The organism is Mycobacterium sp. DBP42, assembly GCF_005924235.1.
Lineage (GTDB): Bacteria > Actinomycetota > Actinomycetes > Mycobacteriales > Mycobacteriaceae > Mycobacterium > Mycobacterium syngnathidarum.
In genome coordinates this window covers 55,898-113,568 of record NZ_VCMY01000010.1, presented here as the reverse complement: position 1 = coordinate 113,568, position 57,671 = coordinate 55,898, and the positions used below count along the sequence as shown (strand labels likewise).

Sequence of the window (57,671 nt, the reverse complement as noted above, 5' to 3'; positions counted from 1 at the left end):
ACCGACCCCAGCAGCTCGGTCCGGTCGGCGATCGCGGTGGCCTGTTGCAGCAGATTCAAAAGCGTTGGTGCACTGCGGATTCCACCACCGGGCTGGACGGCGCGAGCGGCTGCCGCCGAGATCTGGAACGGGATCTCGCGATCGATGGCGCGCGGCTCGACCGGCTGGCCGGCTTGGTCCAGTGCAGCCGGTTCCAGCCCGCTGCGGGCGCCCGATTCCGGCAGTGGCCAGCGGTTGACCAGCAGTGCGTAGAGCGCGGCTCCGATACCGCGGATGTCGTCGTCAGGGGTGGCGTCGGGCATGGTGGCCGGGAAGGCCAGTGCCACATCGCCTTCGATGCTGACGCGCACCCGGCCCGGGTGGTCGATCGACAGGGCGACGCCGGCGCGATGGGCGGCCTCGGCCGCCGCGGCCAGCGACTGGATGGCCCGGGCGCCACCGATCGGGGACGGCGAGGTATCGGCCACCTCGGCCAGCGAGCCGCCACGAATCCACTCCGAGACGATCAGCCCGCCGGATCCGCTGTGGGCCACGTCGAGCACCCGAGCGATCCCGGGAACGTCGATACGGCTGAGTTTGAGGGTGCGCGAAAGGATTTCCTGAACCTTGGCATCCGGCAGGGTCGAGTCCGGGTCGACGAATGTCAACGCCACCTGGCGATCCAGCGCGGTGTCCAGCGCCTGCCAGAACTGCAGGTGCGGGGGACCGCCGTGGAACACCAGCAACCGGTAGCGGCCATCGGCGATGGTGGCCCCCGGGATCAGGTGCACGTCGTCATCTGCCGAATCGAGTCCGGCATCGTTGGGCGGGGCGAACGAGATCGGCTCACGGGTCGGGTCACCGCCGAAATCGGTGAGCGGGCGCGTCGCTCCGTTGGTGTGGCCACCGGCCGCGTCATCGGACGTGTCACCCGTGTCTGGTGGGGTGCTGTCTTTCGGGCCGTCGGGGGCCACGTCCGGCTGGAACTCGTCGGCGGCCGAACGCGGCAACTTCGTCGTCTCGGTTGTCATCCCGGAACTCGAGGCGGTGTTCGCTGCCGGGCCGTCCGTAGATTCGTCGGTCACCGGTGATCCTTTCCACATCCCCGCCCCGGCAACACCTGCCGGAGTCCCGCCTCCGGCGGCTGCCGGGCTTGGCGGCCACCCGCTGGGAGAAGAATTCCTCTGATCAGGGTACGTGACTGGCGATGCGGGGTGCGGTCTGACGGGCGGCGCGATTGTTTGCGCGGCTACCTGTCCTGCCCCCGGACTCGGCGCGACACGCCCTCGCCCGAGCCGGCGTCGGATCATGTCCAACGCCGAGTGAGCCTCGGGCACGCGGGCCGCGAGCATCACGCCGGCGATGATCGGGACCATGATGAGCCCCAGTGTGATCAGGCGCAGCATCGATCCGGCGGCGCCGCCGGCCGTGGTCAGCGACTCCAGCCCCAGCAGCTGGTCGACGGTGTGCGCCACCAGGCTCGCGATCAATGACGCCGCGACCGTCACCAGGATCGTGCGGATCACCGCGGGACGCAGCAATTGTCCGCCGCCCGGCCGCAGGTTGGCTTTCAGCAGTAGGTAGCCCGCGATCGCTCCGGCCACGTATCCCAAGCCGTTGGCCAGGCCGAGGTACCCGGCCACCATGCTGGGGTCGTCGGTGACGTGCGGCGCGGCGATCGAACCGATGATCTTGACGACGGCGATGACCACGACGATCACGATGGGAGTCCACGGTCGCTCCCGCGCGTAGAGCACCCGCAGCTGCAGGAGTACCAGCGCGTAGGGGATGAGGGTGAACGAGGACAGGGTGATCGCCATGCCGAGGTAACCGGCGTCGGAGGCGCTGAACCTGCCGTAGGCGAACAGGGCGCTGCCGATCGCCGGCCCGCCGACGGTCATCATCGCCACGATCGGGATCAGCGTCACCATGGTCAATCGGGTGGCCAGGGAGAAATCGTCGAGGACGGCAGGGATGTCGTTCGCCGCGGCGTTGCGGCTCAGGCGCGGCATCACCACCGTGAGCACCGTGACGCCGATCATCCCGAACGGCAACATCAGGACCAGCCAGGTGTAGTTGTAGATGGCCGGCCCGGAAGCGGCCGCGCTGCTCGCGATCCGGTTGCCGACGATGAACCCGATCTGGTTGATCAGCACGTACAGCACCATCGCCGCGGCCATGCCGCCGAACTTCTTGAGCCGGTCGTCGATACCCCACAGCGGCCGCAGGCTGACCCGCTCGGTCCGGATGGCCACAAACAGCACCATGGCCTGGGCCACGACGCCGAGGGTGGTGCCGATACCGAGCACCAGCAGTTTGGCCGTGCCCATCTGAACCGGGTTCTCCGACAGCGCGCCGGGCACCAGGACGAACAGGCCCAGCGTCAGGATGGCGATGACGTTGTTGACGACCGGCGCCCAGGCCGGCGGGCCGAAGATGTTGCGGGTGTTGAGGATCGCGCCGTACACCGACGTCAGGCCGTAGAACAACACCTGTGGCAGCAGCAGGTAGGCGAATGAGGTGGTCAGCGGGGTGTCGACCTCGGGGTGGCTGCCCAGCATGAGCTTCACCAGCAACGGGGCACACAGCACCGAGAGCACCGTGGTGACCAGCAGCAGCGTCGTGGCCAGGGTCACCAGCCGACGGATGAAGGCCCGCCCGCCGTCGGGATCATCGCGTTCGGCGCGGACCAATACCGGCACGAAGATCGCGGTGAAGGTGGCTTCCAAGACGAGTGCAGCCACCATGTTGGGCAGCTGGTTGGCCACCGAGAACGAGCTGGTCAGCGGCCCGCCGAGGAGTGCCATGAGCAGTACGAACCGCAAGAATCCGGTAATGCGTGAGATCAGCGTGGCGAACGCCATGCCCCACGAGCGCGACACCACCGCTGCATCGGACAGCTCGGCGCGCCCGGCCGGCTGCGCCGGTGCTTTCGGGGGTCGGGTCGGGTTGTGGTCGGGCACGGTCATCAGGGTCGGTCCGGACTGGATTCAGAGCTCGGCGCGGCGGCGGGCTCGGCGCGGTCTTCGGTGCCGGGCTCGGCGTTGAACGCCATGGCGACATCGAGCGGGTCGGGGTGTTCGCCCGGGGGGATGAGGTCGGCGCGGTCGGGCTGACCGCGGAAGCGGTGCCACAACCGGCGCCCGGCGAGTGCCACCAGCACCGCCCCGGCCGACAGGGTGATGAAGAACAGCACCTTGCCGTAGGCGTTGGAGTGCACCGACAACCGCACCGGTTCGCCGAGGGTGAGGCCCTCGGTGGTCTGCAGGCTGACATCGACGGCCACCCGCTGGGTGAAGTGCACTTCGATGGGCACCCGCAGCGGCAGATAGCCGGGTGGCAGCTCGATCTCGCCCATGTCGGTGACGGTCATGCCCGGCGGCGCGTCCACGTGCAGCCGGACCCGTACGGGTACCGGCAGGTCGTTGCGCAGGGCCAGCGGGAGCGGGCTGCGTTCGGTGGCCAGCGTGTACGCCCCGCCCGGGTTGACGATCGTCACCGCCCTGAACATGTCGTTCACGCTGCGGCTGACCGCTTGCAACCGCTGCTCGGCCAAACCTTCGCGGGCCTCTGGCGGCACGGATTGGCTGAGCGCGCGCAGCGTGTCTTCCCGTAGCGGCGCGGTGTACTGCATGCCGGTCAGGCCGGTGCGCTCGTCGGTGGTCAGCGCGGCGGTCAGGCCCCAGAGCCGGCCGACCACCGCGGCGATACCGCTGTCGATGTTCTGGTCGACGTTGCCGCGCGGGTCGCCCAGGGTGTCCGGTGGCGGCGGGGCCACGGGTTCGGGCGGCAGGGCGCTGCTCTCGGCGATCACCGCGGGCAGCGGGCGCGGCACGGCCAGGCCGGCATGGATCGTGGTGGCCACCGACGTCAGGATGGCCTGCGCGTCGTTGGCGTCCAGCGACCACACCAGCGGTGGCATCAGGATCTGGGTCCGCGGCTCCTCGGTGGGGGTGAGCCCGCGCCACAGCAGCGCACCCAGCGCGTCCTGGCGCCGTGCGGTCTGCGAGTCGTGGCGTACCGGGATCTGCAGTGACGGGTCCAGGTAGGACGGTGCCACCGGATCGGTGCCCGCACCGGCCAGTGCGGCCCCGACGGCCGGGTCGAATCCGGCGGCCACGACTTCCGGCCGGTACCGCAGAGGCGTGATGTCGGCGGTCTCGGGAGCCCCGGTCTCGGAGTCCTGAGCGGTGATGTGCGCGGCCGAGATGCTGACCGTCTGCCCCTGGGCCGCCAGCAGGTCCAGGGCGGGCCGGGTGAGCGGACCGTCGCCCAGGATGCTGGCTCCTCGGACCGAGGTGATGCCCAGAATCTGGTCGACGATGTCGCCGGCGCCGTTGGTGGCGATCGCACTCAGGCCCGGATCACCGACCCGCTGCAGGGCGGCCAGGTCGGCTTGCGCGTAGTTGGTGGGTGCCACGCAGAGCCGCGTGGCCAGGGCACGCAGTCGGTTCAGCCAGGCGATCGCGGCTTCCTGCCCGGTGCCGGGGCGCGTCGGGGTGGCGGCCCCGGCGTCGGGACCGTCGTTGACGACGTAGCCGCCGGTCATCGCATTGACTGTGACCAGCAGGTCGGGGTCGACGGCAAGGCACAGGGTGGCGCGCATCTGGCCGCCGGAGTCGACGGTCGGGCCGGTGGCGAAATCAGCCGCCGAAAGCAAGGTGTCGAGCCGCCCGCCGGGAGCCAGCGAGGCGGCCAGGCTGTCGTCGACCAGACGCACGGGCGTCGTCCCGCCGGGCGCCCCCGGGGCCAGCCGAGGGCGGTCGGCCAGGGGCCAGAGCATGGTCATGCGCACCGGCTGCGATGTGTCCGGCGGCACCACCGAACTGAGTGTCTCCGCCGCCGACATCGAGTCGGGTGCCTCGCCTGCGGGCCGGTCGGGAGGCACGCCGAGCACGGGCAGCAGGAAGCGGGAGTCGTCCAGTTTGGCCGGCGTACCGTAGTCCGGTGTCCCGTTGACGTTGATCAGCACGGGGTAGACGCCGGGTTCGGTGATGTGCAGTGATCCGGAACCGTCGGTGCGCAGGGGATAGGTCAGGTTGAATCCGACCGACTGGCCCCGTTCCAGCTCCGGGGCCAGCGTGACGAAGTCGGCCACCGGCTCGAAGCGGGCGACGTCCCCGGTGAGGTCGGTACGCAGCTGGCTCGACGAGGTCACGGCGTTGGCGTGTTCCATCCGGATGTCCACGTCGCGTACCGGGCGGTCGCCGACGTTGAGCACGGATCCACTGACGGTCAGCGTCGACTCACTGGTGGTGGTGACGACGTCCGGGGTGACGCGGTCGATCCGGATCTGCAGGAACGGCAGCTCGCCGGGTTCGCTCGCTTCGGCTTGGGGCAGAAGCACGGGCAGCGCCGCGGTGGACCACACCGAGCACAGCAACACCACCGCCACAAGCACCACTGTGTGCGCGAGGAGGGAGACCCCTCGGCGCACCGCCGGGGCGGCGGTCACGGTCCCTGTCCGCATCCGTTCGTGCGCCGGCGGGGCTGGGGTTGCGCAGGGTCGTCGCGGCGGTGATTGCGGGCGTGTGAGTGGGTCTGCGGACGGCGCCGAGGCGCGCTGCGGGGCAGCGGCGGCAGGGAGCCCGGACCGTCGGTGTGCAGTTTGTCGATGAGTTCGCCGGCCACTTCGGCGAGCTTGCGCTCGTCGGCGTAGGCCAGCCGGGAGGGCAGATCCCGCAGCGGGACCCAGGCGACCTCGGTCACCTCGACGTCGTCGTCGGACAGTTCTCCGCCCTGAAAGCGGAGCAGGTAGTGGTGCACGGTCTTGTGCACCCGCCGGCCCTCGGTGACGAACCAGTAGTCGATGCTGCCGAGCGCGGCCAGCACGTCACCGCGGATGCCGGTTTCCTCGGCGACTTCGCGGATCGCGGTCTGCTCGGCCGTCTCGCCGAGTTCGATGTGACCCTTGGGCAGCGACCACAGCATCCGTCCGCGCCGGTCGACCCGACCGATCAATGCTGCCACCTGCGTGTCCTTGGGGCCGTCGATGCCGTCGATGACCAAACCTCCGGCCGAGGTCTCGTGTACGGTCCGCAGCCGCTCCGGGGGTCGACGCGGTCGCGACTTGTGTTGCTTGGACTGGTCACGAGGGGTTGGGGTGGGAGTCGTGGAGCCGGCAGTCGCTTCGCTGGGTGCGGCGGCTTCATTGCCCTGATCACCGGCCGGCGGCCCCGCCGCCCTTTGTGCACGACGACGGCCACGACGCCGACTGCGGCGCCGTCGTGGTTTGGCCTGTTCGCCGTCCGACACCCAAGCGATAGTAGCTGCCGCGGGGTGGCCCTCCTGCCACACTCGCCGGTTGTGACCACACTGCGAGCATTAGGCTCATCGAACGTGTCCGACGCTGTTGTTACTGATGCCGAATTGTTGGCGGGCGCCCTGGTCTCGTTGAAGGAGCGCGCCGAGGTGCTGCACGGGCTCGGTGCGGTGTTCGCTGCGGCGGGTCATGAGCTGTATCTGGTCGGTGGCAGTGTGCGTGACGCCCTGCTGGGCCGGCTGACCGCGCACAGTGATCTCGACTTCACCACCGATGCCCGGCCCGAGCAGATGGTGAAATTCCTGCGGCCGTGGGCCGACGCGCTGTGGGACACCGGGATCGAGTTCGGCACCGTCGGTGTCGGCAAGGGTGAGCACCGGCTTGAGATCACCACGTTCCGCGCCGACAGCTACGACCAGGTGTCACGGAATCCGACCGTCGAGTTCGGCGACAACCTCGATGACGATCTGGTGCGCCGCGATTTCACGGTGAACGCGATGGCGGTCCGGATCACCCCGGACCAGCCGGGCGGAATCGGCGAATTCATCGATCCCCTGGGCGGTTTGGCGGCCATCCAGGCCAAGCTCCTCGACACTCCGTCTGCGCCGCAGGTGTCTTTCGGCGATGATCCGCTGCGGATGTTGCGTGCGGTCAGGTTTGTCTCGCAGCTCGGGTTCGAGGTGGCGCCGCGGGTTCTTGAGGCACTGCTGGAGATGGCTCCGCAGTTGGGGCGGATCACCGTCGAGCGGGTCGCCGCCGAGCTGGACAAGATGCTGCTGGGTAAGGATCCCGTTGCCGGGGTCGATCTGATGGTTCAGACCGGGTTGGGCGATGTGGTGCTGCCCGAGGTCGGTGAGATGCGGATGGCCATCGACGAACACCACCAGCACAAGGACGTCTATTGGCATTCGCTGACGGTGCTGCGTCAGGCTGTCGATCTCGAGGACGAGGGTCCGGACCTGGTGTTGCGCTGGGCCGCGCTGCTGCACGACATCGGCAAGCCCGCCACCCGCAAGCACGAATCCGACGGCGGGGTGAGCTTCCACCACCACGAGGTGGTCGGCGCGAAGATGACCCGCAAGCGGATGCGGGCGCTCAAGTACTCCAAGCAGATGGTCGACGACGTGTCGCAGCTGGTGTATCTCCACCTGCGGTTCCACGGCTACGCCGACGACAAGGGCACCGGCAAGTGGACCGACTCGGCGGTACGCCGCTATGTCACCGACGCAGGCCCGCTGCTCGGCCGGCTGCACAAGCTGGTCCGCGCCGACTGCACCACCCGCAACAAGCGTCGCGCCGCGCGCCTGCAGGCCAATTACGACGATCTGGAGAACCGGATCGCCGAGCTGGCGGCCAAGGAGGATCTGCAGCGGGTCCGGCCGGATCTCGACGGCAACGAGATCATGGAGATCCTGGGCATTCCGGCGGGCCCGCAGGTCGGTGAGGCGTGGAAGTACCTCAAGGAGCTCCGGCTCGACCACGGGCCGCTGTCCCGTGAGCAGGCCGTCGACGAATTGTTGAAATGGTGGAACGCCAGGGGCTGATCGTGCGTCTGATCAGTCATGGACTACTGCCTGGGTGAACCCGATGGCACCGCGGCGATTTTCACCGGGGTTCCCGATGTGGACGTGGACGGCGACGGCGCTCCGGACGGCATCGGCCTGGATTTCGACGGGGACGGCCGTATCGACGACGTGATGGCCGATTTCGACGGCGACGGGAGCGCCGAGCGGGCCGTGCTCGATGCCGACGATGACGGGCGGGCCGAAAGCTATTTCTCCGACGACGGTTCGGGCACCTGGGCGGTGCGTGTCGACCGGTCTGGGCAGGTGCGCTGGTTCGGGTTGGACGGCGTCGAGCAGACGGGTGGGCCGCTGGTCGACTTCGACGGCGACGGCGCGGTCGATGACCGGCTGCTCGATGCGGACGGGGACGGGCGGGCCGATCGGGCGTTGGCCGGGGGTCTGGCCTACGTCGACACCGACGGTGACGGGCGGTGGGACCTCAAGCTGGCCGACACGGACGGGGACGGCCGCGCCGACGCCGTTTCGTGAGTGTTGACTCTGCGTGACGGCCTGGGCCTCTTGAGCTTTCGCGGCCTGGGCGCAGAATCGAATCCCGCTAGTCGACCGCTCAGCCCCTCCCGGCCCCCGGCGGTCCGGCGAAGGCCTGTGCGATGGTCAGCCACTTGGCGGCGTCCTCGCCCACCGCTCTCACGTCCAGATCGGCGGGCGCCCGGCGCTGGGTCACCAGCATGCAGAAGTCCTCGGCAGAACCCGTCACCCGCTGTTGTGCATCGGGCGGACCCCACTCCCACTGAGTGTCGTCGGGCGCGCGAAGCTCGACCCGGAACGGCTCGGCCGGCGGCGTCAGCTCATGCACCGTGAACGCGAAATCTCTTGTGCGAACACCGATGTGAGCGATCGATCGCAGGCGCGTGGTCGCCGGCCGGTGCACGCCGAGAGCGTCGGCCACATCAAGCCCGTGCGCCCAGGTCTCCATCATGCGGGCCGTGGCCATCGATGTCGCGCTCATCGGCGGGCCGAACCAGGGCAGCTTGCGGCCCTCGGCCACGTTCACCAGCTCGGTGTGCAGTCTCGCGCGGGTGGTCCGCCAATCGGCCAGCAGCTGCTCGGGCGGGGTCAGTGCGAGTTCCTCGGCGGCCGCGTCGACGAATCCGGTCGGGTTCTTCCACGCCTCGGCGAGGACCGCCTCGAAGCCGGCCTGGTCGGTGATCGCGATGACCGACACCCGATCCGTCCACAGCAGGTGGGCGATCTGGTGGGCAATGGTCCAACCTTCGGCCGGGGTGGGCGTGGCCCAGCGCTCGGGCGGCAGGTCGGCCACCAGGGCATCGAGTTCATCGCTCTCGGCGGACAAGTCGGCCACGATCGGCTCGGCGCTCACCATGGCGGCCAGCCTAGACCGGAGGGTCACACCCGTTTCCGGGATGCCACCGTCGCGTGCAGGCCGAGGCCGACGAGATAGGCCGCGGCACCGGCGACCACCAGTGCCGGCGATCGCCCGTCGGCGGGAATCACCGCGGCTGCCACGGCGATCGCGGCGACGAACGACATCCAGAACAGCGCGTCCTGCACGGTGAACACGTGACCGCGGAGCGCGTCGTCGACATCGAGCTGCATCGCCGAATCCGCGCACAGCTTCACAAGTTGCCCGGCGGCGCCGAGCAGGAAGCCACAGGCCAGCATCACCGGCACGTGCAGGCCGATCGCCACCAGCTGTGTCAGCACGGCGAAACCCAATGCGCCGTTGGCCGTCGCGTAGCGGCCGAAGCGGCCGATCACCGCCGGGGCGAAGATCGTGGCGAGGAACTGTCCGACACCGCCGGCGGCCACGAACAGCACCGCGGTACCCAGGCCCAGTCCGGTCACATCCGGATCGTCGGTGTGCCGGACGATCACCAGCACCAGAAGCGAGTTGATCCCAAAGGCCATGCGGTGGGCGGCCAGCCCGGCCAGCGTTCCCGCCACGGGGCGCACGGCCCAGACGGTCCGGATGCCGTGCACCCAACCGGTGGCCACCGCGTAGACCACCGAGCCGTGGATGGCTCGCTTGCTCTCGTGCGGGCCGAGCACATGGGGGCCGAAGCGCACCGACAACCACAGCGCGAGCGCCACCGGAAGCGCCACGATGAACATCACCACCGAGGCGCCGGTGTCGTCGGCGCCGACCAGCTTGCGCGGCACCAGCATGAAGTCGGCGCCCAAAAAGGCTGCCAGCGCACCGACGGCGGTGGCTACCGAGTTCATCGTCACCACGCGGTCGTGCGGAACCACGTCGGGCAGCGAGGCAGACAGGCCCGAGGAGACGAACCGGGTCAACCCGTTGACGATCAGCGCGCAACACAGGATGGGGATGTCGCCGGCTCCGAAGGCCAGCAACGTACCCACCAGCAGCACCACGATCAGCCGGCCCAGATTCGCCCCGATCAGCACCAGGCGCCGGTCCCAGCGGTCCAGCAGGGCTCCGGCGAACGGGCCCAGCACCGAGTACGGCAGGAACATCACCGCGAACGCCGCGGCGATCTGCCACGGCTCGGCCTGGCGTTCCGGATTGAACAGGATCGCACCGGCCAGCCCGGCCTGGAACAGCCCATCGCCGAACTGGCTGACCGCACGCAACTCCAGCAGCCGGCGGAATTCGGTCATGCCGCGCAGTGAGTGCCACAGGGCACGGGGAGCACGAGCATGAATCACCCGATCAACAGTACAAAGCTGTGCCGAAATCCGACCGCGCCCGGGCTTGTTCGCCCCCTGTGGGCAATGGCGGTGCCATGATGTAGGGCGTGGCGCAGTCAGAAGATCCGGAGGATTTCATCGCACCTGCGGCGCACCGGGTACGGCCGGGCACACTGCTGCTGGCCAACACCGATCTGCTGGAGCCGACGTTCCGGCGCAGCGTCATCTACATCGTCGAGCACAACGCCGGCGGGACTCTCGGTGTCGTGCTGAACCGGCCCAGCGAAACCGCCGTCTACAACGTGCTGCCGCAGTGGTCGAAGCTCACCGCCAAACCCAAGACCATGTTCATCGGTGGCCCGGTCAAGCGGGACTCCGCCTTGTGCCTGGCGACGCTGCGGGTGGGCATGCAGGCCGACGGCGTTCCGGGGCTGCGTCACGTGCAGGGCCGGGTGGTGATGGTCGATCTCGACGCGGATCCGGACACGCTGGCCCCGGTCATCGAGGGCGTGCGGATATTCGCCGGATACTCCGGCTGGACCATCGGACAACTGGACGGCGAGATCGAGCGGGACGACTGGATGGTGCTCTCGGCGTTGCCGTCGGACGTGCTGATCGAACCGAGGATCGATCTGTGGGGTCGGGTGCTGCGCCGTCAGCCGTTGCCGATGTCGCTACTGGCCACACATCCGATCGACGTGAGCCGCAACTAGCGCTGCCCGCAGTCCGTCACTTGCACGACAACGTGCAGCTGGCACACGAGCCGGCGCAGCCCGCACCGGAAGCCGAGCCGGCCTCCGCTGCCGCCACGGCCTTGGCGCTCTGCCAGCAGCCGGCCGCCACGGTGGCGACAGCGCCGATGATGCACACCATGACGACCATCAAGCCGGTGTGGGGTGCGGCGGCCAGGGCGGCGGCGCCACCGGCGGCGAGCATCACCGCGGCAGCCAGTTGGGTTGGGGCCACTGCCCTCAGCACCGAGCGCACGGGATCACCGGTGCGAGGTCTGGTCAACAACCACAGCCCGAACACGCCGACGATGACGGCGGCGCTCAAACACAGCAGCGCGGCGATCAGCATGCGCCACACAATACGAGGCGCCGATCGGTATTGCGAGCTCGGGTTTGGTGCCGCTGATTCAGCGTTGCAGGCCCAGGAGCTGGGGCAAACCCGGTGCGGGCGCGGGTGCGGCCGGGGCCGGGGTAGCTGGCGGCGGCGCGGCGGCGGGGGCCGGGGCGCTGACCTTGAACCCCGACACGATCGCGTCGGCGGCGTCGGCAGCCGCGGAAACACCCTGGTTGGCGGCTGAGGAGTTCACCGACAACGACACCAGGTAACGGTCGGGGCCCGCGGTGGCCAGGATGTGCCTGCGCGAGGTGTTGAGCATCTGGCTGCCCGACATGTAGCTACCTTCGATAAATGCCGAGGGGAATCCGTTGAAGGAGCCCATGGCCATGTCGGTGGGGCGCCAGCTCTGCAACTGCTGGGTGTCGACGAAGCCGTGGCTGATGGCTTCGACCGGGTCGAAGTCGCCGACGAGCTTGTAGACCACGACCTGTGCGTTGGGGGTGTAGAGGTCGGTGCTGGAACGGTCGGCGATCACGGCGAAGGCGTCGGGCACGTTCGGATCGGGCACGTTGGTCCACCCGGACGGCAACGGCAAGACGATGCTCAGCGCCTTGAAATTGTGGCTGACCTGAGGCTCCATCTTGACGCCCTTGCTCTTGAAGAACTCCGCGAAGGTGCCTGAGGTGGCCGGGGTGATGGTCTGGGCCGCCGGGGCCGGCACGGCCACCGGGACCGCGGTTGTCGCACCGGGGACTGCGGGGGCAGCCGGCGCCGCAGCCGGGACCGCGGGTGTTGCACCGGGGACGGGCTGGGCCACGGTAACCGGCCCGGGAACGCCGGGAGCCGGCAGTAGAGGTTCGGCTGAGGCGGTCTGACCGGCGAAGCCCACAACCGCGGAGACGCCGATGGCGGTGCCCGCTGCCACCACCCGCCACCGGCCGGCCAACTCGATCATCACTTGGTTCCTCCCACAAACCATGCCCTCACCAGGCAATCTCGTCACTAGGCGCCGAGAATATCCAGGGTCTGCCGCCTGGCACCAGCATCTCAATCGACCTGGAATCAACCCCTGACAGTGCCGCGACGCAACCGATACCAAGCTGTGGCTTGTGCGCCGTGAGACGGGCGGTGAGCTGCTCAAACCCCGGCCTTATACCCTGAACGGCGTGATCGAACCCGCCACCACGACCCAAGCAGAGCCGTCAGAGGACACCCCGCAGCACCGTTACACCGCGGAGCTGGCGGGTCAGATCGAGCAGTCCTGGCAGCAGACCTGGGCCGAGCTCGGGACGTTCAACGTGGCCAACCCGGTGGGCTCGCTCGCGCCGCAGGACGGCTCGTCGGTTCCGGCCGACAAGATGTTCGTGCAGGACATGTTCCCGTACCCGTCCGGTGACGGGCTGCATGTCGGGCACCCGCTGGGTTACATCGCCACCGACGTCTACGCCCGGTACTACCGGATGATCGGTCGTAACGTGCTGCACGCGCTGGGCTTCGACGCGTTCGGTCTGCCTGCCGAGCAGTACGCCGTGCAGACCGGGACGCACCCGCGTACCCGCACCGAGGCCAACATCGTCAACTTCCGCAGGCAGTTGGGCCGGCTGGGTCTGGGCCACGATTCTCGGCGCAGCTTCGCCACCACCGATGTCGACTTCTACAAGTGGACGCAGTGGATCTTCCTGCAGATCTATAACGCCTGGTTCGACACCGATGCCAAGAAGGCCCGACCGATCAGCGAGTTGGTGGCCGAGTTCGAGTCCGGGGCCCGCACGCTCGACGATGGCCGGGGGTGGGCCGAGCTGTCGGCGGCCGAGCGCGCCGATGTGGTGGACGGGTATCGGCTGGTGTATCGCGCGGACTCGGTGGTGAACTGGTGCCCGGGCCTGGGCACCGTGCTGGCGAACGAAGAGGTCACCGCCGACGGACGCAGTGACCGCGGCAACTTCCCGGTGTTCCGGAAGCGGCTGCGGCAGTGGATGATGCGCATCACCGCTTACTCGGACCGGTTGCTCGACGATCTGGACGTGCTGGACTGGCCGGACAAGGTCAAGACCATGCAGCGCAACTGGATTGGCCGCTCCACCGGTGCCTCGGTCGAATTCGGCACCGCTGCAGGCGATGTCGAGGTTTTCACCACCCGCCCGGACACGTTGTTCGGCGCCACCTACCTGGTGTTGGCCCCCGAACACGATCTGGTCGACGCGCTGGTGGCCGATGCCTGGCCAGAGGGCACCGATTCGCGGTGGACCTTCGGAGCGGTGACCCCGGTGGAGGCCGTCGCTGCCTACCGGGCCGGGATCGCGGCCAAGTCGGATCTGGAGCGCCAGGAGAACAAGACCAAGACGGGTGTGTTCCTCGGCGCCTATGCCACCAATCCGGTCAACGGACAACGGGTTCCGGTGTTCATCGCCGACTACGTGCTGGCCGGCTACGGCACCGGCGCCATCATGGCCGTGCCCGGCGGCGACCAGCGGGACTGGGATTTCGCCACCGAGTTCGGTCTGCCCATCATCGAGGTGGTCGCCGGCGGCGACATCACCGAGGCCGCCTACAACGGTGACGGCACCATGGTCAACTCCGACTACCTGAACGGGATGTCGGTGGCCGAGGCCAAGCAGGCCGTGATCGAACACCTGGAGGCCGACGGACGCGGCCGCGCTCGCATCGAATACAAGCTGCGGGACTGGCTGTTCGCCCGGCAGCGGTACTGGGGTGAACCGTTCCCGATCGTCTACGACGCCGAGGGCCGCGCCCATGCTTTACCGGAATCGGCTCTGCCCGTGGAACTTCCGGATGTCCCGGATTACTCGCCGGTGTCCTTCGACCCGGACGACGCCGACAGTGAACCGTCGCCGCCGCTGGGCAAGGCCACCGAGTGGGTGCATGTCGAGCTGGATCTCGGTGACGGGCTGCAGACCTACACCCGCGACACCAACGTGATGCCGCAGTGGGCCGGCAGCTCCTGGTACGAGCTGCGGTACACCGATCCGCACAATTCGGAAGAGCTGTGCGCCAAGGAGAATGAGGCCTACTGGATGGGCCCGCGTCCGGCCGAGCATGGACCGAGCGATCCGGGCGGTGTCGACTTGTACGTCGGTGGCGTCGAGCATGCGGTGCTGCACCTGCTGTACTCACGCTTCTGGCACAAGGTGCTCTTCGACCTCGGCCATGTCAGCTCGAGTGAGCCGTACCGCCGCCTGGTCAATCAGGGCTATATTCAGGCCTTCGCTTACACCGATTCCCGTGGCAGCTATGTGCCCGCGGCGGAAGTCGTCGAGCGCGGCGGGAAGTTCTTCTGGCCGGGCCCGGACGGTGAAGTCGAGGTCAACCAGGAGTTCGGCAAGATCGGCAAGAGCCTGAAGAACTCGGTCTCGCCCGACGAGATCTGCGACGAGTACGGTGCGGACACCCTGCGGGTGTACGAGATGTCGATGGGTCCGCTGGAGGCGTCACGGCCGTGGGCCACCAAGGATGTCGTCGGTGCACACCGGTTCCTGCAGCGGGTGTGGCGTGTGGTGGTCGATGAATCGACGGGCGCCACCAGTGTGAACGAGCATGAGGCGCTCGACACCGAAACGCTCAAGATCCTGCACCGCACGATCGCCGGGGTCACCGAAGACTATGCGGCGCTTCGCAACAACACCGCGGCCGCCAAACTGATCGAGTACACCAACCACCTGACCAAGGAGGGGGTGTCGGCCCGCGGCGCGATCGAGCCGCTGGTCCTCATGGTCGCGCCGCTGGCGCCGCACTTGGCCGAGGAGCTGTGGAAGCGCTTGGGCCACGACACCTCGCTGACGCACGGGCCGTTCCCGGTGGCCGATCAGCAGTATCTGGTGGACGACACCATCGAGTTCCCCGTTCAGGTCAACGGCAAGGTGCGCGGCAAGATCACCGTCGCCGCCGATCTGGACAAGGCCGGGCTCGAGGCCGCGGCCCTGGCCGACGAGAAGGTGCAGGCCTTCCTCGACGGCGCCACGCCCAAGAAGGTCATCGTGGTGCCCGGCCGCCTGGTCAACCTCGTCGTCTGAGCGATTTGTGCACTTCCGGTAACGCCCACCGTTACCGGCGGTGCACAAATCACCCGGGGCGGACCACGATTTCGTGGACATGCCCGTCGGGCGGGGTGGTGACGGCCGTGGCCACCAGCCCGGCGACCGTCTCGGGCTTGAGGAACTTGTCCGGGTCGTACTCACCGGTGCCGTCGGTCATCGCGCTTTCATAGGCCACCAGGTCGCGCTGCATCTCGGTGTCGGTGCGGCCGGGGAAGATCGAGGTGACCCGCAGTGACGGTTCATCGGCGCGCAACGAGTCAGCGAACGCCCGTAGGGCGAACTTGCTCGCCGAGTAAGATGCCATTCCGGGCGAAACCTTTTGGCCGGCACCAGAATTGATGAACACCACATGCCCGCGAGCGGCCCGCAGCGCCGGTAGCAGCGCCAGCGTGAGCGCCACCGCGCCGGTCACGTTCACCTCGAAGGATGCCCGCCACTGCTCTGCGATGGACTCCGAGACCCGGCCGGGATAGAGCACGCCGGCGTTGTGCACCAGCACGTCGAGCTCGCTGAGCACCTCGGTGGCGGATTCGATCGAATCGGGGTCGGTGAGGTCCAGCGGCCAGGTCGGTGCGCCGAGCCGGTCGGCGAGCGCATCGAGGCGGTCCGACGGGCGCCCGGCCAGAAACACGGTGTGGGTGGGAGCAAGGGCGGCGGCGATGGCCGAACCGATGCCGCCAGCGGCTCCGGTGATCAATGCAGACGGCACGACTGCAACGTTACTGTGATGCCCAACGGCCTGTGGCCGACCTGCGGGCCGGAGCGCGAGGTCGCATCATGGTAGGGATGCCACCGGATCCCAGCTTCGCTCCCACCCAGCTCGCCGCGCGGGCCGCCTACCTGCTGCGCGGCAACGACCTGGGTGTGATGACCACGGCCGCGCCGTTGCTGTACCCGCACATGTGGAGCTGGGATGCCGCGTTCGTCTCGATCGGTCTGGCGCCGCTGAGTGTCGAGCGCGCCGTGGTGGAGCTCGACACCCTGCTCTCGGCGCAGTGGCGCAACGGCATGATCCCGCACATCGTGTTCGCCAACGGTGTTGACGGCTACTTTCCGGGTCCCGCCCGGTGGGCCACGTCGGCGCTGGCGGCCAACGCGCCACGGATCCGGCACACCTCCGGTATCACGCAGCCACCCGTGCACGCGATCGCGGTGCAGCGCATCCTCGACCACGCCCGGACGCGGGGCCGGTCGACACGGGCAGTGGCAGCCAGCTTCCTGGATCGGCGGTGGGCGGATCTGGTGCGCTGGCATCGCTGGCTGGCCGAGACCCGGGATCAGGACGGTCGCGGCCGCATCACGCTGTATCACGGGTGGGAGTCCGGCATGGACAATTCGCCACGCTGGGACAGCGCCTACGCCAACGTGATTCCCGGCAACGTGCCCGAGTATGAGCGCGAGGACAACGCGATCATCACCGATGCCACGCAGCGGCCCAGCGATCTCGAGTACGACCGGTATCTGTGGCTCCTCGAAGAGATGAAATCCGTTCGCTACGACGATGATCTGCTGCCGAAGGTGATGAGCTTCGCGGTCGAGGACGTGTTCGTCTCGGCGATCTTTTCGGTGGCGTGCCAGGTGCTCGCCGAGATCGGGGAGGACTACAAGCGTCCGCACGCCGATGTCCGTGACCTGTATTCGTGGGCCGAGCGGTTCCGGTTGGGTGTCGTCGAGACCACCGACGAGCGTAGCGGTGCGGCAAGGGATTACGACGTCCGCGCGAACAAGTGGGTGGCCACCGAGACGGTCGCACAGTTCTCGCCACTGCTGTGCGGCGGGTTGCCACACGATCGTGAACGGGCCCTTCTTCGGCTGCTGGAAGGGCCGCGGTTCTGCGGGCACCCTGACCTGCGGTACGCACTCATCCCGTCCACCTCTCCGGTGTCGCGGGACTTCCGGTCGCGGGAGTACTGGCGCGGCCCGGTATGGCCGGTGATGACCTGGCTGTTCTCGTGGTGCTTTGCCCGTCGCGGTTGGGCCGAGCGAGCCTCGACCCTGCGCCGGGAAGGATTGCGCCAGGCCAGCGACGGGACTTTCGCCGAGTACTACGAGCCGTTCACCGGGGAGCCGTTGGGCAGCATGCAGCAGTCGTGGACCGCCGCGGCGGTGTTGGACTGGTTGGGATAGCCCGCTACTCGGATTTGGCGTGGGCGGCCGGGGTCTGCTCGTTCTGGACGGCCAGGCGTTCCAGGGGAGCCAGCGCGGTCGCGAGCGTGTCGAGGTCCTCCTGGCTCAGGTTGGCCAGGCGTGCCGCCAGATCCGCTCGACGAGCCGCCAGCGATTCACGGTGCTGCACCAGCCCGCGCGGGGTGACCTCCACGAGTACGGCACGCAGGTCGGAAGGGTCACGGGAGCGCTTGACCAGGCCCAGCTTCTCCAGCCTGCGGATTGCCACGGTGGTGGTGGGGGTGCGCACCCGCTCGCGGGCGGCCAGCTCGGTCATCCGGATCGGGCCCTGGTCGAGCAGGGTGAGCAGGATCGAGAGCTGGGCCAGGGTGAGCTCGCCGGCTGTGCCCTTGTTGGTGTCTCCGCGGCGCAGCACCGAGAACACCTTGGAGAGAACGCGTTGCAGCTCTCCGGCCAGCTCAGTGACCTGTGAATCGGACTCCACCATAATTCGCTAGTCTAACCTGTCTGAAGCTGCCAGGTCGGCAGCTTGTTGGGTTTGGCGCAGGGGCCTCCCGTTGGGCTCACAGGACCTGCGACAGGAAGCGACGCAGCCGGTCTGTCTCGGCGGAGTCGAAGATCTGGTCGGGGGTTCCCGACTCGACCACCTTGCCATGGTCCATGAACACCACCGCGTCGGCCGTGGAGCGGGCGAAACCCATCTCGTGGGTGACCGCCAGGATCGTCATGCCCTCGGCCCCCAGCTCGGCCATCAACTCCAGGATGCCCTTGACCAGCTCGGGGTCCAGCGCCGAGGTGGCCTCGTCGAAGAACATCACCTGTGGACCCATGGCGAGCGCCCGAGCGATCGCGACGCGCTGCTGCTGGCCGCCCGACAGGGTGCTCGGACGTGCATCGGCCTTGTGCCGCAGGCCAACCCGGTCCAGCTGTTCGAGACCTACGGTACGGGCGTGTTCGGCGCTGAGCCGCTTGAGCTTGCGCGGGCCGAGGGTGACGTTGTCGAGAACGGTCTTGTGCGGGAACAGGTTGAACTGCTGGAACACCATGCCGATGCGTTGGCGCAGCTGGTCCGGATTGTCGGTGAGCACCGAGCGGCCGTCGAGCAGGATGTCGCCGCGGTCGGGTTCGTAGAGGCGGTTCAGGGTGCGCAGCAGCGTCGATTTTCCGGATCCGGACGGCCCGATGACGGCCGTCGTGGTGCCGGCGGGCACGTCCAGGTCCACCCCGCGCAGTACCGCGTTCGGCCCGAACGACAGGTGGATGTCCTTGGCGGCCAGCGCAACTGGCTGTGGTGCCGACATCAGATCATCTCCTGCGCGGTGGCGGCCGGCGGAAGTTCCTCTTCGACGGGTGCTCGGCCGCGCCGCAGCCGGTTGTCGACGAAGTTCACCAGGTGGGTCAACGGAATGGTCAGCAACAGGTAGAACACGCCGGCCGCCACCAGTGGTGACAGATTTCCGGTCTGCGCGTTGAGGTCTCGGCCCACCTGGAACAACTCGCGCTGGCTGGCGACCAGGCCCAGGAAGTACACCAGCGATGAGGCCTTGAGCAGTGAGATGAACTGGTTCATGAGCGCGGGCAGCACGCGTCGTATGCCCTGCGGCACGACGACCAGGCGCATCGAGGAGGCATAGCTGAACCCCAGGGCGCGTGAGGCTTCCAGCTGGCCGGCCTCGACGCTCTGGATGCCGGATCGGAAGATCTCCCCGACGTAGGCCGCCGCCATCAGCCCGAGCGCCGCGATGCCCAGCGGGTAGGGGCTGTTACCGGTGAGCGATCCGACCACCGGGCCGATGCCGAGTCCGATCAACAGGATGATCACCACTTCGGGTAGGCCCCGGAAGATGTCGGTGTAGACCCGGGCGGGCCAGCGCAGCCACCGCGACCGCGAGATGCCGGCCACCGCCAGGACCATGCCGAGTACCAACCCGATGACACTGGCGCACACGGTCAGGATCAGCGTGTTGGGCAGGCCGGTGCGCAGCAGGTCGGGGATCGCCTGCTGGTAGAGATCCCAGTCCAGGAACGAGTCCCTCAGTTGCGCGAGTGTCGATTTGGGTGCGGCCGGGGCTCCGGCTGCCGGTTTCTCCTTGGCTGCGGCGATCGCGGCGAAATCGGGCAGCTGGGGTGCGGGGGCGGACTTGGAGCCGGGCTTCCAGCCGGGCGGCAGGGCCCGCGGCACCCAGTCGGAATACAGCTTGGCCCAGGTGCCGTCGGCGATGACGGCGTCCAGCCCGGAGTTGAGCGCATCGATCAGCGGCCGGTTCTCCTTGGCCACCGCCCACGCCACGAAATTGTCCAGGCTGAAGGTGTTTTCGATGATCTGGGCCGGGTCGCCGGGCTGCACCGTGCCGGAGGCCTGTTGCGACGGCGCCACCCAGGCGTCGATCTGGCGGGTCTTGAGGCTGGCGTAGACGGTGTTGTAGTCGGGGAACTTCACCGGCTGCAGGTGCAGTGTGTCGACGACGTATGCCTCTTGCACGGTGCCCTGCACCACCCCGATGCGTTGGCCGGGTGCGAGCTGGCTGAAACTGGTGATGGGCGAACCGGTGGGCACGACGAGCGAGAAGTACCCGAAGTCGTAGCCGTTGGTGAAGCCGACGGTGCGACGCCGGGCGTCGGTGGTGGTGATCGACGAGGAGGCCACGTCGAAGCGCCGGGATGCGGTCTGGGCCAGCAGGCCCGAGAAGTCGGTGCCGACGAAGTTGACCCGCAGGCCGAGCTTGTCGGCGACCGCGCGCAGCAGCTCGTTGTCGAAGCCGGTGAACTGCCCGGCCGAATTGATGCAGATGCTGGGCGGTGCGTCCGACAACGTGCCGACGGTCAGGACGCCGGGGGTGCCCAGACCGAGGTTGTCGGCCCGCACGGTGTCCACGGGGGCGGTGGTGGCGGTGGTGTACTTGTCGGCGCCGGGCCCGGTGGCCGCGGCGGCCAGATTGGTGGGCAGAGCGCTGGCGCTGTCCACCCCGGGGGGTGCGCATTGATCGACGTCTGCGGTTGCCGGTGCCGCACACAGCAGTCCGAGCAGGATCAGGACCGTGGTCAGCAGCGCGGCCGAGCGTCTGGCGTCCATTTGATGCAACCTAGTTGGCGGATGCCCGGTGATGAGCGATTCCGCTCAAGGGGACCGCAAGTCGCCGAATACTCCGCGCCGGGTGAGCTCGCCGATCATGATCTGCGCCATTTTCTCGGCGCGGTCGGTGCAGGCCTTGCGGGCTCCCTCGGGATCGCGGGCGTGGATCGCGGCGGTCTCGGCCTCGTAGCTGGCGAGAAAATCGGCCTTTGCCTTGGGATAGCTGATCCAGAACTCGGCGGGGGCGAAGCTCTTTCCGGCGCGGATGGTGGCGTGCAGGCGTGGCCCCGCGTACTCGTCGTTGATCGCGTCGCGGTACACCCAGCAGGCCTCTTGGAAGGACTTGGTGTCCTTTGCTGAACGCATCAGCCGCAACGTGTCGTCGAGGTGGGCGATGATACGCGGGGTGGGGCTGGTGGCGCAGCGGGCCGAGGCGATCCCGTTGAGGATGCCGTAGAGCTCATGATGCTCGGCCACGGTGGCTTCGTCGAACCGGGATACGAATGCGCCGCGGTGGTACCGCGTCGAGAGGATTCCGTCGTGCTCGAGCTGGACCACGGCCTCCTGGATCGGGACGCGGCTCAGCCCGAGGTCACGGACGATCTCGTTGCGGTCGATACGGTCACCGGATCGAAGCTTGCCCGTCATCACCAGATTGATGATGTGGGTGACAACCTGATCCTTCTCCTTGATCCCATAGTTTTTCGGCACCCTTGATTACTCCCCCATTGAGTTGGGACGCACACCCCCCGTGCGTTGGCGATGCGCAAGTTTCTCACGGGCGGAACCAAGAGGTGGTGCGAGTCCCCTCAGCTCATCCGCTGATCTTTGCGCCGCGTCCGTCGCGCCAGCGGCAGAGGGCCTCGGCGGCGGTCAGGTCGTAGTCGGGTCCGTTGACCCCGACGGTGAGGATGCTGACGCCGAGGTCGGCCAGCGCGTCGGCGTCGGCCAGCATTGCGTCGATGCCGCCGGACTCCTGCACCCCGGCCGAGTGCTGCACGGTGGACGGATCCCGGCCGGTGGTGGCGCAGTGCTCGGCGAGGACCGCTGCCTTGCCCGGGTAGGTGTCGCGGTCGACGAAGGCATGCCAGATGTGGGCGTGCTCGGCCACCAGGCGCAGCGTCTTGCGCTCGCCCTGACCGCCAATCAGGATCGGGATCTCGCGCGTGGGTGCCGGGTTGAGCTTGGCCAGCCGGGCCTCGATGCGCGGCAGTGCTTCGGCCAGATCGTCCAGGCGGCTGCCCGCGGTGCCGAACTCATACCCGTACTCGCGGTAATCCTTGTGTTTCCAACCACTTCCGATGCCGAGGATGAGGCGGCCGTCGGAGATGTGGTCAACGGTGCGGGCCATGTCGGCCAGCAGTTCGGGGTTGCGGTAGGAGTTGCAGCTGACCAGTGCACCGATCTCGATGCGCGAGGTCTGTTCGGCCCAGGCGCCCAGCATCGTCCAGCATTCGTAGTGCGCGCCGTCGGGGTCGCCGTAGAGCGGGAAGAAATGGTCCCAGTTGAAGGCGATGTCGACGCCGATGTCCTCGCAGCGGCGCACCGCGTCGCGGATGTGGCTGTACTTGGGGGAGTGCTGCGGCTGTAGTTGCACACCAATGCGAATGGGATGGCTCACAATTCCCGAGCGTACTCAGACGGTGCCGATCTGGCCGCCCGGCTTCCACACCGCGACCACGGCGGGCCGGGCGGGAGTGTCGGCACCGCCGGGCCAGTGCGACAGGGGCTTGTCGAGGGAGTGGTCGTCGCCCTCGCCCGGGTGCTGCACACACACCGTGACGAGATCGTCGGTCACCACCGGACCGCACGTCTCGGCGCCGACCGGCACGGTGAGGAACTGCTTGGTCTCACCGCGGTTGGGGCCGTCGAGCGCCACCGCGAACAGTCCGTCGTTGGCGTCGAGTGCGTTGCCGTCGGTCGAGATCCAGAGGTTGCCGTGGCTGTCGAAGGCCAGGTTGTCCGGGCAGGAGATCGGGCTGACCTGTTCTTTGTCGAATCCGGCGTAGTACGTGTCGGCCGCCTTGGGGTCACCGCACACCAACAGCAGATCCCAGGTGAAGTCGGTGCCGGTGTGATTGTCGGTGATCTCCAGGATCTGGCCGTTCTTGTTCTCGTTGCGCGGGTTGGCGGCGTCGACGCCGGCCTTGCCCTCGGTGCCGCGCTTGTCGTTGTTGGTCAGTGCCACGTAGACCTTGCCGGTGTGCGGGTTGGCCTCGAAGTCCTCGGGTCGGTCCATCTTGGTGGCGCCGGCCTTGTCGGCGGCGATACGGGTGAACACCGCAGCCTCGGCTGCGGTGACGCCCTCGACGAGGGACTCGGCCTGTCCGTCAGGTCCGGATCTCAGCAGCGGCACCCAGGTGCCGGTTCCGGAGAAGGAGCCTTTGGCGGGGAGCTTGCCGGTGCCGTCGATCTCGCCGGCGGGAATGTCGCTGCTCAGTTTGGCCACGTACAGCGTGCCCTCGTCGAGGAGGGTCAGGTTGTGGGCCATCGCGGCGCGATCCCCGGTCTTCCAGCCGGGTGCGATCTTCTTGGCGGAGACGAACTTGTACATGTAGTCGAAGCGTTCGTCGTCTCCGGTGTAGACCACCACGCTGCCGTCGCCGGTCACGTACACGTTGGCGCCCTCATGCTTGAGCCGGCCCAGCGCTGAGTGCTTGACGGGCGTCGACGCCGGATCCCACGGGTTGAGCTCGACGACGTAACCGAAGCGATTGACCTCGTTGGGGGTCTTGGTGAGGTCGAAGCGCGGGTCGAAGTCTTCCCACTTGAGCTCGGAGCGTTCGTGCTCGATGCCGTAGCGGTCGAAACGCTCGGCGTCGGCCGGCTTCGGCGCTGGGGCCCCTTCGGCGGCGCCGAAGTACCCGTGGAAATTCTCTTCGCCGGAAAGCACTGTGCCCCAGGGTGTTACGCCGCCGGCGCAGTTGGCGAAGGTGCCGGCGACGGTCCGCCCCGTGGGGTCGGCGGCGGTCTTGACGAAGTCGGTGCCTGCGGCAGGCCCGGTCAGCGCGAACGGAGTGTCAGCGGTGATCCGGCGGTTGTAGCGGCCCATCACGGGTTTCAGCGCGCCGTCGGTGCCCCGCTCCACCTCGACCACGCCCATCCCGACCGCGGCGATCTCGATGTCGAACTGCTCGCGGGTGGGCGCTGCTGCGTCGTAGCCGGGGAACATGAATTCCGGCGTGACGTACTCGAAGTTGGTCACCAACAGAAACCGGTTGGCTCGTCCTTCGATCGGCAGTAGCGCGGCGAAGTCGTTGTTGAACCCGAACTGCTTGCGCTGCGCGTCGGCGCTCTGCCGGTTGATGTCGAACATCGGGGCGTCGGCCAGTACCGGGTCGCCCCACGCGATCACGACCCGCTGCTGGTAGCCGTCCGGGATCACCACGGCGTCTTCGGTGTTCGGTGCGACCGCGGCGAACTTCATTCCGGGCGGCGTTTCGACGGGTCGCGCGGCCGGTGCGGGTGTCGGTCCGGGCTTTGTGTCGGTACCGCAGGCAGCCAGGGCGGTTCCGGCCCCGACTGCCAGCACGGTGACACCGGCGGTCTGCAGCATCGACCGGCGTGACATCTGTTTGACGATGTCGCCGAAATACTCGTTGTCGGTGGTGTTGGGCGCCGGCTTCGAACACGCGTCGCCACATCGGTAGCGGCAGGTCACGTGCTGACGCGACGACGTTCCACGGTGGGTGACAAACAGATTCAACGGTACGAGCGGCATTCCGCGCAGATCCTTCCGCCAGACACCGGCCGCGGGCTGAGCGGCCGGACTTGCGGAAACCTACGGGAGCTGAACTAGCAGCGGGTTAACAGCAGGCAACCTGCTAGCTATCGAGGATGCCGCGCAGGATCTCGATGAGCTTGGCCGGCTGATCGCCCTGCACGGAGTGGCCGGAGTCGGCGACAACGTGCGTGCGCTGGAACCCAGGCGCGGAGCCGGCGAATGTCGCGGCGTCGTCGTCGTTGACGAAGAACGAGTTGGCGCCGCGGATCAGCGTGGTGGGCATGGTGATCGCCGGGACGTCGTCCCACAGCCCGTCAAACCCGTCGCCGGTGCGGAACGTGTCGTAGCGCCACGTCCAGCTGCCGTCCTCGAGCTGTTTGGAGTTGTGGAACACGCCGCGCCGCAAAGAATTCCGGTCCCGGTGTGGGGCGGCGGCGACAGTGACGTCGAGCATGGCCTGGAAGCTGGGGAACGTGCGGTTCTCCTGCACCAGGGCGACGGTGCCCATCTGGGCTTTGGTCATCTCGTTGTGCCGTTCGGGTGCCGACGGCGTGACGTCGACGAGCGCGAGCTCGGGGACCAGCCGTGGCTCGGTTGCCGCGATCCGCAGCGCCGTCAGGCCCCCCAGCGACATGCCCACCACCAGCCGTGGGCTGGGAGCGTGGGCCTCGACCACCGGAATCAGGGTGGCGGCATTGAGTTTCGGGCCGTAGTCACCGTCTTCGCGCCAGGCCGAGCGGCCGTGGCCGGGCAGGTCGACGGCCAGTGCGGGCTCACCGAGGCCGAGGATCACGGTGTCCCAGGTGTGTGCGTTCTGACCGCCGCCGTGCAGGAACACCACCCGGGGTGCCGCGGTGCCGAACTTCAGGGCACTGATCGGCCCCTGCTCGATGCGTTCCACGGGTGGTATCGCGGTTGCGCCAACCTGTTCGGCGTTCTCGTGGAGAAGCCCGAACTCGTCAAGACCGATCAATGCGTCGTCGCTCACCACGCCCCGACCCTAACCCGGAAACGACTCTGCGCCCAGGGCGGAGTCGTGCGAGAAGCACGTGCCCTGGGCGCAGAGTGAAAACGACTAGTCCGCGATGAAGCTTTCCAGCTCGATGCGCGCGACATCGTCGGCGATCTGCTTCGGCGGGCTCTTCATCAGGTAGGCCGATGCTGCCTCGATGGGGCCACCGATGCCACGGTCCTTGGCGATCTTGGCGGCGCGCACCGCGTCGATGATGACGCCGGCCGAGTTCGGCGAGTCCCAGACCTCGAGCTTGTACTCCAGGTTCAGCGGCACGTCACCGAAGGCGCGGCCTTCCAGGCGGACGTAGGCCCACTTGCGGTCGTCGAGCCACGCGACGTGATCCGACGGGCCGATGTGGACGTTCTTGTCCTCGACCTTGCCGGCCAGCGAACCGGTCAGGTTGGAGGTGACGGCCTGGGTCTTGGAGACCTTCTTGGACTCCAGGCGCGAGCGCTCCAGCATGTTCAGGAAGTCCATGTTGCCGCCGACGTTGAGCTGGTAAGTGCGGTCCAGCGTGACACCGCGGTCTTCGAACAGCTTGGCCATCACGCGGTGGGTGATGGTCGCGCCGACCTGGCTCTTGATGTCGTCACCGACGATCGGGACACCGGCGTCGGCGAACTTCTTGGCCCACACCGGGTCGGAGGCGATGAACACCGGAAGCGCGTTGACGAAGGCCACGCCGGCGTCGATGGCGCACTGGGCGTAGAACTTGTCGGCCTCTTCGGAGCCGACGGGAAGGTAGGAGACCAGCACGTCGACCTTGGCGTCCTTGAGGGCCTGCACCACGTCGACGGGCTCGAAGTCGGAGACCTCGATGGTGTCGGCGTAGTACTTGCCGATGCCGTCGAGAGTCGGGCCGCGCTGCACCGTCACGTTGGTGGGCGGCACGTCGGCGATCTTGATGGTGTTGTTCTCGGAGGCGAAGATCGCCTCGGACAGGTCGAAGCCGACCTTCTTGGCGTCCACGTCGAACGCGGCGACGAACTTCACGTCACGCACGTGGTACGGGCCGAACTTCACGTGCATCAGGCCCGGCACGGACGCGTTCTCGTCGGCGTTGTGGTAGTACTGCACGCCCTGGACCAGGGATGACGCGCAGTTACCGACGCCGACGATGGCGACCCGGATTTCTCCTGCGTGCTCAGACATGGACGATCTCCTTACTCGTTCTGTGTGCTCGGCCTGGGGCCTTGTGCGGGGCTGTGCTCATGCGTTCTCCGAGCGTCCCTGCGCGGTACGTTCGGCCGCGATCAACTCGTTGAGCCACTTGACTTCTCGTTCGCTGGACTCCAGGCCCAGCTGGTGCAGCTGACGGGTGTAGCGGTCGAAAGAACTACTGGCCCGCGCCACGGCATCACGCAGGCCTTCCCGGCGTTCCTCTACCTGACGGCGGCGCCCCTCCAGGATTCGCATCCTGGCCTCGGCCGGAGTGCGATTGAAGAAGGCCAGGTGGACACCGAACCCGTCGTCGGAGAAATTCTGTGGCCCCGTGTCGGCGACCAACTCGCTGAACCGCTGCTTGCCGGCATCGGTCAGCTGGTATACCCGCCGAGCCCGGCGCACCTTGGTCGGTCCCAAGGGTGCGGCGTCCTCGACGATCAGGCCGTCGGCCTGCATGCGTCGTAATGCCGGGTAGAGCGATCCATACGAGAACGCCCTGAACGCCCCCAACAGACCCGTCAATCGCTTGCGCAGCTCGTAACCGTGCATCGGTGCCTCGAGCAAGAGGCCGAGAATTGCGAGCTCCAGCATCGAGATCACCCCTTTCGACAGATCAGATGGAGTTGATCGCTACGACGGACCAACACCTCGGCCAACTGTATCGCGCCGATATATTTGGCGCCAAGTGAATGCCGATCGGCAGTCGATTGTCACGCTGGCGTGGCTCCCGGCCCCGAGCGCCACGCCAGCGTGACGCTCGAGCTCGCTCAGCCGTTGTTGCGGTACATGCTCTTGACGGCGCCGTCGGGGTAGAGGTCGATGCGGCCGCCCCCGAAATCGCTGCTGACGATGACGGCGATGTTGATCGCCTCGGGTGTCGAAGGGTCTTCGGACGGTGTGATGCGCAGCCACGTGCTCTTCACGTCGGCACGTTTGGTGTTCAGGGTGTCGGGTGCGCCCCGCATGATGCCGAGGACCTTCTCGTAGTCGAAAGCGGCGAGGTCGACGAGACGGTCGTTCTTGTCGACGGTGCGCGGATGGGTGCTCGGGTCACCCCAGCCGCCGGTGTAGCGGTAGTAGACCTTCTTGCGGCTGTCCTGCGGGTCCGGTCGGTACAGCAAGGCCGAATCGGGATCGATGTGCAGCTCGAAACCGATGGTGGCGCCGAACTTTTGGCGCATCTGCTCGAACAGTCCTTTGACCCCGTTGAGCGATTGCAGCTGTGTCGGCGGGGTCAGCACGACCGGGTCGATCCCGTCGGGCACGGCGCCCGGGTCGGGGTTGAAACTCAACGGTGAGGGGGTGTTTCCGTACAGGCCCCAGCCGATGCCGATGCCGAGCACGACGAGCACCGCGGCCGAAGCCAGCCGCAGTCCCCACCCGGAGCCGGCGGGCTTGCGGATGCGCGGCAGCCGGGGCTTGGTCAGCGTCGGCAGCTGCACCGGTGCGCTCGAGGTCTGCAGATCGGCGACCAGCCGGGCCAGATCGCCCAGCGTCGTGGCATTGGTGGCCGCCGACACCCGTTGGCGGTGTTCTTCCATGGACAGCTGGCCTTCGCCCAGCGCGTTGTCGAGCACCTTGCAGGTGTCGTTGCGGTCGCTGTCTTTGGCCCGCGTGTTCGAGGGTTGCCGGGTTGCCACGGAAGATGATCGTAGGAGGTGTGACGCGGTCGCGCCTCGGTGTGCAGGGGGCCGACGTACTCTGGTCATCGTGCGATTGCAGAGACAGGTGGTGGATTACGCGCTTCGGCGTCGGTCCCTGCTGGCTGAGGTCTATTCGGGGCGCACCGGCGTCTCGGAGGTCTGTGACGCCAATCCCTACCTGCTTCGCGCGGCGAAGTTTCACGGCAAGCAGAGTTCGGTGATGTGTCCGATCTGCCGTAAGGAGCAGCTCACGCTGGTGTCGTGGGTTTTCGGTGATCATCTGGGCCCGGTATCGGGCTCGGCCCGCACCGCGGAGGAGCTGGTGATGTTGGCAACTCGTTACGACGAGTTCGCAGTCCATGTGGTGGAGGTATGCCGCACCTGCAGTTGGAATCATCTGGTCAAGTCATATGTCCTGGGCGCGCCGAAGCCGCCGAAGGCACGTGGCACTCGAGGCGCGCGCAAGTCGGCGCGTACGGCCAGTGAATAACGAAGGGCGCCATAGCCGGTCAGCCAACGACATCCGTAGTGCGGCTGACCGTCTCGGCGCGCGCGAAAACCGGCCGCCCGCTCGGGAGAAACCGCCTGCCCGGGACACGTCCCCGGTCCGGGAGCCCCGGCCCCCGGCGCGCGAGGCAGGACCTGCGCGACGCGAGAACGGTCCCGTGGGACGCGAAAAAGGGCCGGCGGGCCGTCCCGGCCGTCCGGCGTCACCGCCCGACGATCGGCTCACCACGGTGCTGCCTCCGGTTCGCGACGGGAAGCCGGCTCCACTCGATGTCATCAGAGCTGCGATGGACGGCACCCCGGCGCCGAAACCGCAGCCACCCAATTCGCCACCTCCGCCGCCGGGAGGCGGCCGTGGCTCGGGCCCCTCGGGTCCGTCGGGTCCGGGGCCCAAGCCGACGGGGCAGTTCCACATCAACTGGAAGCTGATCCGACGTCTGTCGATCGCCGCCGTGGTGGCGATGATCCTGCTTCCTCTGGTGACGTTCGGTATGGCGTACCTGATCGTCGACGTCCCGCAGCCCGGTGACATCCGCACCAATCAGGTGTCGACGATCTTGGCCAGCGACGGCAGCGAGATCGCCCGGATCGTTCCCCCCGAAGGCAACCGGGTCGACGTCGGGATCGACAAGATCCCCGAGCATGTCCGCAACGCGGTGATGGCCGCCGAGGACCGTGACTTCTACTCCAACCCCGGCTTTTCCTTCACCGCCCTGTTGCGCGCGATCAAGAACAACTTGGTGGGCGGTGACCTGCAGGGCGGTTCGACCATCACCCAGCAGTACGTCAAGAACGCATTGGTCGGCGACGAGCGCTCCGGCATCGGCGGTTTGATCCGCAAGGCCAAGGAGCTGGTCATCTCGACCAAAATGGCCAGCGAATGGCCCAAAGACGCTGTGATGCAGGCGTATCTGAACATGATCTACTTCGGCCGCGGTTCATACGGCATCGCCGCGGCCGCCAAGGCGTACTTCGACAAGCCTGTCGAACAGCTCACCGTCGCCGAGGGCGCATTGATGGCCGCATTGATCCAGAGGCCGTCGACGCTGGACCCGGCGGTGGATCCGGAGGGCGCGGCCGAACGGTGGAACTGGGTACTCGACGGCATGGTGGACATCGGCGCGCTGTCGGCTCAGGACCGTGCCGAGCAGGTGTTCCCGCCGACGGTGCCACCGGACCAGGCCCGCCAGGAGAACCAGACCACCGGCCCGAACGGACTGATCGAGCGCCAGGTCACCAAGGAACTGCTGGATCTGTTCAACATCAGCGAGCAGGCGCTGAACACCGAAGGTCTGCAGATCACCACCACGATCGACCCGCAGGCCCAGCAGGCCGCGGAAAACGCGGTGTCCAAGTACATGGACGGGCAGGATCCCGACATGCGGACCGCGGTGGTCTCCGTCGATCCGCGTGACGGGGCGGTCAAGGCTTACTACGGTGGCTCGGACGCCAATGGCTTCGACTTCGCCCAGGCCGGTCTGCCGACAGGTTCGTCGTTCAAGGTGTTCGCGCTGGTCGCGGCGCTGCAGCAGGGCATCGGTCTGGGCTACCAGGTGGACAGCGGGCCGATCACCGTCAACGGCATCGAGATCACCAACGTTGAAGGCGAGGGGTGCGGTACCTGCTCGATCGCCGAGGCGCTCAAACGCTCGCTCAACACCAGCTACTACCGGCTGATGCTCAAGCTCGAGAACGGCCCCGAGGACGTGGCCAAGGCCGCGCACGACGCCGGCGTCGCCGAGAGTTTCCCCGGTGTCGAGCACACGCTGTCCGAGGACGGCAAGGGCGGTCCGCCGAACAACGGCGTGGTGCTGGGTCAGTACCAGTCCCGGGTGATCGACATGGCCTCGGCGTACGCCACGCTGGCCGCCTCGGGCGTCTACCACAAGCCGCACTTCGTCCAGAAAGTCGTGAACTCGTCTGGCCAGGTGCTGTTCGATGCCTCCAGCCAGGACGAGGGTGAACAGCGCATCGACAAGGCAGTGGCCGACAACGTGACCTCGGCCATGCAGCCGATCGCCGGCTGGTCCCGCGGCCACAACCTGGCCGGCGGCCGCGCCTCGGCCGCCAAGACCGGTACCAACCAGCTCGGCGACACCGGTGACAACCGCGACGCCTGGATGGTCGGCTACACGCCGTCGCTTTCGACTGCGGTCTGGGTGGGTACCTCCGAGGGTGTGGAACCGTTGAAGACGGCGTCCGGCGGCCCGGTGTACGGATCCGGTCTGCCGTCGGACATCTGGAAATCCACCATGGACGGTGCCTTGAAGGGGACTGACAACGAGAAGTTCCCGAAGCCGACCGAGATCGGCGGTTATGCGGGTGTGCCACAGGCCCCGCCTGCCCCGCCGCCCGGCACCCTCCCGCCGGGCCCGCAGGTCTCGGTGATGCCTTCGGAGACCGTGATTCAACCGACCATCGAAGTGGCCCCGGGCATCACGATCCCGATCGGCCCTCCGACGACCGTGCCGATCGGACCGCCGCCGGGAGCTCCCGTTGTGCCCGGCGAACCGGGCGTTCCGGTACCGCCGCCACCTCCGTGACGGACCGGGTATCGCCGGCTCCGCCGGCAGGGCTGGATTCACCGGCTCCGCCGGCAGAAGACCGGCGGAGCGCCGACGACCGCGACCTCCCCAGCCGCAACGACCGGCTGACCGAGGCGTTGTCGCAGACCGTCGGTGGACCGGTCGGCCGTCATGCTCTGATCGGCCGGTCACGGTTCATGACCCCGCTGCGGGTGATGTTTGTGATCGCGGTGGTGTTCCTGGCGTTGGGCTACACCACAAAGGCTGCCTGCCTGCAGACCACCGGCAAGGGGACCGCGGGCGAGCGGGTGGCCAACTGGGAGAACAACCGGGCGTACTACGAGCTGTGCTATTCCGACACGGTTCCGCTCTACACCGCAGAGTTGTTGAACCTCGGGAAGTTTCCCTACAAGTCCAGTTGGGTCGAGAACGACGCGACCGGCAACCCGCGCATCCAGTACGACGGCAGTCCGGCGATCCGCTACATGGAGTACCCGGTGCTCACCGGGCTGTACCAGTACGTGTCGATGTCGTTGGCCAAGACCTACACCGCCTTGACCAAGCTGGTATCGGTCCCGCTGGTGGCCGAAGTGGTGATGTTCTTCAACTTCTCGGCGTTCGGCTTGGCGCTGGCCTGGCTGGCCACAATCTGGGCTACGTCGCGAATGGCCGGCCGGCGGGTGTGGGATGCCGCGCTGGTGGCGGGTTCGCCGATCGTGATCTTCCAGGTGTTCACCAACTTTGACGCATTGGCCACAGCTTCCGCGGCGGGCGCGATGCTGGCGTGGTCTCGGCGAAAACCGGTGTGGGCCGGGGCGCTGATCGGAATCGGCGTGGCGGCCAAGCTGTATCCGCTGCTGCTGTTCGTCCCGCTGGTACTGCTCGGGCTGCGCACCGGGCGGCTGCGGGCGGTCGGCAAGGCGGCATTGACCGCGGTCGCCACGTGGCTGCTGATCAATTTGCCGATCATGGTGCTCTTCCCGCGGGGATGGTCAGAGTTCTTCCGGCTCAACACTCGTCGCGGTGACGACATGGACTCGCTCTACAACGTGGTCAAGTCGTTCAGCGATTGGCGCGGCTTCGATCCGGACCTCGGCTTCTGGCAGCCGCCGACGGTGCTGAACACGGTCACCGCGGTGTTGTTCGCCGCCTGCTGTATCGCGATCGGCTACATCGCGTTGACCGCGCCGCAGCGGCCGCGATTGGCGCAGCTGGCATTCCTCGTGGTTGCCGCATTCTTGCTGACCAACAAGGTGTGGAGCCCGCAGTTCTCGCTGTGGCTGGTGCCGCTGGCCGTCCTGGCGCTGCCGCATCGTCGCGTCCTGCTGGCGTGGATGACGATTGATGCGCTGGTGTGGATACCGCGCATGCTCTATCTGTACGGCGAGCAGAACAAGGGTCTGCCCGAGCAGTGGTTCACCACTACGGTGCTGATACGCGATCTGGCAGTGATCGGGTTGTGCGCGTTGATCATTCGCCAGATCTACCGTCCTGAGCTCGACCTGGTGCGCCACGGCGGACGCGTTGATGATCCCACCGGCGGGGTGTTCGACCGTGCACCTGACCAGCCGCCGCGTTGGCTACCGGATTGGCTGCGGCCCTCGGCTGACCGCGTCCGCATCGAGCCCAAGCCGGATCCAGAGCCGGAGTTGGCGGACGCCAGATAGACGCGACGTATGACGCGCGGTGGCACGCGCAGGTCAGTACGCCGGATAGGGCGGTTGGTACTGGACTGCCACGGGGCTCGGCTTCGCTCGGATCCATCTTGCGGTCGGCGGCAGCATCGTCAGGACGAGCGTCAGAATCGGAAAGACGAAGAGCGGCACTGCGATTGTCAGGACGGCGCCCCCGTCGTAGTCATCCTTCGTGAGTTGCTCAGCCAGAACCGCCAGGCCGGTCAGGATGGCCAGGCCGCAGCCGCCGACGACGAGCCGCCGCCCGTTCATGTTGCGCCGGAACAGCAGTATCGCCCCGATGAAGAGCGCCAGTCCGAAGCCGGCGCCGAACAGGACCACGACAGCGCCCACGATGTCGAATGCGTGGTCACTGACCATGGTCACCACAGACAGCGGGCTGAAGCAGAGGCCGGCCAGCCCGCCCAGTAGCGCCAGGATGCCTGCGAGGATCCCCGTGGCACCGCTCGGCCCGCCGGGCAGCTTCGGCTGTGGATAGCCCGGGTAGCCGGACGGCGGATAACCGGATTGCTGCGGCCATCCCGGTTGTTGGGACCAACCCGCAGGTTGCGGATAGCCGGCCTGCTGCGGAATCCCTTGCCCATAAGGCCCGTACGGATGGTTCATACGTCCCTCTCGAGATCCTTCCGATCCCGTTTCGCCTGGATCCAGGCCGTGGTCGACGGCAGCACGGCGACCACGATCGTGGCCAGGGGCAGCACAAGGCTCAAGATTGCCAGGGCGCTGATCTGGTAGACGCCATAGCGGGCTGTCGCGGCGAGACTCAGTCCGAGGCTGATCAGGCTCCCCAGGATGATCAACACGCAGCCGCTGACGATGAAGCGACGGCCGATCATCTTGTGCCGCAACAGCGCCACCGTACCGGCGAGGAGCAAGAGTCCGCAGGCGACACTCAGCAGGGTCGCGAGGACGGTCAACGCCAGCGCCCCCGGGGATCTGAGGGCCAGGGTTCGCATGCCCGCATCACCGGCCAGCGCGGCCAGCCCGGTCAGACCGACTACGCCGTTGCCGAGGGTCAACAGGGAGCCGATCCCGGCCAGGACGACCGTGATGATCGCGGTCACCGAGTTCGGCGATGCCGCGGCAGCCTCGGGTGGCAGTGCTGCAGGCAGGGTTTCACCCAGTGGGTATCCGGGCTGTTGGTGGCCGAGCTGTTCTGGATAGCTGGGTTCGCCGGGAAACTCCTGATCCTGGGTTCCGCGCGGAGTGGTCACTACTGCTCCGATCCTGATGTCAGTTCAACTCGGATAGGGCGGATGAAACTGGGGTGCAACGGGATCGGGTCTCGCCCGGATCCATTCGGTCGCCGAGGGCACCATGGCCGGCACCAGCGTTGCGATGGGGAACATGAGACCGAAGACGAAGTTGAACACGATCAAGGCAATCAGCGCGGCGTATCGCCCGCCGGAGAGCGGGGCCCTGCCCGTAAGGCCCGTACGGATAGTTCACGCAATCCCCCTCGACTCCAGAACCAAGGACTCACCTTATCCGGATTTCGCAGATCAGGGCGATTTCGGGTAGCCTGGGCCGGTTGCCGACGCAGGCGACCCTCCTGCCACGGAATCCACCGTGGCCGTACACGACCAGAGGAGGTGATGAGGTTCTAATGCGTCCATACGAAATCATGGTCATTCTCGACCCCACACTTGACGAGCGCACCGTAGCTCCGTCGCTGGAGACGTTCCTGAACGTCATCCGCAAGGATGGCGGGACCGTCGAAAAGGTTGACATCTGGGGCCGCCGCCGGCTGGCCTACGAGATCGCCAAGCACGCCGAGGGCATCTACGCCATCGTCGATGTCAAGGCTGAACCGGCCACCGTGTCCGAGCTCGACCGTCAGCTCAACCTGAACGAGTCCGTGCTGCGGACCAAGGTGATGCGGACCGACAAGCACTAAAGGCGCTCAGTCGTCGGCGGGGCTACGTAGGCTTCGCGCAAACGGACATGCCTACCCAGGAGGATCTCGTGGCTGGTGACACCACCATCACAGTTGTCGGAAACCTGACCGCTGACCCGGAACTGCGTTTCACCCCGTCCGGCGCAGCCGTCGCCAATTTCACCGTTGCTTCCACGCCGCGCATGTTTGACCGGCAGACCAACGAGTGGAAGGACGGCGAGGCGCTGTTCCTGCGGTGCAACATCTGGCGTGAGGCGGCCGAGAACGTGGCCGAGAGCCTCACCCGGGGTTCGCGGGTGATCGTCACCGGTCGGCTCAAGCAGCGTTCGTTCGAAACCCGCGAGGGTGAGAAGCGCACCGTTGTCGAGGTCGAGGTCGACGAGATCGGTCCGTCCCTGCGCTACGCCACGGCCAAGGTCAACAAGGCCAGCCGTAGTGGCGGCGGAGGCGGCGGCTTCGGCGGTGGTGGTGGCGGCGGTGGTTCGCGCCAGGCCGAGCCCAAAGACGATCCGTGGGGCAGTGCACCGGCGTCCGGTTCCTTCAGCGGGGCCGACGACGAGCCGCCGTTCTGATCAACAACGAAAATTTTTGCAAGGAAGAGATAACCAATGGCCAAGTCCACAAAGCGACGGCCGGCACCGGAAAAGCCGGTCAAGACTCGTAAGTGCGTGTTCTGCTCCAAGAAGGGTAAGGGGCAGGTCATCGACTACAAGGACACCGCGCTGCTGCGCACCTACATCAGCGAGCGCGGCAAGATCCGCGCCCGCCGGGTGACCGGCAACTGCGTCCAGCACCAGCGCGATGTCGCCATCGCGGTGAAGAATGCCCGCGAGGTGGCTCTGCTGCCGTTCGGCTCGTCGACGCGGTAGGGGATAGACCAATGAAGCTGATTCTCACCGCTGAGGTGGAGCACCTGGGTGTCGCGGGCGACACCGTCGAGGTCAAGGACGGCTACGGCCGCAACTACCTGCTGCCCCGTGGGCTGGCCATCGTGGCTTCCCGTGGTGCCGAGCGCCAGGCCGAGGAGATCCGCCGGGCACGCGACGCCAAGTCCATCCGGGGTGTCGAGCACGCCAACGAGCTCAAGACCGCTCTGGAGAACCTGGGCGAGGTGTCGCTGCCGGTTCACGCCGCCGCCGACACCGGCAAGCTGTTCGGCTCGGTCACCGCGGCGGATGTCGTGGCTGTGATCAAGAAGGCCGGCGGCCCGAACTTGGACAAGCGCACCGTGCAGCTGCCCAAGGCCCACATCAAGTCCGTGGGCACGCATCCGGTTGTCGTCCGGCTGCACACCGGGGTGGAAGCCAAGGTGACGCTGTCCGTCGTCGCGGAATAAGCACCGCGCGGAGGAGTCCGTAGCGGAGTAGATCCGCCAGCACTCGATCGCCCGGGTGGGAGCCTGCAGAGGTTTCCGCCCGGGCGTTTGCTGTATCTCTGGCGAACCCGTTGCGGGCAACTCTGGACAGCGAAGCACACTCGGTGTTAACCGGGGCGGTTCCTGGGCGCAACACAACACGCCCGGGACGGCAACCCGGCACGACACGCCGAAGAACTTCCCATACACAATGACTGACAGCCCCCATGGCACCCTGAACTGGGAAAACAACAGATCGCCAGGGATTGATCCACAGGTTCTCCCCAGAGCCTCAACACCGCGACCGAGACCTATCCCCATACCATCCACAGGTTGATCAACAGGGGTGGTTTCGGGCGGCGCCAGCAACGTCTACCGTGATGCGTCGCAGCGCCGTCACGAAGCTTTGTCGGAGCCCTGTTTTACAGTTGCAGTACCGATTCGAATAAACGTTCGAGCCTGTCGTCAGGCGGGTCTCGGAAGGGGGTGGGGAGTCCGTGGCGGTGGTGGACGACCTGGGGCATCCAGATTCGGAGATGGATGGTCCTCCGCCTGGGGAGGACTTCGGCCGGCAGCCGCCGCAGGACATGGCGGCCGAGCAGGCCGTCCTCGGCGGCATGCTGTTGAGCAAGGACGCGATCGCCGATGTACTCGAGCGCTTGCGTCCCGGCGACTTTTACCGCCCGGCCCACCAGAACGTCTATGACGCGATCCTCGATCTCTATGGCCGGGGTGAACCGGCCGACGCGGTCACCGTCGCCGCCGAGCTCGATCGCCGGGGGCTGCTGCGCCGCATCGGCGGAGCCCCCTATTTGCACACCCTGATCTCCACCGTGCCCACGGCGGCCAACGCCGGCTTCTACGCCGGCATCGTGGCCGAGAAGGCGCTGTTGCGCCGGTTGGTGGAGGCCGGCACCCGGGTGGTGCAATACGGCTACGCCGGGGCCGACGGTGCCGATGTCACCGATGTGGTCGACCGGGCGCAGGCCGAGATCTACGACGTCACCGAGCGGCGCGCCTCAGAAGACTTCGTGGCCCTCGAAGATCTGTTGCAGCCCACCATGGACGAGATCGACGCGATCGCCTCGCAGGGCGGTATCTCGCGCGGTGTACCGACCGGGTTCACCGAATTCGACGAGATCACCAACGGCTTGCACCCCGGGCAGATGATCATCATCGCGGCGCGACCCGGCGTCGGGAAGGCACTCGCGCTCGATACCCCGCTCCCGACACCGAACGGTTGGACCACGATGGGTGACGTCGCCGTGGGCGACCATCTCATTGGTGCCGACGGTGAACCCACGCGCGTGGTGGCAGCCACCGACGTCATGCTCGGCCGCCCGTGCTTCGAGGTCGAATTCTCGGATCGCACAGTGATCGTCGCCGATGCCCAGCATCAATGGCCGACAGGTGACGGTATCCGCACCACGGCTCAGTTGCGCCCGGGTCTGCACACGATTACCGCACCGACCTCTGGTGGGGGAGCCGCGGTGCTGGCGCCGGTATGCCAGGTGACGACGGTGCGCCGCCTGCCCAGCGTGCCGGTGCGGTGCGTGGAGGTCGACAACGCCGCGCATCTGTACCTGGCGGGTCCTGCCATGGTGCCGACGCACAACTCCACCCTCGGCCTGGATTTCATGCGGTCCTGCTCGATCAAGCACCGGATGGCCAGCGTCATCTTCTCGCTGGAAATGAGCAAGTCCGAGATCGTCATGCGGCTGTTGTCGGCCGAGGCGAAAATCAAACTGGCCGATATGCGTTCGGGCCGGATGAGCGATGACGACTGGACCAAGCTGGCTCGCCGCATGAGCGAGATCAGTGAGGCGCCCCTCTACATCGACGACTCGCCGAACCTCACCATGATGGAGATCCGGGCCAAAGGCCGACGGCTGGCCCAGAAGGCGGATCTCAAGCTTGTGGTCGTCGACTACATGCAGCTGATGAGTTCGGGCAAGAAGTACGAGTCACGCCAACAGGAAGTTTCGGACTTCTCCCGCAGCCTCAAGCTGATGGCCAAGGAACTCGAAGTGCCGGTGATCGCGATCAGCCAGCTGAACCGCGGACCTGAGCAACGCACCGACAAGCGTCCGCAGGTCTCGGACCTGCGTGAGTCCGGCTGTATGACGGCCAACACCCGAATCTTGCGTGCCGATAACGGCGCCGAGGTGACGTTCGGTGAGCTGATGGAGACGGGGGAGCGTCCACTGGTGTGGTCGCTCGACGAACGCAAGCGCATGGTGGCGCGCCCCATGACCAACGTGTTCTACAGCGGCCACAAAGAGGTGTTCAAGCTCCGACTGGCTTCGGGGCGTGAGGTGGAAGCCACGGCCAATCATCCGTTCATGACGTTGGACGGCTGGGTTCCGTTGGGTGAGTTGGCAGTTGGAGACCGGTTGGCGACGCCGCGGCGGGTTCCCGAGCCGGTGCAGACCGAGCGGTTGCATGACTCCGAGGTGATTATGTTGGCGCACATGATCGGTGACGGGTCGTGCGTCAAGCGCCAGCCGATCCGCTACGCCAGTGTCGACAAGGTGAATCTGCTTGAGGTGGAGATATCGGCCCGGCACTTCGGAGTGACCGCGGTGCGCGACGAGTACCCGGCGGCCCGCGTGACGACGATGCGGCTCCCGGCGCCGTACCGCTTGACGCACGGCAAGCGCAATCCGATCGCTGCGTGGCTGGACAAGCTCGGATTGTTCGGTAAGCGCAGCTACGAGAAATTCGTTCCCAAAGAGGTTTTCGCGCTGCCCGATGACCAGGTGGCGTTGTTCTTGCGGCATCTCTGGGCCACCGATGGGTCCGTGCGCTGGGATGCGACGGCACGGCAGGCGCGCATCTACTACGCCACGACGAGCCGGCAGCTCGCCGACGACGTGGCCCAGTTGTTGTTGCGGGTCGGCGTGTACTCGCGCATCAAGTGCGCCAAGAAAGTCGGCTACCGCGATTGCTGGCATGTGCTGATCTACGGAGGGGACAACCAGCACCGATTCCTGGCGCACGTCGGTGTGAACGGAGAGCGCGGCAGCAAGGCGCGCGAGGTGTTGCGGCAGCTGGAAGCTGCCGAGCGCAACCCGAATCTCGACACCGTGCCGAAAGAAGTTTGGCAGCAGGTGAGGTCAGCGTTGGTGCGCAAGGGCAGCTCCGCCATGTGGAAGCACGCACCGAGCAGGTCACGCTTACACCAGGCGGCTGCCATACTCGACGACCCCGAGTTGCACGACCTGGCGCGCAACGATGTGTTCTGGGATGAGATCGTGGAGATCACCAGCATTGGTGAGCACGACGTGTATGACGGAACCGTGCCAGGTACGAGTAATTTTGTGGCGCAAGGTATTACAGCGCACAACTCACTCGAGCAGGATGCGGATATGGTCCTGCTGCTGCACCGCCCCGACGCGATCGACCGGGAAGACCCGCGCGGTGGCGAAGCCGACATCATCCTCGGCAAGCACCGTAACGGCCCGACCGCGAACATCACTGTGGCGCACCAGCTTCACTTCTCGCGGTTCACGAATATGGCGCGCTGAGCGACAGCCGCCGCTACTTGTGTGCCCTGAGCCTGCGTGTAGGCACAACGCCGATCCCGGACAAGTGAGCACAGCGCCTATGAACTTGAACTGCAGGGCCCGCCGCCGACTCAGCGCGATCACGTGCTTCGCCTTGGTTGCGGTACTCGGGACCGGATGTCACGTGAGCCATCCAGATATGCCCACCGACTCCCGCCGAGCAGCAGACGCGCTGAAAACCTTGCCGTCACTAGAAGAGACCCGCGCGCAAGTCGAGTCCGCCATTGAAAAGCTCGGGCGACAGATCACTGCCATCGCTCCGTCTGTGACATGGGAATGGCGGCGCGAGGACAGCCGCACGGGATGCAAGCCTCCCTACGAACAGTCCGATGGCGCAGAAATATTGCTACGAAAGTACGTGTCGGACACGCCCATTCCTGAACAGAACTGGAAGCAGGCCGTCGACCTGGCCCACCAAACCGCTTCTACGTTAGGCACAACTGAGCTCACCGTGTTCAAAGACCAACCCAGCAATCACGACATGGAATTCACCAGCACGACAGGGACAACGCTGCGCTTCGGATGCCAAGCCGCAGCTCTGATCACCGGCAGCACCGGCTGCAGACTGCCAAGCAAATACGAGTAGCGGCCTTGATATCGTTTGCAGTGCGCATGACGCCTCACCAAATTGGTGCTGGCGCCTATCTGCTCTGTCACTGGCCCGCCTCGATAGCAGCGACCTTGGTAGCGGCCTCTTCTCCGCACAAGCGCTGCAGGTCGACAGGCCCGGCGGCGAGGAGGGCATCAATACGTGTATGCAGGTCCCCTGAGGTGAGGTGGGAGTAGAGGTTGGCGCCAGGGCAGGCGGTGTCGGCGAAGTCGCGGTGCCCACCGAGGGTGCCGCTGGCCAGGTGGAACTGTTGGGCAGCCCAGGCGAATGCCGTTGCTGCACCGTTGAGTTGGGCTTCGGTGGCGGTTTCCTGGTCGAAGTCGCCCTCGCAGAGGACCAGGAAGTGTCCAGCGGGGTCGTAGTTGGTTGCGGTATCGCCAGCGAGCTCCGGGCTGCGTAGCTCGTAGATGTTGCCGTTGCGGTCAACGCCGACGTGGTAAGCGATGTCGATCCATCCCCGATCGTTCTGGTGGTACTGCTGATGCTGGCGTAATCTGCTGGGGGCATTGCGGTTGTCGCCGAGGACAACGGCGGTGTGGTGCAGCGTCATTCGGGTAATGGTGTGCGGGCGTCCACCGGTCCTGGCGGGTGCCGCGCCCCAGGCTTGACGGCAGATCTCCACCATCGGCTGTGCGCCGGCCGTCGTCGCGGTGGGTGGGCCAGGTTCCAGTGGTAGCGGACTGACCGCGATCGGTTCCGGAGGTAGGGCCGGCGTCGTGTGTGTCGGCGACGCTGCGGGCGCCGAAGTCGATCCGGTTTTACCGGCGCAAGCACCCAGTGTTGCGGCCAATCCGAGGCTGCCACTGAGCTGGAGCAGCCGTCGCCGACTCAGCGGATCAAGCCGCGGCCCGTCTCCGCGACTGGGCTGTATCTCCATCGCCGTTACGATACGCAGCAACTCAGCACGCCAGGGGCTCGTTGGCAAAACTGGCCGAGATCCGGCGCGGAGGGATTCACGCACGATGATGGGCCGTAAAAGGCCTGATCAACTCGGTGCCGCTGGGTAATATGCGCCCATGTCGATTGGCGAAGGGCAGGTGTTCGCCGGCTACCGCATTCTGCGATTGCTGGGAACCGGGGGAATGGGCGAGGTCTATCTCGTGCAACACCCACGGCTGCCCCGTCAGGAGGCGCTGAAGATTCTGCCATCGGCAGTCAGCGCGGACCCGCAGTTTCGTGCCCGGTTCGCTCGCGAGGCCGACATCGCCGCGACGTTATGGCACCCGCACATCGTGGCCGTCCACGACCGCGGTGAGGACGATGGCCAACTGTGGATCACGATGGACTATGTCGACGGTAAAGACGCCGCTCAGCTTCTGCGGAACCGCTACCCACACGGTATGCCGCCCGTTGAAGTGTTCGAAATCGTTTCGGCGATCGCCGAGGCACTCGATTACGCCCACGAACGTTACCTGCTGCATCGCGACGTCAAGCCGGCCAACATTCTGCTCAGCGACAAGCGCCAAGAAGATCGGCGAATCCTGTTGGCCGACTTTGGTATTGCCCGTGACACCTTCGACAGTGGCGGATTGACCGCCACTAATGTGACGGTGGGCTCAGTCGCCTACGCCGCACCTGAACAGCTCACCGGTCAGCCGCTGGATGGCCATGCAGACCAATACGCCTTGGCTGCGACAGCGTTTCACCTTCTGACTGGCACCCCGCCGTTTTCCAACTCCAACCCGGCGGTGGTGATCGGCAATCATCTGTCCTCACCACCTCCGCGGTTGGCCTCCATTCGCGCCGACCTCGGTGATATCGACGAAGTGCTCGGCAAAGCGATGGCTAAAGAACCACACCAACGGTTCGATACCTGCCGGGCTTTCGCCGCTGCACTCACCCAGCGAGGGACCCGCGTCGCTGGCTCTGGCGATGCCACCCAGCTCGGTGTCCCGGCATCGTCCGCTCCCACTATGTATGCGTTCCCGACGTCTGCGGCTCCCGAACCAGTTGTGCGCCAGGAGCGGTCATCGCGGCGATGGCCGCTGATAGCGGCAGCCGTCGCTGCCGGATTGCTGGCCGTCGGGCTAGTTGCGTTTCTCGGTGCCCGATTGGGCCAGCCGTCTCCGCCCGCCCCAGAACCTCAACCGACGGCCTCACCATGGCCGGAAACCATCGGCACACAAGCTCCGCCACGCACCGTCACCCAGACCGCGCCGCCCAGGACCGTGACGCAACCCGCCCCCGCTCCAGCACCGCCGAAGCGCACCGCGCCGCCAGCAGCGCCAGCCCCGTCGGGCGATTTGGGCTTGCAACAGCCGATGAGCCGCCCAACCTGCAACGGCCAATACATCGTCATCTTGGGCTCAGTCACCACCCCCGGCCTATATGAGGCGGGGGTACAACGTCTTTTGGACGCCCACCCAGGTGCCTTCTACCTCCGCACCGACCAAACGTGTCCTTCATTGCGGGCCGCCACGGAAGACGGAAACCCGATATACGCGGTGTTCGTGCCCGGCGGAACTACTCAAGGCCAGATGTGCGCCAAAGTGCGAGCCTACGGTGGCGACGCCTATGGGAAGGTGCTGGATTACGTCACCGACCCCGGAGCTCCATTCCGTTGCTGAATCGCAATGGCGCAGGATGATAGGGCCGCAGATTGCTTCCAGCAGCGCGGGCCGCAGCTTGTCCCACACTTGAAATGGGTCGGAGCCCCGGAATACTTCCCTGATCACGGCTGACTGCATCAACACTGAAACACGGCCGCCGGGAATCAGTTCGGTGGCGACACTGAAGGCAGGGCATCCACCACGGGCGTGTTCTGCGCCGCCGCCACCCACCATGTCTCGCCCCGCTGGACCAAGACATACATCGCCATCTCACTGAATCCACCCTGCAGCGCACTGCGGCGAATCTGCGCCACCACCACTCCCGGTGCCGGGCAGACCGCCTGCGCGAGTTCAAAGCGTGAAGCCGGCACCACCGGGGGTCCGCTCATCATCCGATGATGGATCGGGTTGAGATTCGAATAGCCCTTGAGCACCATGCCTTTCGGGGTGCCCCATAGGATGTCCGCGGCGAACATGCTGTCATACACGTCGGCGTCTCCGGTATCGCCGCCACGTTGAAGATGTTCGATCAGATCTCGCACCGCTCGTGCGCCGTCGGCGGTTGGCCTATCCACGTGCGGACGTTGAGTCGTCATCGTTGCAACGTATAACCGTAAGCACACTTGAGGTCAATGAGCTGCTTTGGCGCGACCGCCCAACTCCGGGACGTCGATCAGTGCTTCGAGTCGACGAACGACCTCGCCGCGCGGTGAATCGTCAAGCCTGGGCGTTTGTCTTCAAGCACGGTCCGGATACTGGGAAGCGCAAAGTTCTGCGGAGATGGTGGACGGCGACCCGGGCAAGGAGGCGGGGTTCCAGGAGGCGCTGCGGTGGGTCGACCATGTTCACGACGCGGACGAGGCGCTCGGTGACGACGATGTCGTCGGCGGCTTCGAGAATCTTGCGGCGTCCCCACTGCAGAACATGGTGGCGGATCTTCTCCGTCGCCCCTCGCCGGGTTGTGTGCTCGTCGGGCTGGTTGGCCGCCCACACCGGAGCGATCATGTGTGCCAGCGACTGGTAAAACTTTTGCGGGTCAATGGCTCCGTGGTCGCGGAGGTGGGTGTGTAGCGCGTGCGCGTGTCGTGCGGCCATGGTGACCCCTTGCCCCTGGAGAGGGTCGAGGCAGCACAGCGCGTCACCGATCACGAGTAGGCCGTCAGGGTGCCGGGCGCAGTGGTCGTAGCGATGCCAGGTGCCGCCGGGGTAGCGGTAGACCGCGACATCTGAGAGTGGCACGGCCTTGCGAAGTGCCGGTTGGATGTGTGGAGGCGCGAATTCCTCGGCCAGGGCGATCATTTCGTCGAGCGTTGTCGGCGGTGTCGGGTGCGCGCCGGTGTGTGTTGCGATGGTCAACGTCCAGGTGCCGTGTTCGCCGGCGGCCAGCTTACCGCGCCCGCCGCCGCCTGACGGGACGACCAGGACCAGGCGTTCAGGGAAGACGTCCTGGTCGGGGATGGCGATCAGCTGGCTGTAGTACATGCCGTGCACGGTGAACGTTCGCTTCGGTGGCCGCTCGTAGCCGAGCGTTTCCAAGAGCATCGGAGTGCGTGTCGCGCGCCCGGTGGCGTCGACGATGAGATCGGCGTGCAGCGCCTCGACTGCCCCGGTCCGCCGGTCGTGGATTGTGACACCGGTGATCCGATCAGGCTGGCCGGCAACAAGTTCGCCGGTGTCGTGACCGTCTTTCATCGTGACGTTCGGCCGGGCCGCCACCCTGGCACGCAGCGCGAATTCCAGTAGCGGTCGCGTCACCAGGTAGCTTGCCAATGCGGCAGGATCGGCCACCGGGTCGGTGCGATTGAAGGCGTATGGGCCGTTCCGGATGTGCATGCGCTCACCGAGGCGGGGGCCGTCGAGGGCGTGGCCGCCCGCAGCGATCACGTCGTCGATCAGGCCTGGGACCAGTTGCTCCATGGTCTGCTAACCCCGGGACAGCAGGCTGTGCAGGTGCGGCCCCTGTGGGACTCCGCGGCGCTGGGATGGCTTGTCCGGCAACCGATCGCGTTCCACAACCGTGACGTTGTGGCCGGCCTCGGCGAGCGCGGCCGCGGCAAGTAGCCCGGCGATGCCTGCGCCGAGGACAACGCAGTGGTCAGCCATGTGCACGCCTCCCTGCGTGTCGAACTGAGCGATGCCGCCGACGCTAGCACTAGATTAAGAAAAATAAGACCAAACTAAGTAAAGTCTAAGGCTTCGATTGTGAGGAGGGTATCGGGTGATCGGACGAGGTGCAGGAACGGACGGCGGCGTCGCGCTCGTCACCGGGTCGTCCCGCGGTATCGGGGCTGGGGTGGCTCGGATGCTCGGTGCGGCCGGACTCCACGTCCTGGTGAACTACCGTGAGAAAGCCGCTCGGGCGAATGGTGTGGTTGACGAGATTCGCGCGGCGGGCGGACAGGCGTCGGCCGTCGGCGCTGACGTCTGTGACGATGCGGCGGTCAGGGCGCTGATGGCCGACATAGGTGAGCGATTCGGCGCGCTCGATGTGTTGGTACTCAACGCCTCCGGCGGTCTAGAGCGCGGAGCCGATCCAGGTTATGCCATGCGTCTCAACCGGGACGCGCAACGGCAGCTCGCCGAGCTGGCACTCCCACTCATGCCGCCAGGTGCGCGAATTGTGTTCGTCACCAGCCATCAAGCGCACTTCTATCCGGCAAGGCCGGTGCCTGAAGGCTACGAACCCATCGCTCAAAGCAAGCGTGCCGGCGAGGACGCGTTGCTCGCCACGAAACCGGCTCTTGCCGAGCATGGAATTGCGCTCAAGGTGGTTTCTGGCGACATGATCGACGGGACCATCATCGTGCGGTTGCTGCAGCGGCGCGACCCCGATGCGGTCGAGGCCCGCCGCAGACAGGCGGTACTTCCGACCGTCGGGGAGTTTGCGGCCGAAATCACCCGAGCGGCATTGGATTCCGACCATCGCGACATCACTTATGTCGGCGGCGCGGATTACCTGGGCTAGACGTGCCCGCCGGGGAACATCGTCTTGACCACCTGAGTCATGGTGTTGCGGGCGGAGGCGGCATCGCCGGGTTCCAGGGAGCTCATCGCCATGACGTACCGGTGGTCGGCACCGATCGCGCCGGTGGACACGTGTAGCTGGTTGGGGCCGTTCCAACAGCAGAACCAGCCTTGTTTGACCGCAACGGGCTCGGCGTAGAGCCCTTCTGGGATGCCGAAGCGTTGCGGGTAGCCATCGGTCCCGGTCGGTGTGGATTGCGCAAGGTTGCTCATGATCACGTTGGCCTGTTCGGCGGGCAGCCCGCCACTACCGTCCAACAGCATGTTGTAGTAACGGACGAGATCGCTTGCGGTGCTCTGCGTGACGTCCCAGTGTCCGTTGTAGGGCGCAGTGGTACCCGACAACCCGTAGCGCGCCACGACGCGCGAGATGATGGCGTTTCCGCCGCTGCGGTCCCAGAAGGTCTGGGCTGCACCGTCATCGGAGGAGCGCAGCATGACGTCGAGCGAGTTGCGATCGGCGTCAGTCAGTTTGGTCTCGCCCTTCGATACCTGCAACAACAGGTCGTCGGCGATGAACAGCTTCACCACCGAGGCGATCGGGAACGGTTGGTTGGCGTTGTTGGCAATGACCTGGCCGGTGTTCCGGTCAAGGAATGCGACCTTGATGTTGGCCCCGGAGCTGGCGGCATCGGCGGTGGCTTGCCGGGTGCGGGCCTCGAGCCCCGCCAGTGGCGCCAGGGGCTGGTCGATGGGAGCCTGCGGCGGCACGGTGACCGGAGCCTGAGGAGCGACAGCTGTTGCCAAGGGGGCGTTCTCACCTTCCGGTGGCATACCCCAGACCTGGGCCTCGCAGCCAGTGACGAGCATTGCCACGCCCAGCACTGCCATGCCCGTCATCGCCCACTTCGACCGCTGCCGCCGCACAAGTCCTCCAAAGATCCCGAGCCAGGTGAGCTGAAATCGACCTTGCGCCGCTCACGGGGTTGTCCCAGCTTAACGGGCCGCCCATTGGATCTCGTCGAGCGCGCATTGGTCCTCGGCGGTCATGGCCGCCGGCTCACGGATGCAGGTTCCATTGGCCGACGTCGCCGGCCAGGGCGTCGTTGACATCGACGCGGAGACCGCCGACTACCGGGCCCGGATTCGAGGCGGTGTCGATGACTCGCTGGTAGAGGACTGCGGCGGGGTGGACCTTGCCGCCGGACCAAGACCGGGTCTGCCAGGCCCACGCTTTTCCGGGTGTGCCCGACTTCCCGATCACACCGTCGGCGATGGCCCACTGGCATGGGTTGATGCCCGCGTAGATGCCGGTGCGTTGCACTCCGAGCACCGAGTTGATCCCGCGAAACCACGGTAGGGCGACGGTGTTCCAGGTGTTGCGGTCGATGTCGTCGTCGACGCTGAAGAAGATCGGTGCGCTGCGTCCGCCACCCGCTGCGGTGTGCAGGCTCCAGGCGGTGCGTGCGTCGGCGACGCCGCCGGGGTACCCGCGGGTGAAGTCCGACGGTGCCGTCCCGCCGGGCTTGCCGTACTGGAAGTTGCTCACGATCACGAGTCCGGAGGCGGTGAGTTGCCGGGCGTAGGGCAAGGTGATCGGCTTGGCGCCGAAGGATGATCCGGGACGTGACGTCGAGACGTAGTTGATCACTCCGGAGTGGCCCGCGGCCCGGATGTCCTGCGCCGGTATCTGGCGCATGGCGAAGTCGATCAGGGTGGGAGCGGCGGCGGACGCCGGAGGCGCGCCGATCGCAGCACCCAGTCCGGCCGCCGCCGAGACCGCGGCGGCATAGCGCAGCGCGTCACGCCGGGAAACCTGCACGGCGCGATGTTAACAAAGTGACGGCTGTTGCCAGAGTGAGCGCGCTGAGGGATGCCGGGTTGTTTTCGATCGGTTATCTGTCTCCGGCGCGCTCACGGCTGGTCGATCCGGGTCACCACCCCTCGGTCACCGTCCACCCGCACCCGGTCCCCGGTCTGGAGAACTTGGGTGCCCACCAACGTGTTCACGACACAGGGCAGTCCGTATTCGCGCGCCACCACGGCGCCGTGCGACACCGAGCTGCCGATGTCGGTGACGAGCGCGGCGATCACGGTGAAGTACGGTGTCCACCCCACGTCGGTGACGGGCGCGACCAGGATCTCGCCACGTTGGACGTGACGGGCATCCGTGACCGACTTCGCCACGCGCACGGTGCCTTCCACGCAGCCACGGCTGGCCGGCCGGCCGACGATCTGGTTGGCGGCGAGCGTGGCGGGGGTTGGCGCGACGACGGGGGTGGGCCGGCCCACGGAGACGTCGTCGAATTCGAGGGAATCCTGAAACGCCAGGGCCTCTCGGCGCGCCAGTGCGCGGGTTGTCAGGTCGGTGATGTCCTCATCGCTGACGACGTGGGACAGTTCTTCGCGGTCGAAGAAGAAGACCAGGTCGGCATCGGGGAGCCGACCCGATTCGGCCAGCACCTCGCCCAGATGGCGGTACCCCCGCTTGAGCGCGTGCGCCATCAGCGCCATCTTGGATTTCGTCTCTTCGCGTCCGCGGGCGCCCCCTTGGGCGAGTCGGGCCAGCAACCTGATGGCCCGGGACGTGGGCTTCTCGGTGTGGCGGTGGATCGGAGCACTGTCGGCGGAGTCGAGGGCCGCCTGCAGCATCACCTGCATCATGGCTCCCAGGCCGCCCGGATCCTGGGCCCAGGAGGGATCACGCATGCACAGTTCCCGGTATCCGCGGTGACCGTGCCGAATCAGGAACTGGCGCAACGCCTCGCCGCCGGAGTTTGCGGCGTCGCGCAGCTCGGTGACCGCTTCCTCCGGTGTGCCGGACAGAAACCGTTCCGCGGCCAGCGGGTCAGCGGCCAGGGCGCGGACCACCGACTGGAGTTGGTCGAGCATCATCGCGCTCTCGACGTCGGTTGCCCCGGCCATGAGTCGCATCGCCTCGGCCTGGCCGTCCTCCTCGGAGCGCCCGTTCTTGAGTGCCTGACGGACCAGCGTGCTCTCGAGAATATTGGCGGCCACCGCGGCCCGCGACGACGAGCGCACGTGGGTCAGCGTGACGTCGCAGTAGAGATCCACGCCCGCCTCCAGCTCTCGCAGGACACTTCGTGCGTCGCGACTGGTCGGGATGCTGAAGCCGGCTATCTGGTCCTTGAGCCGTCGGATCGCCGGACCGGCGGACAGCGCATGAGAGGTCAGCCGGACGGTGTTGACGAGCCTTCGGGCGAACGGCTGTGGCGGTTTGGCCTCCAGTTCGTCGACCACTCGCCCACAGATCGACATCGAGAACTGTTCGCGCGAATTGCCGAGGATGCCCGAACTCAAGGCGGTTCCCTCGGTGAGGTTCAGGAACATGTGTCCGTAGAAGTAACCGACCTGAAGCCAAGGCTTTTCGTAGCGTGGCTGAGCGCGCGCCACCACCTGTGTCGTCTGCATCGCGTAGTCGATGGCGTACCCGGACACCGCCGCGGTGAGCGGGCAGAACGCCCCCGGCATCATCTCGCCGATGTTGCAGCGGGTGTAGACGTGCGTCTCACCGGCCACCGGTGAGTCCATTTCATTGAGATCACCGGGCAGGGTGGTGATCGGCCGGGCCTGAAGCCACCAGAGTGTGCCGGATCGGTCGATCGCCCATTCGAGATCCATTGGCTTGTCCCAATGACGCGCGGCGAGCAGGGCGCCGGCCCGAATCTCGCTGACATCCGCCGTCGTGAGGACGGGTTCCGGGCCGACTTCGCGTACCGCGGTCGAGCCGTCGGAGTTGAGGATGATGTGGTCAGGGGAGGCTGAACCGTCCACGAGTGCCTCGCCCAGACCGGCGATGGCATCGATCACCATCAGGTCGCGCCGGCCCGTCGTGGGGTCCGCCGTGAACACCACCCCGGCGGCGCGCGCGTCGACCATCTGCTGGACGACGACGTTCATGGTGGCCCTGGATTGTCCGCTGTAGGACGAGGCGCGTTGGGAGTCCACGGAGTTGGCGCATTGGCGGACGGCGGACATGAAGCCGTCGACGGAGTCGACGCCGAGCACCGTGTCGTATTGCCCGGCGAAGGACTGGTCATCGCCGTCTTCCCCCACCGCCGAGGATCGAACGGCCACCGGGGTGGCGCCGGCCGCAGCCATTTGGGAGAACCGGTCCACGGCATCATCGAGGGCACCTTGTGCGGAGGCATCGGCGATCACGAATCCCACCGGGACAGACAGCCCGAGCCGACGCAGCTCGGCAAGGCCGGCTGCCTTACCGCCGAAGCGGTCGTCGGTGATGGAGTCGAATTCGATTGGTGTAGCGGTCATATCGTCAACCCAGCGCATCCACGATCTCGGCGAGCGCCTCGACGGCGATCGGGCCCGGCTGGTACAGACAGATCCGGTCCGACACCCCCTCGACACGATCACGGATGTGTGCGGCGATCTCGCCGGGCGTGCCGCAGGCGGCAATCGTGTGCAGCATCTCGTCGTCGATCAGGCCGGCCATCTCCTGCCAGCGGCCCTGCTTGGACATCACATTGAGCTCGGGCTGCAGATCGCCCCACCCGTGCGCCTCGAGTACAGGCCGGTAGGCGGGGGTGGAACCGTAGAACGCCAACAGCATTCGGGTCGAGAAGTGGTCGTCCTCGCGTCCGGTGCCGACCGACACGATGATCTCGGGCACCACCTCGAAGCCGTCCTCGCTGCGACCCGCCGCGGCCAGCCCTTCCCGCACCGCGGGCATCGTCGTCTCGTGCAGGAACCGTTTCGAGCCGAACGGCATCACCAGGAGGCCGTCGGCAACTTCGGCGGTGGCCCGGGTCAGGCGTGGACCGAGCGCCCCCAGATAGATCGGCGGAGGACCGAACGGGTTGGGCCCGGGTTTGAACGTCGGTGTCATCAGGGTGTGGCGGTAGTACTCGCCGCGGAAGTCGAGCCGCTCGTCCTCGTTCCACGAGGCGAAGATCGCCCGCAGCGCCCCGACCATCTCCGTCATGCGCGCTACCGGACGGTCGAATTCGACGCCGTAGCGCTTCTCGATCTGTGCGCGTACCTGCGTGCCCAGCCCCAGGATGAAGCGCCCCTCCGAGAGGAGTTGGAGGTCGTTGGCTTGATGGGCAAGCTGAATCGGGTTGCGGGGGAACGCGATCGCTACGTTCGACATGATGTCGAGGCCTTTGATCGAGGATGCCAGCACCAGCGGTGTGAACACGTCGAAGGGCCCCTCGAAGGTGAACACACCCGACGCGCCGGCTTCTTTGAGCAGGGCTGCGCGGTCGACCGCATCGGTCGGTCCGAACAGTGCCGTCATGATCTTCATCTGCTGCCTATCCCGCCACGTCGGTCCAGTCGGAGAAGCCCGACGGATGGTGCGGGCCGATGATGCCGTGCTCGAACAGTCCGGCCCCCTCACTGCGGCTGCCGTCGGCCTCGATGCACACCGCCTTGCCGACATGGTCGATCAGGCTGAACGGCGCGCGGGCCATCACCGCGGGGTCGGTCAGGTCGAAGTCGACCCGTTCGCTGAACGGGCCGTCTTTCCAGGTGCCGTGCGCCCAGGACGAATCTCCGCCGTAGCCGGATCCGAAAGCGATGGGCGCGAACAGCTTCGACTCGACGTCGATCTGGATCCGGTCCCCGCTGCGGTTCATGAATTCGACGTGAGCGCCGTGGGGGATGCGGGTCCCCGGCGTGTAGTGGATCGTGGCCCGCACCCCGTCGAGCTGTTCCACCCTGCCGTCCCGCCAGCGCCGGGTGCAGTCGTAGAGGCTGCGGTGCCCGTCCGGATCCTCCTGCAGGATCAGGAACAGCTGGTAGTCGTCGAAGGCCAACGGCAGGTAGAGCCACCACATCCCGCCGAAGGCCGCATCGGGGCGGCCCGCGGGTTCCGGTTCACCGATGGGCCGGATGCCCCAGGACCGGTCACGGCTGCCGACGCTGGTGGTCGCGTCGACCGTCAACCGGTCGCCGTCCACCTCGATCCAGCCGTCCCAGGCGCCGACCTGGGCAAAGCGGCACGCCTGCAGCGTCACGCGCCGCTCGGTCAGCATCTCGTGGGGGCGTTCCAGTGCGGCGGGGAACAGCCCGCGCCACGTCAGATCCGCGGAGATGCCCTCGGTTTCGGCCACCGTGAGGTGCAGCTGCTGCAGGGGCTCGACGACGTCGAGGCGATAGCCGTTGACGTTCTGGTTCAGCCGGTCGTCGTCGATCGCGTCGCTGAAGTGCACGGCCGTCTGCGTTTCACCGCGCCGGATGACGAAGTATGCGTCTTTCACGCCCAAGCGGGGGTAGTAGCCGATCCCGGTGAGCGCCATGAAGTTGCCGGCACGGTCGAGCACGTTGAAGTACGACCGATCGTAGAAATTGCGGTCCGATGTGGCGGGCGAGGTGATCGGCGCCGGCACCTGATGGACCGGGAATTCGTCGAGCGGGCTCAGATTCACAAGCTCTCCATAAGATACGATGTGCATTGTATCGGAAGTAGGTGGAACCATGACAGCAGATCAGCGAGACGATGGCAAGGTGTCGGGTCGGCCTCGCGACGCGAGGATCGACGCCGCGATCATCGCGGCCACCCGCGAACTGATCCTGCAGACCGGATACTCCGCGTTGTCACTGTCCGCGATTGCTGCACACGCCGGCACCACGACGGCCGCCATCTACCGGAGATGGTCGGGCAAAGTTCATCTGGTCCATGAGGCGGTGCTGTCGGAAGCGGTGCTGTCCGACCCGGTGTTGGCCGCGCCGGACGGTTCCGGAGACATCCGGCAGGACATCCGTGCGCTCGTCGAGACCATCCGGGCGATGTTCGACCGGCCCGAAGTGCGGGTGGCACTGCCGGGTCTGATCGCCGACACCGTGGCGGACCCGGAACTGCACAACCTGATGATCGCCCGCCTGGCCGGCAATCTGACCGAGTTCGAAAACCGCTTCGGAGACGGACGCCGCGGGGGTGAGGACCTCCCCATGCTCGCCGAAGTCGTTGCGGGCAGCGCCATCTTCCGGATCTTGATCCGCCAGGACGCCGCACTCGACGACTCATGGGTGAACGCGATGACCGAGATGATCACCGAGCGCTGGCCGCCCGAACGCAGCGGACCGACGGTTACGGCGTCGGAGCCGGCGTCACGTCGGCGCCGCCCGCACTCTTGACCGAAGCCTTCGCGCGGTTCTCGGCCCGTACGGCCTTCTTGCCCCGCACGAACCCGGTCGGGGAGATCGACACCGAGACCAGCGCATCCTCGCCGTTGACGAATGGGTGGAACCCGACACCGGCGCCGCCGCGGCCCTTGACCGGGATATCGGCGACTTCGGTGACCTTCCAACCCTTTTCAGAAATGGACAGGATCGCCTCGCCGTTGCCACAGGACACCGGAAGAGCCGCGATCACGGTGTCTTCCGGGTCGCCGGCCGCCAGCTTCACCCCAACCACGCCGTTGCCCGCCACACCCTGTGGATTCACCGCGGCGGGATCGATGCGCAGGATCTTGCCGCGCCGCGTCACCAGCGCCAGGTGATACCCCTCGGGCAGCACCCCGGAACACAGCAGCCCGGTGATGTCGGGTGCCACCGGGATGTCGCGAATCTTGAACGGCAGACCGTTGCCCGCGGTGAACTTGACCCGCCCGTCGGTCCACACCGCCCAACCCAGGCCTGAGGTGAGCAGTTCACCGTGGCTGTCGGAGAACACCCCGCGGTCGTCCAGGCGCCAGGAACCATTGACCTTCCGCTCGCGCGGGCCGTCGTCATCGGAGTTCGATGCCGTCGGTGTGGCATCGAAGTCCAGCACGGTGCGACGGTCGAACTCAGGGCCTTTGAACAGCTTTGCGGTCTCCACCAACTCTTTGTCGATCACCACCCGACGCGCATCGGGATTGCCCACCAGTTCGGTGAGTTCGGCGAACTCGGCATCGAGCTTCTCCGCCTCGGCCTGCAACTCGATCACGTCGAGTTTGGTCAGCCGCCGAAGCTGCAGGCTCAGCACATAATCGGCTTGTGCGGCATCGATCGAGAACCGCTCCTGCAACCCCTGGCGGGCCTCGTCGACGGTTTCGGAACCCCGGATCACCGCGACGGCGGCGTCGATGTCGAGGTGGATCTTCATCAACCCGGCAATCAGATGCCGCCGCGCGGTGACCTTTTCCAAGCGGTACTCGCTCCGGCGCAGCACCACGGAATCGCGCAGGTGCAGGAAGGCCGAGATCAGTTCGCGCACCGACCACCAGCGCGGCACCCGGTCCTCGTCGAGTGCCACCAGGCTGGCGGCGAACGTCGACTCCAGCGGCGTGAGGGCCAGCAGTTGCTCGCGGATGGTTTCGGCGCTGTGGCCGCGTTTGGCGGTGACGACGATGCGCAGTCCGTTGCGGCGGTCGGTCAGATCGGACATGTCGGCCACGCCGGACAACTCGCCGGACTCGACCAGGGCCCGGATCCGGTCTTGCACAGTGTTACTCGCGACACCGGGCGGCAGCTCGGTGATGATGCAGTTCTTTCCGTCGACCGACACCGTCCCGCGCACCGTGAACTGGCCCCGGCCCGTGGTGATGTACTCCCGCAGCCCGGCCGTGCCGACCACGGTGGCCCCGCATCCCCAGTCGGGACCGGGGATGAGCTTGACCAACCTGTCGTCGGTCATGTTCGGGGTTTTCAGCAGAGCCCGGCACGCCGCGATCACTTCGCGCGGGTTGTGTGCGGGCACCTTGGTGGCCCACCCCTCGGCGATGCCGACGGCGCCGTTGCACAGCAGGACCGGCCACTGGGCCGGCAGCCAGGTCGGTTCGGTCCACTCACCGTCGAACGTCTGGACCATGGGAACGGCGTGGCTGTCGAGTTCGGCGGTCAGTGCGGCGCCCGGCGCGGACAGCCGCATCTCGGTGTAGCGGTCGGCTGCGGGGATGTCACCTTGGATGCGCGGGAAGGCGCCTTGTCCGTCAATGACTTTCACGCGCTGGAACTCGGCGGCCATCAGTGCCGCGGCCCCGTACATCGATGCCCCACCGTGGGGGTGCAGGTTGCCGGTGACTGCCGAGCAGATCTTCGACGACTTCTGCGGCTTGTTCCCGGGCAGCAGTTTCGAGTCGTGCATCTGATAGAGCAGGCGGCGTTGGCCCGGTTTGAGGCCGTCGAAGGCGGAGGGGATGGCCCGATCGCTGACGCTGTAGAGCGCGAAGGTCAGCTGATAGTGGTTCCAGTAGTCGTCGGCGCTCTGGTCGAGCACCAGGTCTTCGTTCTGTTCGGGAACGTCCAGGGTGGCGGTCAACTCATGCTCCTAGGTGAGGTCCAGCGCGGAGGTGTCGACACGGGAGGCGATGTCGGCCATCCACGTGCGCCGGCCCTCCGGCGGCCCGCCGAACAAGATGTGGTGCAGCTTCTTCTCGCTGTCATCGGAGTGAACCCGGATCACGGTGCGGCGCTGTGGATCCAGCACGGTGTTCCAGAAGTCGTCGGCGTCCATCTCGCCGAGGCCCTTGTTGCGCTGTACCTCCACTTTGCGTTTGGAGGTGGCCTTCATCTGAGTCACGGCGGCGTCGCGTTCGGACTCGTCTTGGCAGTAGACGCGCTCGTTGCCGTCTTTGACCACGAACAGCGGCGGCAGCGTCACATACACCATCCCCGCCTCGACGAGCGGACGGTAGAAGTCGAGGAACATCGAGATCAGGCTGGAGTTGATGTTGCCGCCGTCAGGGTCGGCGTCGGAGGCGAACAGGATCCGGTCGTACCGGCACAGTTCGGGGTCGCAACTGTCTCGGATCCCGCAGCCGAGGATGCGTTCGATCGCGTCGAACTCGTCCTTGGCGCGCGCCTTGCTCAGGGCGAAGCCGTAAACGTTGGGCGGCTTGCCTTTCAGCGGGAAGGCGGCCTGGAAGGTGGCATCGCGGGCCGCCTTGATGGTGCCCAGCGCCGAATCACCCTCGCACAGGAACAGCTCGGCGCCGGACCCGCGGCCAGTCTCCCGGCTGGGCAGCAGTTTGGGCGGCAGAGACAGATTGGTACCCAGCCCTTTGGCTTTCGATGCCGCACGCGACCGGGCCTTGGCGCCCTCGGCGCTGCGGCGTGCCCGGGCGGCCTCCAGCGCCAGCTTCGTCCACAGTGTGACGGTGTCGCTGTTGGCGGGGTTGGCCGCCCAGATCGTGACGCTGCGTGCCACATCGGGGGCCATCGCCACGTTCAGCGATCGCGACGACACGGCGGTCTTGGCCTGCGAGTCCCATGCCACATCGGGTGCGCGAGTGTCCACGGCCAGCGCGGTGACGGCCGCGAAATCCTGTGCCTCCGGGCCGTCCTCGCCTTTGGCCAGACCCAGGTCGCGGATGCGGGAGGCACGATCGGCCAGGGCTTCGGAGAGCCCCTTGATCGCGGCGGTCAGGTGTGACCCGCCGTTGGGGGTTCGGACGGTGTTGCAGAATGCGGCGACCGTCGTGGGTTCGGCCGGACCCGCGGTCAGTGACCAGCGGAACGGGGTGGGGCCGCGGCCGGTCGAGTATTCACCCCGACCCTCCACGACCGCGCGCACGCCGGGTAGGGGGGTGCCTGCCGCGGTGCACATGAGGTCGAGCAGGGTCTCGGTGCCCCACGGGCCGTTGAACGGCTCGATCAAGGCCGGCGGTACCTCGCTGCCCGGCCAGCCTTCGTCGACGACGGTCAGGTGCACCCCCGGTGACATCCGCGCGGCGGCATGCGCGCGCAGCAGCACCTCACCGATGTCGAGGTTGGACTCGGGGACGACGGCCGGGTCGAACAGGATGCGCACCGTGGTGCCGTGCGCGTCGGGCTTGCGGTTGCCTGCGCCGCGCAGTTTCTGTGTGTCGGCCCGGGTGAACGGCGCGTCCGGGTCGAACTCTTTGCCCTCGAATGTCCCGGGATAGCCGTGGCCGAAACTCTGCAGGTAGGTCTTGCCGGCCCGGCGCACCGACACGTCGGTGCGGGCGGAGATGAACACCGCTGCGGCGGCCCCGATCCCGTTGAGCCCGGCGCCGGTACTGGTCGCGTCGTTGTGCGCGGAGAATTTGCCGCCGGCACGTGCGGTGCCCAGCGTTTTGACGATGCCGTTCTTCCCGGTCACCGGGTCGGAGTCGACGGGCAGGCCGCGGCCGTCGTCGGCAACGCTGACCGATCCGTCGGCGTGCAGGGTGATGGTGACGGTGGATCCGCCGTGGCTGGGATCGGCGACCTCTTCGATCGCGTTGTCCACGAGTTCGCGCAGTGCGGTGTTGAGCACGTCGAGACCCAGGTTCACCGCCGGCCGCAGGCGCGTGTGCTGGACATCGTCGAGCTCGGTGATGTCCGCGGCGTTGTAACTCACTGCTGTCCTTTCCACCAGGGCCTATGCCGCAGCAATCGGCGCCCGTCGGAGTGTCACCACGCGTGGCTCGCTGCCGCCGCGCGGCCACCCTGTGGCGCGGGTGGCGTAAGCATTCTGCCCTGCTCTGCCGACAGGGGGTCTTACCGCCACGGCCTGGAACCGACACAACTGTGCCGTCGGCTACCGTCGTGTCGCGAAAATCCGCCGCTGGTGCGAAGGGGTCAGATCACCCCGGAAATCTCGGCTTCCACCGGAATGTTGCAGCGATTACGAAGGTCGACGGCCGGCGCTCGGATCGCGTCGAGCTCGGCGCGCACCTGGGGGTTCTTGTTGAGGTAGTCCTTGGTCTGCGCGGCCACGTCGGACTTGCCCTTCCCCTGCAGCCCGGTGAAGAACGCGTTGACGTCAGGGTGGGTGAACAGATACC

49 protein-coding genes (2 of these 49 running past the window's edge) are annotated in these 57,671 nt (G+C 66.8%); 17 read left to right on the top strand and 32 right to left on the bottom strand.

The window, feature by feature from the left end; all coding sequences use genetic code 11:
- The 3 genes in view from murJ to E0T84_RS13040 are tightly spaced (each overlapping or abutting the next) and all read right to left on the bottom strand, a layout consistent with a single transcriptional unit that may run on beyond the window.
- Positions 1-2,948 carry the 5' portion of a murein biosynthesis integral membrane protein MurJ gene (gene murJ / locus E0T84_RS13050; protein WP_138744643.1) on the bottom strand. 718 nt of this gene lie to the left of the window's left edge, so 2,948 of the gene's 3,666 nt are visible here — the first part of the coding sequence; it begins with the start codon at positions 2,946-2,948; the stop codon falls past the left edge of the window.
- Positions 2,948-5,434 carry a DUF6049 family protein gene (locus E0T84_RS13045; protein WP_138744642.1) on the bottom strand — a complete coding sequence of 829 codons (2,487 nt, stop codon included), beginning with the start codon at positions 5,432-5,434 and terminating at the stop codon, positions 2,948-2,950. Before E0T84_RS13045 ends, murJ begins: the two co-directional genes overlap by 1 nt.
- Positions 5,431-6,234 carry an NUDIX hydrolase gene (locus E0T84_RS13040; protein ID WP_070187691.1) on the bottom strand — a complete coding sequence of 268 codons (804 nt, stop codon included), beginning with the start codon at positions 6,232-6,234 and terminating at the stop codon, positions 5,431-5,433. Before E0T84_RS13040 ends, E0T84_RS13045 begins: the two co-directional genes overlap by 4 nt.
- A gap of 84 nt (positions 6,235-6,318) precedes the next feature.
- Here E0T84_RS13040 and E0T84_RS13035 point away from each other — a divergent pair, with 84 nt between their 5' ends.
- Positions 6,319-7,785: a CCA tRNA nucleotidyltransferase gene (locus E0T84_RS13035; protein WP_070187692.1), complete on the top strand. Its 1,467-nt coding sequence runs from the start codon at positions 6,319-6,321 to the stop codon at positions 7,783-7,785.
- 18 nt (positions 7,786-7,803) lie between these two features.
- Positions 7,804-8,295: a pullulanase gene (locus E0T84_RS13030; RefSeq protein WP_070187693.1), complete on the top strand. Its 492-nt coding sequence runs from the start codon at positions 7,804-7,806 to the stop codon at positions 8,293-8,295.
- Between the two features lie 79 nt (positions 8,296-8,374).
- Here the strand turns inward: E0T84_RS13030 and E0T84_RS13025 are convergent, their stop codons facing one another.
- Both E0T84_RS13025 and E0T84_RS13020 read right to left on the bottom strand, forming a co-directional pair.
- Positions 8,375-9,151, bottom strand: coding sequence for a TIGR03084 family metal-binding protein (locus E0T84_RS13025; RefSeq protein WP_171055012.1), 777 nt, complete (start codon positions 9,149-9,151; stop codon positions 8,375-8,377).
- Positions 9,152-9,174: 23 nt separating this feature from the next.
- Positions 9,175-10,458, bottom strand: coding sequence for an MFS transporter (locus E0T84_RS13020; RefSeq protein ID WP_075910472.1), 1,284 nt, complete (start codon positions 10,456-10,458; stop codon positions 9,175-9,177).
- 89 nt (positions 10,459-10,547) lie between these two features.
- On the opposite strand from E0T84_RS13020, the gene E0T84_RS13015 reads away from it, so the two are divergent.
- Positions 10,548-11,153 carry a YqgE/AlgH family protein gene (locus tag E0T84_RS13015; protein WP_070945591.1) on the top strand — a complete coding sequence of 202 codons (606 nt, stop codon included), beginning with the start codon at positions 10,548-10,550 and terminating at the stop codon, positions 11,151-11,153.
- A gap of 16 nt (positions 11,154-11,169) precedes the next feature.
- Here the strand turns inward: E0T84_RS13015 and E0T84_RS13010 are convergent, their stop codons facing one another.
- Positions 11,170-11,520, bottom strand: coding sequence for a hypothetical protein (locus E0T84_RS13010; RefSeq protein ID WP_044514280.1), 351 nt, complete (start codon positions 11,518-11,520; stop codon positions 11,170-11,172).
- A 58-nt stretch (positions 11,521-11,578) separates the two neighbouring features.
- On the bottom strand, positions 11,579-12,463 hold the full coding sequence (locus E0T84_RS13005; RefSeq protein WP_075910471.1) for an LpqN/LpqT family lipoprotein: 885 nt from the start codon (positions 12,461-12,463) through the stop codon (positions 11,579-11,581).
- Positions 12,464-12,674: 211 nt separating this feature from the next.
- On the opposite strand from E0T84_RS13005, the gene leuS reads away from it, so the two are divergent.
- Complete coding sequence (leuS, locus tag E0T84_RS13000; protein ID WP_070185123.1) at positions 12,675-15,539, top strand: leucine--tRNA ligase; 2,865 nt, start codon at positions 12,675-12,677, stop codon at positions 15,537-15,539.
- A 49-nt stretch (positions 15,540-15,588) separates the two neighbouring features.
- On the opposite strand, the gene E0T84_RS12995 is transcribed toward leuS, so the two are convergent.
- Entirely contained in the window at positions 15,589-16,272 is a 684-nt protein-coding gene (locus E0T84_RS12995) for an SDR family oxidoreductase (protein WP_070945593.1), read from the bottom strand.
- Between the two features lie 77 nt (positions 16,273-16,349).
- Here E0T84_RS12995 and E0T84_RS12990 point away from each other — a divergent pair, with 77 nt between their 5' ends.
- Entirely contained in the window at positions 16,350-17,690 is a 1,341-nt protein-coding gene (locus E0T84_RS12990) for an amylo-alpha-1,6-glucosidase (RefSeq protein ID WP_070945594.1), read from the top strand.
- Between the two features lie 4 nt (positions 17,691-17,694).
- On the opposite strand, the gene E0T84_RS12985 is transcribed toward E0T84_RS12990, so the two are convergent.
- From E0T84_RS12985 to E0T84_RS12940, 10 genes are all read right to left on the bottom strand, one after another.
- Positions 17,695-18,177, bottom strand: a complete 483-nt coding sequence (locus E0T84_RS12985) for a MarR family winged helix-turn-helix transcriptional regulator (protein ID WP_070185113.1) — start codon at positions 18,175-18,177, stop codon at positions 17,695-17,697.
- Positions 18,178-18,253: 76 nt separating this feature from the next.
- Positions 18,254-18,991 (bottom strand): amino acid ABC transporter ATP-binding protein, encoded by a 738-nt coding sequence (locus tag E0T84_RS12980; RefSeq protein WP_075910469.1) that lies wholly within the window; start codon positions 18,989-18,991, stop codon positions 18,254-18,256.
- A complete protein-coding gene (locus E0T84_RS12975; protein WP_138744641.1) occupies positions 18,991-20,763 on the bottom strand; it encodes an ABC transporter substrate-binding protein/permease in 1,773 nt (590 codons plus the stop codon). The genes E0T84_RS12980 and E0T84_RS12975 overlap by 1 nt, the downstream gene beginning before the upstream one ends.
- 45 nt (positions 20,764-20,808) lie before the next feature.
- The gene (locus tag E0T84_RS12970) at positions 20,809-21,474 is read right to left on the bottom strand and encodes a GntR family transcriptional regulator (protein WP_138744640.1); all 666 of its coding nucleotides are present in this window, start codon (positions 21,472-21,474) and stop codon (positions 20,809-20,811) included.
- 103 nt (positions 21,475-21,577) lie between these two features.
- The gene (locus E0T84_RS12965; protein ID WP_138744639.1) at positions 21,578-22,384 is read right to left on the bottom strand and encodes an LLM class F420-dependent oxidoreductase; all 807 of its coding nucleotides are present in this window, start codon (positions 22,382-22,384) and stop codon (positions 21,578-21,580) included.
- Positions 22,385-22,399: 15 nt separating this feature from the next.
- Entirely contained in the window at positions 22,400-24,484 is a 2,085-nt protein-coding gene (locus E0T84_RS12960; protein WP_070185118.1) for a PhoX family phosphatase, read from the bottom strand.
- Positions 24,485-24,587: 103 nt separating this feature from the next.
- A complete protein-coding gene (locus E0T84_RS12955) occupies positions 24,588-25,478 on the bottom strand; it encodes an alpha/beta fold hydrolase (protein WP_070185119.1) in 891 nt (296 codons plus the stop codon).
- Positions 25,479-25,562: 84 nt separating this feature from the next.
- A complete protein-coding gene (locus E0T84_RS12950) occupies positions 25,563-26,654 on the bottom strand; it encodes an inositol-3-phosphate synthase (RefSeq protein ID WP_070185120.1) in 1,092 nt (363 codons plus the stop codon).
- A 57-nt stretch (positions 26,655-26,711) separates the two neighbouring features.
- Positions 26,712-27,257 (bottom strand): PadR family transcriptional regulator, encoded by a 546-nt coding sequence (locus E0T84_RS12945; RefSeq protein ID WP_070185125.1) that lies wholly within the window; start codon positions 27,255-27,257, stop codon positions 26,712-26,714.
- A 176-nt stretch (positions 27,258-27,433) separates the two neighbouring features.
- Positions 27,434-28,306, bottom strand: a complete 873-nt coding sequence (locus E0T84_RS12940; RefSeq protein WP_138744638.1) for a DUF1707 domain-containing protein — start codon at positions 28,304-28,306, stop codon at positions 27,434-27,436.
- A 70-nt stretch (positions 28,307-28,376) separates the two neighbouring features.
- On the opposite strand from E0T84_RS12940, the gene E0T84_RS12935 reads away from it, so the two are divergent.
- The 3 genes from E0T84_RS12935 (at position 28,377) to E0T84_RS12925 (ending at position 33,008) form a co-directional block, all read left to right on the top strand.
- A complete protein-coding gene (locus tag E0T84_RS12935; RefSeq protein ID WP_070185122.1) occupies positions 28,377-28,799 on the top strand; it encodes a DUF5318 domain-containing protein in 423 nt (140 codons plus the stop codon).
- A 175-nt stretch (positions 28,800-28,974) separates the two neighbouring features.
- Positions 28,975-31,359, top strand: coding sequence for a transglycosylase domain-containing protein (locus tag E0T84_RS12930; RefSeq protein WP_138744637.1), 2,385 nt, complete (start codon positions 28,975-28,977; stop codon positions 31,357-31,359).
- Positions 31,356-33,008 (top strand): glycosyltransferase family 87 protein, encoded by a 1,653-nt coding sequence (locus E0T84_RS12925; RefSeq protein ID WP_138744636.1) that lies wholly within the window; start codon positions 31,356-31,358, stop codon positions 33,006-33,008. The genes E0T84_RS12930 and E0T84_RS12925 overlap by 4 nt, the downstream gene beginning before the upstream one ends.
- A 33-nt stretch (positions 33,009-33,041) precedes the next feature.
- On the opposite strand, the gene E0T84_RS12920 is transcribed toward E0T84_RS12925, so the two are convergent.
- Together E0T84_RS12920 and E0T84_RS12915 are read right to left on the bottom strand one after the other, a co-directional pair.
- Entirely contained in the window at positions 33,042-33,641 is a 600-nt protein-coding gene (locus E0T84_RS12920) for a hypothetical protein (RefSeq protein ID WP_138744635.1), read from the bottom strand.
- Positions 33,638-34,249, bottom strand: coding sequence for a hypothetical protein (locus tag E0T84_RS12915; RefSeq protein ID WP_083283893.1), 612 nt, complete (start codon positions 34,247-34,249; stop codon positions 33,638-33,640). Before E0T84_RS12915 ends, E0T84_RS12920 begins: the two co-directional genes overlap by 4 nt.
- Before the next feature lie 392 nt (positions 34,250-34,641).
- Between E0T84_RS12915 and rpsF the strand changes: the two genes are divergently transcribed.
- The 6 genes from rpsF to E0T84_RS12880 all read left to right on the top strand — a co-directional run bounded on the left by rpsF (position 34,642) and on the right by E0T84_RS12880 (position 40,438).
- Positions 34,642-34,932, top strand: coding sequence for a 30S ribosomal protein S6 (gene rpsF / locus E0T84_RS12910; RefSeq protein WP_070184899.1), 291 nt, complete (start codon positions 34,642-34,644; stop codon positions 34,930-34,932).
- 68 nt (positions 34,933-35,000) lie between these two features.
- Complete coding sequence (locus E0T84_RS12905) at positions 35,001-35,504, top strand: single-stranded DNA-binding protein (RefSeq protein WP_138744634.1); 504 nt, start codon at positions 35,001-35,003, stop codon at positions 35,502-35,504.
- A gap of 36 nt (positions 35,505-35,540) precedes the next feature.
- The gene (rpsR, locus tag E0T84_RS12900) at positions 35,541-35,801 is read left to right on the top strand and encodes a 30S ribosomal protein S18 (RefSeq protein ID WP_003884147.1); all 261 of its coding nucleotides are present in this window, start codon (positions 35,541-35,543) and stop codon (positions 35,799-35,801) included.
- An 11-nt stretch (positions 35,802-35,812) separates the two neighbouring features.
- A complete protein-coding gene (gene rplI / locus E0T84_RS12895) occupies positions 35,813-36,268 on the top strand; it encodes a 50S ribosomal protein L9 (RefSeq protein ID WP_070184900.1) in 456 nt (151 codons plus the stop codon).
- A gap of 515 nt (positions 36,269-36,783) precedes the next feature.
- A complete protein-coding gene (locus tag E0T84_RS12885; protein WP_171055010.1) occupies positions 36,784-39,813 on the top strand; it encodes a replicative DNA helicase in 3,030 nt (1,009 codons plus the stop codon).
- Between the two features lie 163 nt (positions 39,814-39,976).
- Positions 39,977-40,438, top strand: coding sequence for an LppA family lipoprotein (locus E0T84_RS12880; protein WP_171055009.1), 462 nt, complete (start codon positions 39,977-39,979; stop codon positions 40,436-40,438).
- Positions 40,439-40,505: 67 nt separating this feature from the next.
- On the opposite strand, the gene E0T84_RS32280 is transcribed toward E0T84_RS12880, so the two are convergent.
- Entirely contained in the window at positions 40,506-41,087 is a 582-nt protein-coding gene (locus tag E0T84_RS32280) for a peptidoglycan recognition family protein (RefSeq protein WP_371725897.1), read from the bottom strand.
- Positions 41,088-41,478: 391 nt separating this feature from the next.
- Between E0T84_RS32280 and E0T84_RS12870 the strand changes: the two genes are divergently transcribed.
- The gene (locus E0T84_RS12870) at positions 41,479-43,029 is read left to right on the top strand and encodes a serine/threonine-protein kinase (RefSeq protein WP_138744632.1); all 1,551 of its coding nucleotides are present in this window, start codon (positions 41,479-41,481) and stop codon (positions 43,027-43,029) included.
- Between the two features lie 146 nt (positions 43,030-43,175).
- Here the strand turns inward: E0T84_RS12870 and E0T84_RS12865 are convergent, their stop codons facing one another.
- From E0T84_RS12865 to E0T84_RS12855, 3 genes are all read right to left on the bottom strand, one after another.
- Positions 43,176-43,586 carry a DUF4440 domain-containing protein gene (locus E0T84_RS12865; protein ID WP_249383628.1) on the bottom strand — a complete coding sequence of 137 codons (411 nt, stop codon included), beginning with the start codon at positions 43,584-43,586 and terminating at the stop codon, positions 43,176-43,178.
- 142 nt (positions 43,587-43,728) lie between these two features.
- A complete protein-coding gene (locus tag E0T84_RS12860; RefSeq protein ID WP_138744630.1) occupies positions 43,729-44,928 on the bottom strand; it encodes an NAD(P)/FAD-dependent oxidoreductase in 1,200 nt (399 codons plus the stop codon).
- 6 nt (positions 44,929-44,934) lie between these two features.
- Positions 44,935-45,114, bottom strand: coding sequence for an FAD-dependent oxidoreductase (locus E0T84_RS12855; RefSeq protein ID WP_138744629.1), 180 nt, complete (start codon positions 45,112-45,114; stop codon positions 44,935-44,937).
- A 115-nt stretch (positions 45,115-45,229) separates the two neighbouring features.
- Here E0T84_RS12855 and E0T84_RS12850 point away from each other — a divergent pair, with 115 nt between their 5' ends.
- The gene (locus tag E0T84_RS12850) at positions 45,230-45,976 is read left to right on the top strand and encodes an SDR family oxidoreductase (protein WP_256366535.1); all 747 of its coding nucleotides are present in this window, start codon (positions 45,230-45,232) and stop codon (positions 45,974-45,976) included.
- Here E0T84_RS12850 and E0T84_RS12845 read toward each other — a convergent pair.
- The 5 genes from E0T84_RS12845 to E0T84_RS12825 form a co-directional block, all read right to left on the bottom strand.
- The gene (locus tag E0T84_RS12845; RefSeq protein ID WP_138744652.1) at positions 45,973-46,866 is read right to left on the bottom strand and encodes a serine hydrolase; all 894 of its coding nucleotides are present in this window, start codon (positions 46,864-46,866) and stop codon (positions 45,973-45,975) included. The two genes, E0T84_RS12850 and E0T84_RS12845, sit on opposite strands and share 4 nt — an antisense overlap.
- A gap of 169 nt (positions 46,867-47,035) precedes the next feature.
- Entirely contained in the window at positions 47,036-47,797 is a 762-nt protein-coding gene (locus E0T84_RS12840) for a DUF1906 domain-containing protein (RefSeq protein WP_070184922.1), read from the bottom strand.
- Between the two features lie 92 nt (positions 47,798-47,889).
- A complete protein-coding gene (locus E0T84_RS12835; protein ID WP_138744628.1) occupies positions 47,890-50,268 on the bottom strand; it encodes a PEP/pyruvate-binding domain-containing protein in 2,379 nt (792 codons plus the stop codon).
- Between the two features lie 4 nt (positions 50,269-50,272).
- On the bottom strand, positions 50,273-51,262 hold the full coding sequence (locus tag E0T84_RS12830) for a TIGR03617 family F420-dependent LLM class oxidoreductase (protein ID WP_075910454.1): 990 nt from the start codon (positions 51,260-51,262) through the stop codon (positions 50,273-50,275).
- A 7-nt stretch (positions 51,263-51,269) separates the two neighbouring features.
- Positions 51,270-52,385 (bottom strand): hypothetical protein, encoded by a 1,116-nt coding sequence (locus E0T84_RS12825; protein ID WP_138744627.1) that lies wholly within the window; start codon positions 52,383-52,385, stop codon positions 51,270-51,272.
- A 49-nt stretch (positions 52,386-52,434) separates the two neighbouring features.
- Here E0T84_RS12825 and E0T84_RS12820 point away from each other — a divergent pair, with 49 nt between their 5' ends.
- Positions 52,435-53,094: a TetR-like C-terminal domain-containing protein gene (locus E0T84_RS12820; protein ID WP_070186182.1), complete on the top strand. Its 660-nt coding sequence runs from the start codon at positions 52,435-52,437 to the stop codon at positions 53,092-53,094.
- On the opposite strand, the gene E0T84_RS12815 is transcribed toward E0T84_RS12820, so the two are convergent.
- The 3 genes from E0T84_RS12815 to E0T84_RS12805 all read right to left on the bottom strand — a co-directional run.
- On the bottom strand, positions 53,048-55,201 hold the full coding sequence (locus tag E0T84_RS12815) for a DNA gyrase subunit A (RefSeq protein ID WP_138744626.1): 2,154 nt from the start codon (positions 55,199-55,201) through the stop codon (positions 53,048-53,050). The two genes, E0T84_RS12820 and E0T84_RS12815, sit on opposite strands and share 47 nt — an antisense overlap.
- A 9-nt stretch (positions 55,202-55,210) precedes the next feature.
- Positions 55,211-57,244 (bottom strand): toprim domain-containing protein, encoded by a 2,034-nt coding sequence (locus tag E0T84_RS12810; RefSeq protein WP_070186180.1) that lies wholly within the window; start codon positions 57,242-57,244, stop codon positions 55,211-55,213.
- Between the two features lie 221 nt (positions 57,245-57,465).
- On the bottom strand, positions 57,466-57,671 hold the 3' portion of the coding sequence (locus tag E0T84_RS12805) for a heme-binding protein (protein ID WP_171055014.1). Its footprint extends 148 nt past the window's final position; the window shows 206 of its 354 coding nt (coding positions 149-354); its start codon lies off the right edge, out of view; its stop codon occupies positions 57,466-57,468.

Bases quoted from the DNA above. Each gene is read 5' to 3' on its own strand.
- E0T84_RS12960 (WP_070185118.1), bottom strand. From the start codon at position 24,484: ATGCCGCTCGTACCGTTGAATCTGTTTGTCACCCACCGTGGAACGTCG.
- E0T84_RS12820 (WP_070186182.1), top strand. From the start codon at position 52,435: ATGACAGCAGATCAGCGAGACGATGGCAAGGTGTCGGGTCGGCCTCGC.
- E0T84_RS12845 (WP_138744652.1), bottom strand. From the start codon at position 46,866: ATGGCAGTGCTGGGCGTGGCAATGCTCGTCACTGGCTGCGAGGCCCAG.
- E0T84_RS12860 (WP_138744630.1), bottom strand. From the start codon at position 44,928: ATGGAGCAACTGGTCCCAGGCCTGATCGACGACGTGATCGCTGCGGGC.
- E0T84_RS12985 (WP_070185113.1), bottom strand. From the start codon at position 18,177: ATGGTGGAGTCCGATTCACAGGTCACTGAGCTGGCCGGAGAGCTGCAA.
- E0T84_RS13030 (WP_070187693.1), top strand. From the start codon at position 7,804: ATGGACTACTGCCTGGGTGAACCCGATGGCACCGCGGCGATTTTCACC.
- E0T84_RS12990 (WP_070945594.1), top strand. From the start codon at position 16,350: ATGCCACCGGATCCCAGCTTCGCTCCCACCCAGCTCGCCGCGCGGGCC.
- E0T84_RS12980 (WP_075910469.1), bottom strand. From the start codon at position 18,991: ATGTCGGCACCACAGCCAGTTGCGCTGGCCGCCAAGGACATCCACCTG.
- E0T84_RS12830 (WP_075910454.1), bottom strand. From the start codon at position 51,262: ATGAAGATCATGACGGCACTGTTCGGACCGACCGATGCGGTCGACCGC.
- E0T84_RS12920 (WP_138744635.1), bottom strand. From the start codon at position 33,641: ATGAACCATCCGTACGGGCCTTATGGGCAAGGGATTCCGCAGCAGGCC.
- E0T84_RS32280 (WP_371725897.1), bottom strand. From the start codon at position 41,087: ATGGTGGAGATCTGCCGTCAAGCCTGGGGCGCGGCACCCGCCAGGACC.
- E0T84_RS12945 (WP_070185125.1), bottom strand. From the start codon at position 27,257: ATGCTGGAGCTCGCAATTCTCGGCCTCTTGCTCGAGGCACCGATGCAC.
- E0T84_RS13005 (WP_075910471.1), bottom strand. From the start codon at position 12,463: ATGATCGAGTTGGCCGGCCGGTGGCGGGTGGTGGCAGCGGGCACCGCC.
- E0T84_RS12855 (WP_138744629.1), bottom strand. From the start codon at position 45,114: ATGGCTGACCACTGCGTTGTCCTCGGCGCAGGCATCGCCGGGCTACTT.
- E0T84_RS13010 (WP_044514280.1), bottom strand. From the start codon at position 11,520: ATGCTGATCGCCGCGCTGCTGTGTTTGAGCGCCGCCGTCATCGTCGGC.
- E0T84_RS12835 (WP_138744628.1), bottom strand. From the start codon at position 50,268: ATGACCGCTACACCAATCGAATTCGACTCCATCACCGACGACCGCTTC.
- E0T84_RS13025 (WP_171055012.1), bottom strand. From the start codon at position 9,151: ATGGTGAGCGCCGAGCCGATCGTGGCCGACTTGTCCGCCGAGAGCGAT.
- rpsF (WP_070184899.1), top strand. From the start codon at position 34,642: ATGCGTCCATACGAAATCATGGTCATTCTCGACCCCACACTTGACGAG.
- E0T84_RS12950 (WP_070185120.1), bottom strand. From the start codon at position 26,654: ATGTCTGAGCACGCAGGAGAAATCCGGGTCGCCATCGTCGGCGTCGGT.
- rpsR (WP_003884147.1), top strand. From the start codon at position 35,541: ATGGCCAAGTCCACAAAGCGACGGCCGGCACCGGAAAAGCCGGTCAAG.
- E0T84_RS12870 (WP_138744632.1), top strand. From the start codon at position 41,479: ATGTCGATTGGCGAAGGGCAGGTGTTCGCCGGCTACCGCATTCTGCGA.
- rplI (WP_070184900.1), top strand. From the start codon at position 35,813: ATGAAGCTGATTCTCACCGCTGAGGTGGAGCACCTGGGTGTCGCGGGC.
- E0T84_RS12975 (WP_138744641.1), bottom strand. From the start codon at position 20,763: ATGGACGCCAGACGCTCGGCCGCGCTGCTGACCACGGTCCTGATCCTG.